Consider the following 57671-nt stretch of genomic DNA (forward strand, 5'->3'; position numbering starts at 1 on the left):
TCAAGGCACACTAAATAAAGCCCCGTTCGTAAAAAATTTTCGATCTGGGCAAAGAAGTGGTATACTGTAAGTGGTTTAGTTAATGGTCCACTGAGACCGCGTACGCATAGTCGTACTCTGTATGTGCCCTAACCATAGCGTGCATACATTTCAGAAGCTTGTTCATACAAGCAACTGTGGCAACCTTATCTTTCTTAGGGATAGGTTGCTTTTTTAATTTGTAGTAATAATCGACAATATGATTAGGAGCTGCGCGTTGCTGGCGAATCATATTTCGAATGGTGAAGAAAATAATTTTCCGTGCTTTGGGATTACCACGCTTATTGATGCGGTCTTGGCCAGTATACTTACCTGAATGATACCGTCGGATGTCGATTCCGACAAAGGCATTCAATTGTTTATGGGTTTTAAATCGTGTGATATCTCCTAATTCACCGAGCAATAAAGCGGCTGTGAGTGCGCCAATCCCAGGGAACGTTTGGTACAACAAAAAGCAAGGAGAGGCTTCGGCTTTTTTGATCATTTGTGTTGCCAGTGCTTTTTTTTGTTCGAGTAAATCTTGGAGAAGTTCGGCGTAATAGATCGTTTTTTGACAGTGAATACTGTCTTTTTCAACAGCTGGATAGGCACACTGTGCATAGTGGATGATTTGATCTGCCTTTTGCTCGGCACGATTCGCGGAGATTTTTTTCCGTGTTTCGTTGATCAGTTTATTTTTTATTTTTGTCCGAGTAGATGCCAATACAAAATCTGGATGGGGAAAAAGACGGATCAATGTCAATGCGTAAGGGGTCATCCTGTTTGAAAAGAACTGTTCAAGCTCTGGAAAAGTCAACTGAAGGCAGTTGTGTAAATCCATGCGCAGACGAGTGATTTTCTTCTCAATTTCTTGATAAAAACGGGCTAAATCGCGCATCTCTAAGTAAAAATTGCTTTGTACTTCTTTTGGCTGACGTTGATTTTTAAGATGAGTCTGTGCGAGCCGATGGGCATCCGATTTATCTGTTTTCCAACTGCGTAAGGTGTTTTCTTCCATCTGTTTTTTCGCTTCTAACGGGTTTAACAAACAGTAAGAAAAGTGATGATCTTGAAAGAACTTTTCGACTGGTCTGGAATAAATCCCCGTTGCTTCAAAAACAATCAATGGACGTTCAGGCAAGTGCTGGATCTCTTCGAGTAATGCATGAAATCCTCTTTGAGTGTGTTCGATCTCGTCTTCAAATAAGCAGGTGTCGTCTTTGTATAGGACACTGTAGCTGTGTCCCATTGAAACATCTAATGCAAGAATGTAAGGCATTTGTTTTCCTCCTTTTTAAGTTTTGAAAGAACTTTACTGCTTCATTTCGATTCCAATTTCCTATACACGGGCTCATGGCCCCAACATACGTAAACCTGATTCTAAAATGACAGTAAAGAAGTTCGGTTTTTGATAGGGACTCGTAGTCCTCAAGGCTTTGTTCGAACTTTCTTTCATTCTTCACTATAATCTAAAAATAGAAAATAGAGGAGAACATCATTCGTCAATGATGTTCCCCTCTAATCTTAGTATGTTTTTGTACAAAAAAGAAATTTTCACCTAACAGAAAAATTTGCCATAAAAATACATATTTTAAATATGAAAGTACAATTACAAATAAATTAAAACGTTAAAATAAAATTGTCAAAACGTCAGAGAGGATGGTGGAGAATGAATCAATATGTAAAAAAGCTGATTGCGTCGATTTTGTTTGTCTTCCCTCTCTTGATGGTGACATCCGTTTTTGCCGATGTAGAGAAAACAAGCGAATCAACGCAATCAGAGAATCAAAGTTTTGACAAGACTACTTTTTCAGAAGAATTAATTACTTCTGAAACTACAGAATCCCAAAGTGAGGCGCCTACTTCTAATACAAGGCAAGAAGAAAATAAGACAAGTGAGACCTCAGAAGTAGCTGAACAAACGTCTGATAGCAGTGAAGAGGTACAGGTTAGAGTTGTTTCAGCGGATGGGTACAGCGAAGCTGCCACAACAGAAGAACTGACGCAGCTTCTCGCAGACGAATCAGTAGCTAAGATTCGTTTAACTCAGCCTTTGACTTTAGACAGGGAATTGGAGATCAAGCGAGATATCGTTATCGATTTTGGCGGACTTGCTCATAATTTCGGCACACATCACATCTATATCAATGAGACACCTCAGTCGATCGAGTTTCAGAATTTTAAAGGAACGGCAGCTCATCCAGGTGGGTTGATACCAAATATCGATGGAAATGCCATTATCATTGCTTATATGTCCGATTTTTGGGGAAACAGATATCATTTTACGGGAGAAATAAAATTTACCGGGAAACTTGACTTATATGATGGTTCTAAATTAGGCCTGATTTACGCCCCTCGTGCAACTGTCACATTAGATGGTGTTTCCGGTGTATTGGATGTCCAACCAGTGAAAGAAGGGATGAATGCCGCTCCGGGTAAAGCTTATTTTTGTAGAAGCTATCAGCTAAATGTAATCAATGGTAGTCAGCTTTATGGACCATATCTAGGAAAATTCTATGGTTTTCTAGATTCAGGTGATGAGACGGGCAGTGGAAAAACAGCACCAGGACTCCATATCTTGAGTGGTTCAAAGGTCTCTCTTGACTATGATCGGGCAGATGGCGTCAGCGATGAAGGAGAGGCTGTCGATACGCTACCCGGGAATGTCACATTTGAAGTCAGTGGCTCAGGAAGTGAATTTTCGGTAAATACAAAGATCAATATTACCAACGACAACAATCGCGGAATTATCCAAATGAGAGGCTCAGGATCAAGAGTCGCTGTGTCGAATGATGGGAAAATCACAATCAATACAGCGACTACTGGCGGATTTCGCCTGCAAGGAGATTCTAGTCAAATCCATGTATCAAGTGGTGGACAAATCTCGGTTAAAATGGCTGGAGATGGCGACCAACCTGGAAACAATGGGATGCGTTTTGTAGGGAAAGGACTTTCTTTGATCGTAGAAGGAGCCGGATCAGTCATCGATATTGATAAGCAAAGTGGTCGTTCTAGCGCAGTTCGTTTTGAGAACGGTACGCAAAAACTAACAGTAACTAATGGAGGCTCACTGAAGGTAAGAAATGCAGGGGATGGCAAATCTTATGTGAACAGACTCAATCAAGGAAACCAAGCGATCCAATTTTATGACGCTTCTGGTTTTCTAGAAAGTCCAGGGTCAGCTGATTTTACGGTTACTGGAGAAAAATCAAATATCGATATACGCGCAGATTCCGGAGCTACCGTAGATACAACTGGAGATATTGATTTGAACTTTATGGCTGGCGAAAAAACTTATTTAGTCATGGTCGGGAAAACTGGGGAAGATAAGACTGGCATCATCAGTGGGGATGTGTTGAATGTACACTTAGAATCTCCTACCTATTTCGATTTCCAAAACAAACGGATCGGAAGCGAGACTAATGGCATAGGTGGCTGGGTATTTCAAGGAAATGGCGATTCTTCATTGAAGATCGCTCATTCAGAAATTGCTTTATGGCGAAAGGCAGGAGCAACGTTCGATAACTTTGAAAAAGATCCGGATTATTTTTCTGATATGACAGACTTATCGATCAATGGAACCGACTTAGGTAATTTTGTATCAAGCCCTAGTGCAGGTTTAACAAATGAATTTGCTCAGACAGGTGCCGGAATGAAAAATTATAATCGAATCAGTGCCAATAACCAGCTTCCGATGATTGAATCCTTAAGAGTACCAACGAATGCAGATGAAAAAATCTATGGGCATGTCGTTGTTCCCGAAGGTGTCGAGGCAAAGCCAAGAGATGCTTGGACAGGCGAAGTAGAAGTGACTTTACGTATTACTTATGCAGATACGACGAAATCACCTGTAGAAATTACTGCTCTCACACAAGGACAAACAGATGAAAATGAAGGGGCAGGATATAATCCGTGGGGAGAAGGCGAACAAGGCGGTTTGTTTGAAGTTCAAGTACCCAACGAAGAAAGACTAACAACGGGGGATCAAGTGCAAGTAGTTGCTGCTAAAAAAGTAAGAGGCGGCCAAGAAGTGACAGAACTGGACTCTTCCAAAACGACAGTCGATGTGATTCCCCCTGAACCTGCTAATTTAAGTACCACATTGATCAATGCAGCTTCTCGCACGATCACAGGTACAGGTGAAGCAGGAGCTTTGGTTTCATTGAAAAAAAATCAAGCTGTTTTGTCCGAAACAACTATTGATGATACAGGGAAATTTGTTCTTTCTATCCCAGAAAATCAACTTTTTGCAGGAGATGTATTAGAAATTGTATTAAACGACCAAGCAGGAGAAGCTGCTGCTAAGGGTGTGCAGAACAAGCCAAGTACCAACGATGAAATTGGGAATCACAATCCAAGTGATACGCCAGTTGTTTATCATGATGCCCCGCCTTTTGCACCTGCTACGAAGATCGTAGTAGAAGGTGGTCTCTCATTTCTTGCCCCTTCCAAACTCGATTTTGGTCAGATCAAAGCAACTGGTTTGATACAAGAAGCATTTGGCCAAATGGATGGGCAGGAAAAATTATGGATTTATGATCAGCGAGAAACAAAAAGTCCATGGATCTTAACGATAAAATTATCTCAGCCTTTCACAAATGATGCAGGATTTTCTATGCAGGATGTCCTATATTTCAAGAAAGCTGAGGAGTATCAATTAGTGAATGAAGAAGAACTGGAAATTGTCAGAGGACAAAATTCAACGAATGTGCAAGCAGATTATTCAGAATATTTAAATAACGGTCGGGCGTTTAAACTTGTCTTAACCAAAGAAAATCAGATAGCTGGTAATTACTCAGCAGAGATAACATGGACATTAGCAGATGCGCCGACAGAATAAAGATCAAGGAGGATGATTGATGAATCGAATATGGAATAAAAGTCATCGAAACAACTGCTCTTTACTTCTGATCCTTCTCCTTGGATTCATCCTTTGGCAGACACCTGTCCATGCCTCCGAATTCAATTTTGCGGTAGATTTTGAATTACCGGCTAATCAGATTGATAAGAACAAAACATATATAAATGTAAGGATGGAGCCTGGGAAAACACAGGAAATCCCCTACACGGTCTTTAACCGAACAGATAAATCAGTAACAGTTGAGACATTGATCCACTCCGCTACGACGAATTCAAACGGTGTGATCGAATATGGAGAATCAAAAAGTAAATTTGATGAAACATTAAGTTATGATATGAAAAACTTAGCAAAAACAGTGGGAGAAATAACTGTTCCTCCTCAAAGTGCGGTCACTGAGACACTTTCACTGAAAGCGCCAGAAAAAGAGCTGGCTGGTGTGGTCGCAGGAGGGATCACGTTTCAAGAAAAAAAAGAGAACGTTTCTAACAAAAGTACAGTTGGTGTCGTCAATCAGTTTTCTCAAGTGAAAGCAATCTTGATTCGAAATAGCGAAAAAGAGTCTTCCCCAGATTTGAAATTAAAAAAAGCTTATGCGGATCAAAGCGATGGAAGAAATGTGATTAAGGCGAATCTTCAAAATCCAAATGCTTCTTATATGTTCGGCTTGACTACATCGGTTGAAATCTACAAAAAAGAAACAAAAGAGCCTTACCTTTCAATAAAAAAAGAAAAAATAGATGTAGCACCCAATACAAATTTTGATTTACTTGTCCCATTAGAAGGAAAAAAATTAGCTCCGGGACATTATCAAGCGGTTGTGAAGGGTGCTTGGAAAGAAAAACGCTGGAATCTCCATACCGATTTTGAAATAACTGATGATGCAGCGGACCAATTGAATGAAAAGGATATTGATTTAAAAAATCAGCCAGAAACATTTGACTGGCGATGGCTGATATTTGTTGGAGTCATTCTTATTGGCTTATTTGCTGGATTATTTATTTTAAAAGAAAGAAGGAAAAAGAAATGAAAAAAACAATTGCATTAAGTACCGTTCTAGCTGGAAGTCTATTATTATGTACACAAAGTGTTTTTGCTGAGAATAAGAGCTCAGCCACTACAGAAGGAACGATTTCTGTAACAAAACCAGATGCCGCAAATCCTGAAGACGTTGTTCCAGTTCCTCCTGTTGATCCAAATGATCCCGATACGCCGTTTACACCTGACGAACCAAATCAGGGAACATCCGGATTACTGACGATTGACCAAGCTCCAGATCTTGATTTTGGAACAATCAAGTTAGGTACAGCAAAAACAGTATATGCTGCATTACAAAACGGAACGGACAGTACAGGGACAGCAACACAAGTACAGAATTTCGTACAAGTAACGGATAAAAGCGGAAATTATGCCGGTTGGAAACTATCAGTCAAACGAACAGAATTTATTGGTACAACATCTGATACGAATAAACTAACTGGTTCAAAGGTGAAATTCAAAAACGCCGTGATTCGAAATAGCGCAACTAATAGCAGTGGAACGCCATCTACTATTTCTGGTACTGGCGCTGAAGGAATTGAGATCCCAGCAGATCAGGCAGTAGATCTAGTAACTGCAGGAGCAAATGAAGGGATTGGCACATGGATTTATTCATTAGGAGAGAATGTGGAACAAGGGAGACAATCAGTGGAATTATTTGTTCCTGTATCCAATTATGCCGTAGACAACTACGTTTCAACATTCACATGGTCGTTAACAGATGCTCCTACAGAAGGGAAAGCGTAAAATCAAATCAATGACTTCAGGGAGTGGAGCCGATTCAAGGCCTACTCCCTGAAGTCTGCTATGCTTACGTCTCAGCTCTTATTCATCAACTCGAAGCAGTTTTTTGGAAGTCATGGAAACGTTCCTTTGTCTTTTCAAAGATCTTTCGACCAACGAGTAAGGAGTCACCATTGAAAAATTCTAACACATAATGAGCAGAATCAATTTTCTGCAATTGCGATAAGTTGATACAGTAAGATTTTAATAGTAAAAAGTAAGCATACTTTTCTAACTCTGTCTTCAATTGTTTTAAAGAAGTATTCACTAATTTATCTTCTGTAGTTGTTTTGACCATAACTTGGTTTTTCAAACCTTTGATACTTTCAATATATAAAATTTCCCGAGGATACAGGACGAGACTTCCACCTTTTTGATCAATAAAGATTTTATCGACATTTACGATCTGCTGTTCTTTCCAATTGATCTGTTCTAGCACTTGACGAATTTGTTCAGATAAATTCCTGTCTTTTCTGATATATCCAATCGGAAGGATTTTCCGATTGATGATCTCTACTGCAAAATTCGTATAAGCGGTGAAAAAAACAATATTACTATGTGCATTTTTTTTACGTATTTGTTCGGCGACATCAATACCTGTGAGTGATTGCTTCAAGTCGATATCGATAAAGAAAACATCGTGATTATCAATAGTGCCCAACTGGATCAACTGATTGATTTGAGAGACAGAAGTGAGCTGCACGATATTCTCGATATGATGATTGACCAATTCTTTGATGATCCATTCGCTGTGAAACTGGTTATCTTCTATGATAAAATACTTTTTCATATGCAGGCTCCTATTAAAAAAATATGTGTACATTTTGAAACAAAACAATGGAGGAATAAGATGGTCGCAACAGTGACACTTTATTTGACCTTTACTTTGATTTTAGATTTAGGTATCTATTTATTCTTTTCGAAACAACTGCTAGTAAAAAACAGCTTTGGTTGTATAGCTTTGATGGTGGTGACACTTTTACTTCCTATCCCTAAAGTGAGCTTTCCTTACCTAGTTGGCTTATTATTGATGTTTCTTTTTTATTTTACTACGAAAAACCTGTTTATCAGCTGTTTGATCAGTAATCTTTTTTTTGCTATCACTGGACTCAGCTTTTTTCTGGTTTTTGATCTGATGGATTATTTAGGAAAGAGACATCTTGGAACAGCAAGTTTTTTTGCACTACTTATCGCATTTATTTTCTATCTATTAGTAAAAAGTATAGACAAACAGACGAGATTTCTCAACTTGCTTTTTACTTATCCAACTGAACACTATTTTGGAGGTATTTGTATTTTATTAAGCTGGGGCGTGATTTACTTGGTATTGGGAAGTGTTCACTTCCGCTCATCTAATTATCTGCTTCTATCTCTTTTGTCGATAGTCATCAGTTTTTTTTCTTTGTTTTTTTCCATTATGTTGATCAGTTTCCAAGTAAAAGAAAGACAACATCAGGAATCGCTTCAACTGTATCAAATAAATGAAGAATATTACCATCATCTAGAGGAATTCAAACATGATTATAAAAGTCTACTGTTTTCATTAAAAATTATTCTTCAGGAAAATAAAAAAGAAACGTTGGAATTTTTAGAAATCTTAGAAGATCATTCTGCAGCTATTTTTGAAAAACCGCAAATACAACAGCTAACAAATATTGTATCCCCAGCTGTCAGGGGTGTCTTTTTAAAATTTCTAGAAAAAGCAGAATCGGAGAAAATCCCGATCCAAGTAGTTATTCCTGTCGAAGTGAAAACAATCCCGATTGATCTGGTTGTTTTTATTCGCTGTTTATCTATTTTTATTTCTAACGCATTCGATCATCGTGTAGCCGATCAGAGTCCGATTACGATCAATCTGCTGGAAGAAAAAGAGGGATTACGTTTTAGTATAGCGAACAAGGCAAATCCAACGAATTTGACGCTATCGGAGATGGTCAAAAGAGGAAAAACCTCTAAAAAAAATGGCGGGTTAGGTCTATACAGTGCGAAAAAAATGCTGGATGTTTACGAAAATGCAGAACTAAAAATCGATTTTTCAAAGCAGAATCACTGTTTCTTTGTAGAAATGTATCTGGCATCTAGAAAGAGCAAATCAGCCTACTGACTTACTGTCAAAGGATAAGCTTGAGGAAAGTCTACACGGAGATAGAGACAACAACACAGCATATTCAAAAGAAACAGAAGCGTGATGACCGTTGTCACCCTTCTGTTTCTTTTGCTATGTAGTTAAACAAAGTAGTTGACACTTTCGCTACTTAGTATTAGTACGAAAGTATACTTCATGATACTAAGTAGATAAGAAGTGAAAAGCGGAACCCACGATCGTCAAAATGCTAACTGCTTTGCTTACACCAGATAAAGGGAAGAGCAATATCGCTTATTTTAGGCGTGGAGAAGCAAGAAAATCCCTACGATCACACAAAAAATGCTGACCCAGCAGTTAAGAGAGTTAGAACAAGATGGCATTGTCCATCGAAAAGTCTATAACCAAGTCCCGCCTAAAGTAGAGTACTCGCTCACCGAAGAAGGAAAATCATTAAGAGAGATTCTAGTAGCGATGTCTGTTTGGGGAGAAGAACGTATCGAAAAACAAAAAGCCTCAGGGGAAGAAGTCACATTACTGCATACACATGGTGGCTACCTAAATTACTGATTTTCTATGACATTTATTTTAAATAAAAGAAAACAGGAGTTTTTTTAAAAGCATCATCTATTTTTTATGTAAAAAAATGGTATGATTAATCAAGTAAGAAATGATTGGAAGAAGGCAAGCAAATGAATAGCATGGAAAAAGTCAACCAGTTTAGAGATGAACGTAATTGGCGACAATTTCATAACGAAAAAGATTTGGCTATCTCTATTTCATTGGAAGCATCTGAATTGTTAGAACTTTTTCAATGGAAAACGCCGGAAGAAGTAAAAGAAACACAATTAGAACGAATCAAAGAAGAACTGGCAGATGTATTGATCTATTCATACATGATGGCAGACAACCTTCAGCTGGATCTAGATGAGATCATTGAAGAAAAATTGATCAAAAATAATTTGAAATATCCTGTAGAAAAAAGCGCAGGTGTACGAAAAAAATACACAGAGTTGTAGAAATGTGTCATTCGGCTGTTGGAAAGAGCAAAAGAAAAACAGTAAAATGAGTCTGGAGGGAGAGAAAATGAAAAAAAAAGGAAAAGCAAAAAGATGGCTAGTCAATATCCTCTTGTTCCTCTTGTTATTAGTAGGACTAGCTTTGATTTTCAATGAACAGATCAAGGATTATCTTGTCAGAGAGACAGGAGATAAATATGCTATAGCGAATGTAACAAAAGAAGATCTGAAAAAGAATAACGATAAAGATGTCAGTTTTGACTTTGATGCGGTAGAACCAATGACGACAGAAGGGGTCATGAGGTCGCAGATGAGAGGAACAGATCTACCAGTGATTGCTAGTATCGCAGTCCCTTCAGTTTCAATCAATTTACCGATTTTCAAAGGCTTGGATAATACGTCACTACTTTACGGAGCAGGAACATTATCTCCAGATCAAGAAATGGGAAAAGGAAATTATGCCTTAGCAAGCCATCGTGCAACGAACCCTGAATTGTTGTTTACACCGCTGGAAAATTTAGAGATGGGTGCCAAGATCTATTTGACAGATTTAGAAAATGTGTATACATACAAAACATTTTTTAAAGAAAAAGTTGCTCCTACAGATACCCAATTACTGAATGAAGTCGAGGGAAAAGAAATTGTCACACTAATTACTTGTGGCGACATGGATGCCGTCACGCGACTAGTTGTACAAGGAGAACTGGAAAGTGTTACACCGATAAAAGATGCGACAGATGATATGAGATCTGCTTTCAATCTAGAGACAAAAACATTTTAGGATACTGGGACATAAGTCGTTACAGATTAAAAACAGCCAAAGGATATGAATCGATAAGGAAAAACCAATTTGCTGAAAAAAAGAGGAACGCAAAGAGGTGCATCTCTGATTTGGTTGTTCTCTAGATAGACTTGTGTTCCAGTTTTTTTATTTTTTATATGAAAAGGCTTGCATAAATAAAAATTCGATGGTATGATGATTTTGAATAAGAAATGGATTGTTACTGTACGGCAGGCAAAACCAGAATTCAGCTAAGAAACAGTAGGCGAATTCTAGGTTTTTTTATTTTTCTTGAGAGGGCGAAGCAAAATGAAAATTGATAAAATTTTGAATAACAACGTCGTCATTTCGAAAAATGGATTCGGGGAAGAAGTCGTTTGTATGGGAAAAGGACTAGCCTTTCAAAAAAAGATTGGGGACGAGATTTCGCCAGAAGCTGTCCAAAAAGAATTTGTTTTAAGAGATTCTTTTGCTAAAAACCAATTCCAGCAGCTGATGGCTGATATTCCGGCAGAGGAGATCGAATGGGTCAAGCAAGTAGTCGAACTGGCTGAAGATAAACTAAAAGTTGAATTTTCGCCTAATATTTATCTGACATTGACCGATCATCTTCATTATGCGATCACACGAGCAAAAGAAAATATTCAACTGCCTAATCCATTATTATTTGAAACAAAAAAATTTTATCCGAAAGAATATCAAGCAGCGAAAGAGGCTCTTTTGTTCGTGAAACAAAAGACGGGTGTGGAACTTTCTGAGGATGAAGCCGGTTTTATTGCCTTTCATTTTGTGAATAGCCAACAAGGAAACGAAGACATGCAAGTGACGATGACCGCTACCACAATGGTAAGAGATATACTGAGTATCATCAGTAAATTCTTCGGCATCGTGTTCGATGAAGAATCTTTGAATTATCAGCGTATCATTACTCATCTGCAGTTTTTTGCCCAGCGTTATCTCAAAGGGGAAGGATCTGACGAACAAGATGAATTTCTCTACGCATTAGTTCAAGGAAAGTATCCAAAAGCGTTTCATTGTGTCGAACGGATCAATGAGTATCTTCGACAAACGCAAAAACAGGAAATGGGGATCGCAGAGCAGATTTATTTAACGATTCATATTCAAAGAGTAGTAAGTGAGAAAAAAAGCATCCAATCATAAGGATTGTTACTGTATGGCAGGCAAAACCTGGATTGAAAAAATAGGTTCACGAATGTTTGTGACTGTTTTTTTCAATCTGGGTTTTTATTTTTTAAATAAAAAAGAAAGAAGGAAAAAACAATGGATAATCAAGCAGTTGGTCGTCGTGTATGGGAAGCGGTAGGAGGACAAAAGAATGTCAAAAGTTTAGTACATTGTGCTACGCGGTTGCGATTCAGATTAAAAGATGAATCTTTAGCAGATACGCAAAAGTTAAAAGAAGACCCGGACGTGATCCAAGTCGTCCAAAGTGGCGGTCAGTATCAAGTAGTGATTGGCAGTAATGTAGCAGATGTTTATCAATCGATCGTGGATGAGGAAGGTCTTGCAGTTTCGGAGGATGGAAAAGAAGAGTCCAAAAATATTTTGAATCGTCTAATTGATATCATTTCTAGTATATTTACACCTTTTCTAGGGGCGATGGCAGCCGCCGGGGTATTGAAAGGATTCTTGTCATTGGCAACGGTGATGGGCTGGCTGACAGCTGATAGCGGTACTTATCAAATATTGTTTGCTGCAGCAGATGGTGTCTTTACCTTCTTACCTGTCATGCTTGCTTTTACAGCAGCTAAAAAGTTCAAAGCCAACCAGTTTTTAGCAGTAGCAATTGCTATGGCACTTGTGTACCCAGCTATCACAGCAGTTGCTGGTGCGGGAGAAGCTATCAGTTTCTTTGGGATCCCAGTGATTCTTTCACCATCTGGTTATACTTCTTCTGTCATACCAATCATTCTAGCGGTATGGGTTCAAAGTAAATTAGAGCCATTCGTAAAAAAAGTGATTCCGCAATTTCTGCAAATGATTTTAGTTCCGCTTGTCGTTTTAGTAGTGATGGTTCCATTAACATTTCTTGCTTTAGGACCAATCGGGACGGTTGCCGGTAATGCTTTAGGCGGTCTCTTCAACTCGATTTATGGATTTAGTCCAATCGTAGCAGGTCTAATCATGGGAAGTTTATGGCAAGTATTCGTGATGTTCGGCATGCATTGGGGATTCGTACCAATCATGTTCTTGAATATCGAACAATATGGGTTTGATGTATTGATGCCAATGCTTCTTCCAGCCATCTTGGCACAAGGTGGGGCTGCTTTAGCTGTAGCATTGCGAACAAAAGATACGAAACTTCGAGCATTAGGGATTTCTTCTACAGTGACTTCGTTATTTGGAATCACTGAACCAACTGTGTATGGTGTGACATTACCTTTGAAGAAACCATTCATTGCCGCTTGTATTTCTGGAGGTATTGGTGGAGCTATTATCGGATTTTCCGGAGTAAAAGCTTTCTCCAGCAGTTTGGTCAGCTTATTGACAATTCCGACTTTCATTAGTACGGTGGATGGTGTAGAGTCAAATGTGACAGTAGCAGTAATAGCTACAGGAATTGCTTTTGTTCTTGCATTCGTAGGTACATTGATTTTAGGATTTGACGAACAAACACAAGACAATCAATTAGAAAACAAACATGCGAATGCAGGAGAAACGATTACTTCAGCACGGCATACCTTAAAAAGTCCTTTAACGGGTAAAGTACTGCCATTGAGTGAAGTACCAGACCAAGTTTTTTCTTCTGGCGTGATGGGAAAAGGTATCGCTATTGATCCAGAATTAGGAGAACTAGTTGCACCTGCAGACGGAGAGATAACGACTATTTTCCCAACTGGACATGCTGTAGGGATCACAACGACTGACGGAGCGGAGATTTTGATTCATATCGGGATGGATACAGTAGAATTAAATGGGAATGGCTTTGAGATCTTAGTCAAACAAGGGGATCTCGTCAAAGCAGGAGATTTATTGATTCGTTTTGACATCGAAGCAATTAGAGCAGCTGGCTATAGCGTAATCACTCCAGTTGTCATTACGAATACTGATGCATTTGCCGATATACTTGAATTAGACCAAAAAGAGATTATTGCAAACGAAGATGTTCTAGCAATTGTAAAATAAGGAGGAAATCAGGATGCAATCACGCTTTTCAGAAAAATTTTTATGGGGTGGCGCAACCGCTGCCAATCAATTAGAAGGAGCTTATGATCGAGACGGAAAAGGGTTATCCGTTGCAGATGCTATGCCTGGAGGTAAGCAGCGCTTTGCGATTATCGGCAGTGAAGAATTTGACTGGACGATTGATCAAGAAAAATATATTTACCCGAATCATCGCGGAATCGATCATTACGATCGTTTCAAAGAAGATCTTGCCTTGTTTGCGGAAATGGGATTCAAATGTTATCGTTTTTCGATTGCCTGGACACGGATTTTTCCAAATGGAGACGAAGGTACTCCTAACGAAGCGGGATTAGAATTTTATGATCAGCTGATTGATGAGTGCTTAAAATATGATATTGAACCTGTGATCACGATTTCTCATTACGAAATGCCTCTTCATTTGGCAAAAGAATACGGTGGCTGGAAAAATCGAAAACTGATCGACTTCTATGAACGATTTGCTCAGACAGTATTAGAGAGATACAGCAGTAAAGTCAAATATTGGATGACTTTCAATGAAATCAATTCGGCCTTTCACTTTCCAGCTTTAAGTCAAGGATTAGTAAAAAGCAATGGAGCAGGAGAGTACCAAAATATTTTCCAAGCATGGCATAATCAATTCGTTGCAAGTAGCAAAGCCGTAAAAATCGGCCACGAATTGCGTTCGGATATCCAAATCGGCTGCATGATTATCTATGCAACAACTTACAGCATCGATGCCAATCCAGTCAATCAGGCAGCAACAATGATCCAAAACCAAGAATTCAATTTTTTCTGCACGGATGTCCAAGTACGTGGAGAATACCCTGCATACACAGCGCGTACCCATAAAAAATATGGAGTCGATCCGGAAAAATTAGAGCAAACGGAAGAAGACTTCCAGTTGCTAAAAGAATATCCAGTGGACTACATCGGATTTAGTTATTATATGTCTACGGCAATCAATGAGACTGATCCTCAAGCAGCAACTTCAGAAGGGAACTTGCTGGGAGGAGTAAAAAATCCGTTTCTTGAGGCAAGTGAATGGGGCTGGCAGATCGATCCAGAAGGGCTGAGAATCGCATTGAATGAATTATACAATCGTTACCAGAAACCATTATTCATTGTTGAAAACGGTCTTGGAGCCATTGATCATATGGAAGAGGATGGCACGATTATTGATGATTATCGGATCGATTATTTACGTCGTCATATCGAAGCGATGGCTAATGCAGTAGCAGACGGTGTAGATTTGATGGGCTATACGCCTTGGGGATGTATCGATCTTGTCAGTGCATCAACAGGAGAAATGAGTAAACGTTACGGCTTTATCTATGTGGATCTAGACGATGAAGGAAATGGGACACTGAATCGATCAAAGAAAAAATCTTTTGATTGGTATAAAGAAGTAATTGCCTCAAATGGCGTAAACTTGTAATTAAAGCAGCTGAATGAAAAAGAACACACTTCTCACATGTGATTTGTGTTCTTTTTTTATTTTTTATGTGCTATTCTTTTAGTAATAGTAAAGCAAAGGGTGACGTTATGAAAAGGACACGTGTACTATACTTGGAAGTCGCAGATAAAATTAAAGAAGATATTTTCTCAGGAAAATATCCAGTCGGTTCGATGTTGCCGACAGAAAGTGAATTAGAAGAACTGTTTCAAGTCAGCAAAATCACTGTCCGAAAGGCAATCGAACTGCTGGCATCAGATGAATATGTCGAAAAGAAAAGTGGTCGTGGGACGACGGTTCTAAGCAATCGTCCTTACAATCGATTATCCAAAGCGGCAAGCTTTACGCAAATCTTGGAGAACTCCCGATATGAAGTCCGGAAAGAAACGCTGGATTTGCAATTGGTCAATATAAAGAAGGAAGATCCTTTGTTTTCCTTTTTCGGTGAGCAAGCTGTTTGTTTTAAGCGCTTATATTATTTGAACAATCAGCCTTATATTTATTTTGTCCATTATCTTCCACAAGAAATGATGCAATTCAGCAGAGAAGAATTTGGCAAAGAATCTTTGTATCGTTTGCTGACGAAAAAAGGATATACTATTGACTCATTTTCTGATGATTTCTCTGCAGTATTTTTAACAGAAGAAGAACAAGGAATTCTGAAAACAAACGCACAGATCGGCATCAAACGGATACGGAAATCGTCTACGCAAATTGGGGAAATGATTGAATATTCGGAGGCGGTCTACCATACGGATCTGCATCCTTACCATATTGATTATGAAACATAAATAAAAAAAGAGGTTGTGAAAAAGCTGCCCTGCATCAAGTACTAAGAACAGCCAAACAAAAATAGCTTCTCATATTTTTCGTTTGGTTAGGCTTATTACCGCAGATGTAAGCTTTTGAACACCGTTTACCAAGAGGTCGTGAGCTTGCCCTTCAGCTCCGAGTCACAAGGAACAATTTCAAAAAACAGCTATTCATGTTTTTGAATTGGTTGGACTTATTACCGCAGATACACGGCTGTTTCTGGATTACCACTTATTCTGGATAAGGGAGTGTGGCACGACTTTTGTCATATCTCCTTTTCTTTCTAAAAAGAAAACAGCAAAAGAAGGAGAGATTGTTAGAAAAGCGTTTACAATTAACAGAGAAGTGTGTTACTATTCACTTGTAAACATTATAATGTTATAAAAGGAGAAAGAAGATGGATAAATTTATAGGAATTATCGAACAAAAAATCATGCCCGTAGCCAATCGTATTGGTACTCAGCGACATATGACTGCCATTAGAAAAGGAATCATTGCCACTATGCCACTGACAATCGTAGGATCATTTTTTACAATTTTACTGAACATCCCAATTGAATCAGTTGCAGCAGTCATTGAGCCATACCGTGAGATATTAGATATTCCTTTTCGCTATACTGTTGGTATCCTTGCTCTTTATGCGACATTTGGGATAGCTTCTTCTTTGGCGAAAAGCTATCGACTCGATTCCCTAACAGCAGGTATCTTGGCATTAATGTCTTTTCTGATCGTAGCAGCTCCTCCTACACGTATTTTAGAAGATATGGGGGAAGTCACAGCCGGACGTTACATTAACATTGCTAATCTAGGATCGGGCTCATTATTTGGAGCTATCGTGACAGCAATTATTTCAGTAGAAATTTACCGGTTTTTTATTGAGAAAAAAATAACCATCAGAATGCCAGATGGTGTACCGCCGGAAGTAACAAATTCTTTTGTGGCATTGATACCAGGAGCAGTTATCTTGATTTTCTTTTGGATCATCCGCCATATGCTTGGGTTCGATTTAAATGGATTCTTGAGTCAACTACTTATGCCTTTAAAAGGTGTATTAGCGGGTAACAGCTTGTTTGGCGGTCTTTTGACTGTCTTCCTGATTTGTTTCTTCTGGGTATTAGGAATCCATGGCCCAGCGATCATGGGTCCGGTTATTCGTCCGTTTTGGGATATTTCGATTGCTGAAAATATTGATGCGTTTAATGCAGGGACAAGTGCTAACGCCATGCCGAATATTTTCACTGAACAATTTCTACAATGGTTCGTTTGGATTGGCGGAGCAGGAACCACTCTTGCGTTAGTCGTCTTATTCATGTTTTCTAAATCCAAGTATTTAAAAAGCTTAGGACGTTTGTCCATTCTGCCGGGATTGTTCAATATTAATGAACCAATGATTTTTGGTGCACCAGTAGTGATGAACCCAGTTTTAGGAATTCCATTTATTCTTGCACCTCTTGTGACGACGACTCTGTCTTATATTCTCACTGTCAGTGGTGTCGTGCCAATGATGGTTGCGCGTCTGCCATTTGCGATGCCTGCGCCGATTGCTGCTTGGATGAGCACGAACTGGAGTATTGCAGCAGGATTATTGGTTATTGGTAATTTCTTGATTACTTTGGCTATTTATTATCCATTCTTCAAAGTGTTTGAAAAACAGCAATTAGCCAGAGAAGCAGAGGAGCAAGCGAAAGAGCAAGCAGATCTCACTCTGACAGATGGCGTCACCGAAGAACGACTATAATTGAAAAGAAAGAAGAGAACAAATCATGAAATGTTCATTAGGCATTTCCCTTTACCCAGACCACAGTGATCCTCAAAAAGATCGTGAGTATATCGAAACAGCCCATCAATACGGATTCAGCAGGATTTTTATGAGTATGCTTGAAATCTCGGAAGATCCGGAAGTTGTTCAGAAAAAATTCCAGCAATTGATCTTTTTTGCAAAAGAGAGAGGATTTGAAACGATATTAGATGTTTCGCCCGCTATTTTTGAACAACTGAATATTTCTTATGACGATTTAGGATTCTTCCATAAATTAGGAGCAGATGGTATTCGTTTAGACTTAGGATTTGATGGAAAAAAAGAAGCACTTTTGACTTTTAATCCTTATCAATTGGCCATCGAGTTGAATATGAGTAACGATGTCGCTTATCTAGAAAATATCTTGACACATCAGGCGAATACATCTTTTCTATATGGCTGTCACAATTTTTATCCGCAAGAAGGAACCGGTTTACCGTATCATTTTTTCCAATCTAGTAGTGAACGATTCAAAAAAAACGGTATTCGAACGGCAGCCTTCATTACCTCACAATCAGGTAGAATCGGACCATGGGATATCAATGATGGACTGCCTACTTTAGAAATGCATCGCCATTTCTCTGTAGAAACAGCAGCTAAGCATTTGTTTGCCACAAATCTAATTGATGATATAATTATTGGAAACGCATACGCAAGTGAAGAAGAATTGAAGTCATTAGGGCATTTGGATCGTTACCAGACTGTTTTTAGGGTCGAGTTTGTTGCAAATATAAATGAGGTGGAACGGCAAATCGTATTGGAAGAGCAGCATGTTCGTCGAGGGGACATCACAGATCAAGTGATACGATCAACGGAAGTTCGAAAAAAATATCAAAAATATGAAAACAAAGCACATGATACCGAGTTTGAATTTGTCGTAGGAGATGTTGTCGTTGGAAATGACCGTTTTGGCAAATATAAAAACGAGCTGCAAATCGTTTTAGAGCCCCACAGTGATCCGCGAAAGAATAAAGTAGGGCATATTATTCAAGAAGAATTGATCTTGCTGCCATTCATTCATCCATGGTCTAAATTCAAATTTATAGAAAAGTAGGAATGATTATGTATGATTTAGTCATTAAAAATGCAAGAAAGTTTAACGGGATGACCTTCGATATCGGGATAACCAAAGGAAAGATCTGCGAAATTGCACCTCTCATCACAAAAAAAGCTCGTCAGAAAATCAGCTTGACCCCTCAGCAATATTTGTCGGCTGGTTGGATCGACGATCATGTTCATTGTTTTGAAGAAATGACCCTGTATTATGATTATCCAGATCAAATCGGCGTGAATAAAGGTGTGACAACAGTCATCGATGCGGGGACGACTGGGGCAGAAAACATTGCTGATTTTTATGAACATGCTAAACAGGCAAAAACAAATGTCTATGCGCTTTTGAATATCTCAAAATGGGGAATCATTGCACAAGATGAACTAGCAGACCTAAACAAGATCCAAGCTGATATGGTAAAGCAAAAAATCGAGGAACTGCCGGATTTCATTATTGGTCTCAAAGCACGGATGAGCAAGAGCGTAGTGGGTCAAAACGGCATCACTCCGCTACAGCTAGCAAAAAGGATACAAAAAGAAAACCATCAGCTTCCTTTGATGGTTCATATCGGTTCTGCTCCGCCAAATTTGTTGGATATTTTAGCTTTACTGGAATCAGGAGATATTATGACTCATTGTTTCAATGGAAAAACAAACGGGATCTTGGAACAGAAAACGAAAAAAATCAAACAAATAGCTGTAGAAGCAAAAAATCGAGGAATCATCTTCGATATTGGACACGGGACGGATAGTTTTAATTTCCAAGTTGCAGAAACCGCCTATCACCAAGGGATAAAAGCAGATACGATCAGCACAGACATCTATATTCGTAATCGTAAAAACGGTCCAGTCTACGATTTGGCCACAACAATGGAAAAATTGCGGCTTGTCGGATATACGTGGGAAGAAATCATCGAAAAGGTGACGGAAGTTCCAGCACAGAATTTTCACTTGAAGACGAAGGGACAAATCAAAGAAGGCTTTGACGCTGATTTTACTGTTTTTGAATTGATCAATCAACCTAAGGAACTAATCGATTCCAATGGAGAGAAAAGACAGTCAAATCAGCAAATTAAACCAGTACAAACGATTATCGGAGGAAAAAGTTATGCATGCGAATCATGAGAAATTTCAGCTGAAAAAAGTAATCAATGCTTCAGGAAGAATGACGATTCTAGGAGTCTCGACCCTCTCAGAGACAGTTCTTGACGCGCAACGTTTTGGTGGCCAGCATTTTTTTGAGATGGAAGAATTAAGCATTCAAACAGGAAAATATTTAGCCGATTTGTTAGAAGTAGAAGATGTCCAGATCGTTTCATCCGCATCTGCAGGAATCGCTCAATCGGTAGCTGCTGTTATAGGTAAAGGAGAACTGTATCCCCGTTATCATCCTTATGCAGAATCCATCAAAAAACGACAAATCATTTTGCCAAAAGGACACAATGTAGATTACGGCACGGCTGTGGAAATCATGGTACAGCAAGGAGGCGGTCAGGTAGTCGAAGCAGGTTACGCTAATATGTGTACGCCGGAACAGATCGAAATGATGATCACAGAAGAAACAGCAGGGATTCTCTATATAAAAAGCCATCACACGGTACAAAAAAGTATGCTTGACGTGTCAGAGGCAGCACAGATTGCCAAAAAGCACCAGCTTCCGTTAATCGTTGATGCTGCGGCAGAAGAAGATCTGAAAAAATATGTGCAGTTGGGCGCTGATCTAGTTATTTATTCAGGGGCAAAAGCGATCGAAGGACCAAGCGCCGGAATGGTGATTGGAAAAAAAACTTATGTTTCATGGGTTCGGATGCAATCAAAAGGAATCGGACGTTCTATGAAAATCGGAAAGGAAAGTATCCTCGGTTTTGTCCAAGCAGTGGAAGACTATTTGAATAAAGGCAGTGAGTCTGGCCTTGCAATGAAAGAAAGACTACAACCGTTCATCGAACAACTCAATCAGATCGATCGTTTGGAAGCTAAAATCGTTCAAGATAGCGCAGGTCGAGAAATCTATCGAGCAAGTGTGAAAGTTTCAGGAGATCAATCAGCTAAACAAGTGATTAAAGCATTGAAAGAAAAAAATCCTGCCATCTATACAAGAGAATACCAGGCAAACAACGGCATCATTGAATTTGATATCCGTTCCGTCAATCAACAGGAGATGGAGAAAATCATCGATCGCTTAAAAGAAATCTTGAAGAACTAGGAGAGAAAAAGGAATGAGATTAAGTCCCAATTATTTAAAAGATAAGATATGTCTAAATGTGTTAGCAAATTCTGTAGAAAACGCAAAAGAATGCTATGAGGCCGCGGAAGGCCATATTGTTTTAGGGGTTCTTTCAAAGAACTTTTCTGACGACGAAACAGCTATTGCAGAAATGAAAAAATACCAGCAAGCAACAAATAATGCCTTATCTATCTGTCTAGGCGCGGGAGACCCAAACCAGAGCCAGATGGTCACTCGTTTAGCCGAAGTATTGCAGCCTCAGCATGTCAATCAAGTCTTTACAGGAGTAGGAGCTTCCCGAGCTGTATTGAAACAGACAGAAACAGTCATCAACGGTTTGGTTTCTCCCACGGGAAAAGAAGGATATGTCAACATCGCAACTGGTCCTTTAAGTTCACAAGGACCTGCAGGAGTCGTGACACTTGAAACAGCTATTCGATTGTTGAAAGATATGGGCGGCAGCTCAATCAAATATTTTCCTATGAAGGGACTTGTTCATATCAAAGAATATAAAGCCTTAGCAGAAGCTTGTGCTGCCAATGATTTTTATTTAGAGCCAACTGGTGGGATCGACCTTGATAATGTGGAAGAAATCGTACGGATCGCAATAGACGCAGGAGTGAAAAAGGTCATCCCTCATGTATATAGTGCAATTATCGACAAGGATACAGGTAATACACGCCCAGAAGAGGTACGCCAACTGTTGCAATTGATGAAAAAAATCGTGGAATAAGGTGAGAAGAATGAAAATTGGTGCATTTGGGGAAGTCATGCTGCGACTCACGCCTCCAGAACATTTGATGCTGGAACAAACCCATACCTTACGCATGGCTTACACAGGGACTGGCGTAAATCTAGTAGGGAACCTTGCCCATTTTGGTGTTGAAAGTTATTTACTGACGGCTCTGCCAGACAATCGTCTAGGAAAAGCAGCACTCACTAATTTGAACGGACTAGGTATCCAAACGAAGTATGTGATCCATCAATATCAACACATCGGGACTTATTTTGCAGAAATGGGGTATGGTGTCCGTCCGACAGAAGTCACTTATCAAAACCGAAAACATAGCTCATTTGGTTTATCTGTAATAGAGGATTATGACTGTGCAGCATTTATTGATGAGATCGATTTGATCCATATCTGCGGGATCAGTTTAAGCTTATCTGATGAGACGGCTGAAACAGCTATCCAGTTAGCAGAACAAGCACATAAAGCAGGGAAAAAAGTTTGTTTTGATTTCAATTATCGTCCTAGTTTGAATCAAGAAGATGGAAAAAAAGAACAGATGAAGAAGCGTTATCATTCAATGTTACCTTATTGCGACATCTTGTTTGGCTCAGTTAGAGATCTGACAGAACTGGTGCAGTGGGAGGAAACAGACAATGTAGAAAACGAACATGATCCTATTTCTTATATCCAGTCCTTTATGAATCACTACGATATCCAGTGGTTTGCTGGGACGAGGCGAGAAAGTGTGGATGGAAGAAAACAGTTAAGTGGTTACTTGATCACACAACAAGAAGCAGAGAAAACAACAGTTTATCCCTTGGATGTACTTGATCGAATCGGGGCAGGAGATGCATTTGCTGCTGGAATCTTACTCGGTTTCTCTGAGAAGTGGTCCTTACAGAAGACCGTTTATTTTGCCTTAGGAAATGCTCGATTAGCTCATTCGATCCAAGGAGATGTTCCGTTAACGACAAGAGTACAAGTCGAGCGTCTGCTGAATGATCCTGAAACAGACTTGATCCGTTAAGTATACCAATCAGACAAGGTGAAAAACTATCTTACATCGAGTATCAAAAAAGCTCATGACGAATTTTGGTCATGGGTTTTTTCTTTTATTTGAGTCTTTGCAAATAAAAAATCATATAACGAAGAGTACAGAAAAAGAGACATGACACATGAGGTCCGTAACCATAAAATTTTACACTAGGTATGCTGGAAGATTCTAAGAAAACACTCGAGAAGGTTTGATACTATCTTACTAAAATAGGAAAAAGTCAAATTTCCCCCTGTTAGATTTTTGATATACACCGATACAGATAACAAACCAACTTATTTGTAAACTTAAACAAAATTCATGGGTAATTAATGTTTGATAGTTACAATGAGGACTATAAAAATTATCGAGGTGGATAAATGGAATGATTTAAAGTATCGTAAGCTTAGAATATACTTATCAACACACATATCTTACGGGGAGATTTAAGTCTGCCATCAAATAAACACAGAGAACTATGATGAAATCATTGAAAGTGTTAAAATTCCCTTTTTGAATAGAAAACCATTTGAAACAATCCATGTAAGATATAAAATTCTTAATTAAAAGAGGAGAAAAAATGAAAAATAAAAAAAAGAAACTCAAAGGAATGAAAGCAAATGATCTTTTAGTAGGTATTTTGGTTGTTATTGTATTCATTATGCTAGTTCTAAGACATACAATATTCAAAAACAGCCAATTTGATTTTCTTCCGCTGATTTCATTTATTGTTGTATTAGGGATTCTTATTGTTAGTTTCATAAACGTAGAACCTACGAAAAAACATGAGGTATTCGTTGAAAAGGGCCTGGGATTTGGGTATACTATCAATCCTAGAAATCTGTTTGGACTGTTTCTCTATATTATTTTGCTAGTAGCAACTATATTGCCTTACTTTATATAAAGTAAGCTTTTAAGTCTCCAAAAATTGTAAATCATTTATTAATAAGAGCATACAAAACTCAACCATGTAGATATATAGCGTATGTAATCTAAAGAAATCAATTTAAAGATAAACGTAAAGTATGACGCTAAGAGGGAACTGTGACAAAAGTCTTGTCGCAGTTCCTTTTTCCGAATAAACGGAGTTCAAAAGCTTGCATCTGCGGTAATAAGCTCAACCAAACGTAAAATATGAGGAACTATTTTTGTTTGGCTGTTCTTATTACTTGATGCAGGGCAGCTTTTTCACAACCTCTGATACACGGTGTTCCAGAAGTAACTTCTTCGAAAAATAAGCCGAAATTTCACAAAAATTTGAAAAGCAATTTTCGTAAATTCCTTCTTATTTCTTGAAGCTACCCACTTCTGTCACAACCTCCATCCATTATGAAAGGAGAACACTGCAAGCAGAACTACGGTCTTCTGTATGATTCAAAGAGATGTCGATTTTCAAAGTTTGAAACATAATCTAAAAAATAAATATCTCTATTATCTAAATGTTCCTGTTCGATTCCTTGTTGGATTCTAAAGTCAATAGCTAATAAACTGCAATTTGTTTCCATGATCCCCAGTGACGCTTCGAATATAATATAAATTGTTCCTTTCTTTAACCTAGGGAGTGTGATTGGATTTTTTGCATATGACTGACAATATATTTTACTTTTTGAGTTGTCTTCTTGGATAGGCTACAATTAACTAGACAGAAAAATTAAGGTGTGTAGACTAGAAGAAAACATACCAGGAGGAATTTTTATGTCTAAGAGAACACGAAGAACTTTTTCACAAGAATTCAAGCAACAAATCGTCAATCTTTACTTAGCTGGAAAGCCACGTGTAGAAATCATTCGAGAATATGAACTAACGGCTTCAGCATTTGACAAATGGGTAAAGCAATCTAAAACGAGTGGTTCATTCAAAGAAAAAGATAATCTTACGCCTGAACAAAAAGAATTGTTAGAACTACGTAAAAGAAACCAGCAATTAGAAATGGAAAATGATATTTTAAAGCAAGCAGCGCTGATATTCGGACGAAGAGACAAGTAATCGATGCGAATAAGCATCTTTACCCTATATCAGCGATGTGCAGAATATTAGGTCTATCACGTCAGTCCTATTATTATCAATCAAAACCAAAGAAAGACGAATCAGAACTTGAAGAAGTAGTCGCTGAAGAATTTATCCGCAGCCGAAAGGCCTACGGCTCAAGAAAAATAAAAAAAGCCTTATCAAAACGAGGCATTCAGATCAGCCGACGAAAAATTAGTAGAATCATGAAAAATAGAGGATTAAAATCGAGCTATACTGTTGCTTATTTTAAAGTACATCATTCTACTTGCAATGAAGCCAAAACGACAAACGTATTGAATCGTAAATTCTTAAGAGACAACCCATTAGAAGCGATCGTAACAGACTTGACTTATGTACGAGTCGGGAAAAAATGGAATTATGTCTGTTTCATTTTGGATCTGTTCAATCGAGAAATTCTCGGCTATTCTTGTGGAGAACATAAAGATGCCGTTCTAGTAAAAAAAGCATTTAGCCGTATCAAACAACCTCTGACAGAGGTTGAGATTTTTCATACTGATCGTGGAAAAGAGTTTGATAACCAAGCTATTGATGAATTATTAACAACTTTTGACATCAATCGATCATTGAGTCATAAAGGCTGTCCTTTTGATAATGCCGTAGCTGAATCAACTTATAAGTCGTTGAAAGTAGAATTTGTCTATCAATACACATTTGAAACCTTACAACAATTGGATTTGGAGTTATTTGACTATGTCAATTGGTGGAACCACCTTCGGTTGCACGGTACACTTGGCTACGAGACACCGGTTGGTTACCGTAACCAGAGATTGGCGCAGCGAATCCTTGATAATGAGCTCGGATGTGCTAACGCTAGCGAGGCAGTCTAACTTTAACTGTTAGCTCCTGCCGAAGATCGTCACATCCGAGGAGGCTCATTGTCAAGGACAATCGGAATAGCATACGGAAAGAAGTTCTGCACCTTATAAAATTTGTCAAAAAAACTGTTGCCATTCCATCTACATAAAATAGGTGAAATTCTATTGTTTTTTCTTTTCGAACATAAATCGAGTTAACAACATTGGTTTTTAACATTTCAAGATGATCTTTATAGATTTTGGAAATAGGGACCTCATTTACATCTACCATTTCTTTTAATGTAGTTAATGGTTTTTTTCTTTTTTTCACGCAGTGTATTTTTTCTTTATATTTTTCAAAAAGAAAATCCGTATCTAACAATATTCCTTTTCAAATAAGTATATGGATCTGGTCAATATAACTTACATAAGGATTGTTAAATAGTAGTTTGGTAATAATCGTTTTTTAGTAACGTAGCAAATATTCCCTAAAAATTAATAGCTGTTTGCTATGGTGGTAATAAACTCAAAGATCTATAACACAGGATCATTCAATTTGTAATGATTATATTTCGAAAAGGCTTCTATCTTATCGAAAATGCTATCTACGTCAGCTGTTGCTAAATCCTGATAAAGGATGGAAAGCCCATTTTTTTTGATCTCATCATTCATATAAGCTTGATCCATTTCATTGTACATAATCAAATCAGCTTGGGGAATATCAGTAGTAATATCGTAGCTAATGATTGAAAGGTCCCATTCGGGTTCAACTTTTATACGTAATTGTTCCTGAAGCTTCTTTGATCTACTCCAGATCATACCGGCTCCGCTACTCTTAAGAATTCCCCCTCTTGTGTTTACCGAATAAATCCATACCAGCTTTTTCATACCTTTCACTCCTTAATACTTTTATTGTGTCTATATAATATAAGTAATGTAGTATATACTTTAATACTCTTGAACTTGATAGTTATCTTCAGTTAGCAGAGAAGATCATTATCTGTTCATTTAACCTAATCATAGACCACTCTTGGAAATAATCAAGTTGTTCGTATACCAGTATACTTTTTCAACATACTGAGTTGAGTACTGACTAGCTATAAATCACTAATTCTATAATTTCATTAACAATAGTAGCTTTAGGGAGCTTAAGACGTATCTCTTGAAGTTTCTTGCGAATAAATTTTTTATAAACTGTGAGGGGAGCTAACAAAATGGCTAAACACACGACACTTTTCCTTGTTTACGGTGTTTGCATAAGATTTGCATAAGAGGAGAAAAATTGTTATGTAGCAAAAAAAGCAGGTCCTTATCAGTAGCGCTTTGACTTAAGGTGTAGCCAAGAATCAGGAAAAGGATTGGCTAAAAAAGTATGATCACCAGAAGTTTTGGATGAATGAAATGCCGTACCTCTCATCTTGAGACTGTTAGAAGAAAGAAAAAAAAAGAAGGGGCACTAGAAACAACTGTATTTCGTGAATGGATCGTAAAAGAATAAGAAATATTGTTTTTACAAAAACCTGACCGAAAAACAGTACACATTTTCGTATTTTTTCGTTTTTTCTTGACTACTGATGGCGCTATCAGTATCATAAATGGCAGATAGACACAGCCAAATAAAAAAAGGCACCTCTGCTTCTAGTGGCAGCTAGAAGCAGAGACCTTGAAAAGTCATCACACGTGACCGTCCAAGTTTGCCATAGTCAATGTAAATACATCAACCTTGTTTATTGTATCGAATCTAAAAGGAGAAATCTACCCTTTAGAGGAGAAATTTCAACAAAATGTATGCGTTTTATTTGCTGAGCAAAAGGTATTGGACGTTTGTGTTCAATACCTTTTTTGTCTGAACATACACCTGAAGATAAAACTGCTCTGTTCGAAGATCTCTTGTGCTTTTAATAGAGCTATAGCCAGCAGAATCGGTCAGTGTAAAAAGATGTTTTTTCGTCAAAGGAACTAGCCTTTGCGTATCTTATTATGGAAGCAGATTTTATTTGGCTGTTTTCTATCGCTGAAAGGAGAGGAGCAACCGATGCAAGTGATCGCTATTTTGAATCACAATGCTATCATTGCGAAATCAGAGGAAGGGGAGTGGGTGTTGATCAAAAAAGGAATAGGCTTTGGACGCAAGATCGGGGATCCAATCAATGAAAGAGATGTGGAAAGTGTCTATCAAAAAATTTAAAAATCGGGGAGTCACTGTTCAACAGGCTTGACCCATTTCGCTTCAGCGGAATGCGTCAAGCCTGTTTTTTTGAAGGGAGGAAATACCGCTGGAATTGACTCAAGTCATTTATGAAGAGTTGCTGATCATTCAGTCAAAAGCACAAACGAAACGCCAAATCTTAAAAGAATTAACAAAACTCATGACAGATAAAGGCGTAATAACTGATACAGAAAGTTTCTTGGATGATGTCTATCAAAGAGAAGCAGAAGGAGCAACAGGAATCGGACAAGGAATTGCTATCCCTCATGGTAAATCACCAAGTGTCCGGCAGACAGTGATCGCAGCTGCTACTTTAGCTGATCCGATTCCATGGGAAACATTAGATGATCGTCCTGTAGAAATCGTGATTTTATTTGCTGTACAAGAAGGTGACAAAAATAAAGGGCATCTTCAGCTTTTGCAAAAGATTGCCGTACTTTTGGCAAGAGAGAGGTTTATCAAAGAACTGAAAAAAGCTGCTTCAATCGAGGAATTATATATATTATTGACACAAAATGACTAGGAGGAATAATGACTTATGTTAGTAACAGGAAAAGAAATACTAGCCGTAGCGAAAGAGAGAAGCTTTGCCGTTCCTGCCTTTAATGCAGGTTCTGGGCAATTATTGAACGCAGTGATAGAAGCTTGTGAAGAAGCAGAATCTCCTGTTATGATTGCAATCCATCCAGAAGAACTGAAATTTTTGGCAGACAGTTTCATCGCTCAAGTGAAATATGCAGCTGAGCAGACAGATATTCCCGTATGTATCCATTTAGACCATGGTGATGAATTCAAACAAATTATTCATGCCATCCGCTTAGGTTTTACTTCTGTTATGATCGATGCATCCCATCAATCGTATGAAACAAATGTCATGTTATCTAAAAAAATAGTAGAAGCAGCTCACGCTGTTGGTATTTCTGTAGAGGCCGAACTGGGGACGATCGGAGACACAGGTAATACTGTAGAAGGCGGTGTCAGCGAGATTATTTATACGGATCCGTTAACAGCACAAGCATTCATTGAGGAGACCGGAATCGACAGTTTAGCGATCGCTATTGGAACAGCCCACGGGATCTATCCTAAAGAACTCAAACCCAAGCTTCGCTTCGATATTTTAGAATCGATTCGATCATTGACTACTATTCCTTTAGTCCTTCATGGAGGATCAAGCAACCCAGATGAGGAGATTCGTCAGGCAGTAGAATTAGGAATAAATAAAATCAATATTTCCAGTGATATCAAAATGGCATTCGCAGAAAAACTCCGAGATATCTTGAACTCAGGAGATTTAGAGATACGTGAACCGAATATACTGTTTCCACCTTGTATGGAAGCTGCAAAACAGGTTGCTTTAGATAAAATTTATTTATTCCAATCAGATGGCAAAGCAAAATACTATATGTGAGGGGGCAACAAAATGAAGATCGTAGGAATCGCAGCTTGTACCGCGGGGATTGCACACACGTATATCGCAAAGGAAAAACTGCTTCAAGCAGCAGAGAGCCTTGGACATGAAATCTGGATTGAGACACAAGGTCTTGCTGGAACACAAGAGCCACTAGAGCAAAAGTGCATTGCTGCTGCAGATGTCGTGCTTATTGCAGCAGATATCAAGGTAAACGGAAAAGAGCGTTTTCGTGGAAAAAAAGTAGTCGAAGTACCAACTAGTTTAGTTGTCAAATCTCCGAGAAAGCTGATCGAAAAATTAGAAGAGATGCTGAATGAAAGAATGGAAGGGGAATAAGATGGAGATACTGAAATCAATAGGCTTCAAAAAACATTTAATGACGGCGATCTCTTTCTTTTTACCTATCGTCGTCGCTTCCGGATTCTTGCTAGCTATTGGGAATATGATGGATGGAGTCACTATTGAATCATTCACAGATGGGTTTTCTTTTGCAGATACGATGACAACGATGGGAGGATATGGTTTAGGTTTATTACCAATGATTGTTTCCTGTGCCATTTCTTATTCAATAGCAGATAAGCCTGGTATTGCCCCTGGTTTGATTACTGGGATGACCGCTAGTGGGATTGGAGCGGGATTTTTAGGTGGAATGGTTGGCGGATATTTATCTGGATTAGTTGTTATTGGACTAACGGCAGGAATCAAAGTACCTAAATGGATGGATGGTCTAATGCCGACTCTGGTTTTACCATTTCTCAGTTCTTTCATTGGAGGATTGGTCATGTATTACGTGATAGGGACACCTATTAATTGGATTACAGAGATGGTTACAGGTTATCTAAGTAATTTAGATACTTCTTCGTTATTTTTATATGGTGCAGTAATTGGAGTATTATCATCAATCGATTACGGTGGAGCAATCAACAAAGTAGTATTTGCTTTTGTGTTTGCTTTGTTTTCAGAAGGAATCTATGAACCAATCACTGTATTGATTTTAGCTTCGATGGTAACCCCTTTCGGCTTGTCGATCGCTTATTTCTTAGGGAAAATCATTCGTAAAAATATATTCAATCGTCAAGAAATCGATACATTGAAGACCGCTTTTCCTATGGGGATCTGTCAGATCACAGAGGGATGTTTCCCTATCGTATTGAACGACTTGGCACGCAATGTCATAGCAACGGGAGTCGGTGGGGCAGTAGGTGGCGGATTAAGCATGCTTTGGGGCGCAGATAGCCGTATTCCGGCATCGGGAATGTTTGCAGTCGCTACGATGACCAGACCATGGGCATTCATTGGTGCATTGTTAGCTGGTTCTTTTGTCACAGGAATAACCATTTTATTATTGAAAAAACCAGTAGATCCGAATGCAGAAATCATCCAAGAAGAAAAAGAGGAAGAAGACATATCTTGGGATGATTTGACAATTAGTTAGGAGAGGCAGAATGGATTACAAGAAAAAAGTACAATAGATGTACCTTGAGGCAGGAATGGTATGAAAGAATCAGAGTTAGAAAGAATCGAATATACAGATTTTGGTTTAGGAGCGATCGAAACTGTCCAGAGCATCGGCACCCTCCTTGAAATGACGATGAAGGAAAAATGAGAACCTTTCGTTGTCGAAAAGGTCTGGTATACCTTATGTCGAAGGAAAGGAAACAAAAAAACTTTCCTGTACTATTCCAAAAAGGAAAGAAAGTTATTATACAGTAAAAAAAGAAATTATTCTTCATGCTAGAGATCAGTACACGATCGAGCCCAATATCAAACACTAGTTCCAGGCAGGCGCAACAGGTGCGGTTATCACTGAATTTTCTTCCAGCAGTGACGATTCAAGTGATATTTTTACAAATCCAGCTATTTATCGTTAACAAAAAGATTTTTAGGAGAAGCTGATGAACAAAAATGATCAAATTTTGATCGTTTAGTTCGTCGGCTTTTTTATTTAGAGAAACATCATTTATCAGTGAAACATAACACGAGAACAAAATGATTTTTTCGTTAATAAAAGAAACAAGTATTTGTTGTTTAAAATAATACACGTTATTGGCATATAGGACGAAATCCCAGTATCTTCTATAAGTAAGTCATTTCATATCGATGAAAACACGTTATTTATTTTTGTTTTATCTATAAAATAGCTGAAAAATGATTTTTTCCTAAATACTATATATAGTGGTGTCTATCCTATATACCACTAAAAAACTACAAAATCTAGTCTTTTATTTTAAAAAAACACGTGTAGAATGAAGATAGACTTTTGAGTTAGGGAGTGTTTTTTTATGAAACTTACTGTTTTTTGCGGTTCCCGTTTTGGTAATAAAGAAAGTTACAAATTTATTGCGCAAACGTTAGGAAAATACATGGCACAAGAAGAAATCGAACTGGTTTACGGTGGTTCATACTCCGGGATTATGGGAGTGATTAGTAAAACAGTACTGGAAAATAACGGAAAAGTCACAGGTATCTATCCGAATGGGCTTTTTGAAACTGAATTGCCTGGAAAAGATGTTACTACATTTATTCCTACAGAAACGATCGATGAAAGAAAGGTATTATTATTTGAAAAGGGAGATGCTGTCCTCGTTTTCCCTGGAGGTCTAGGTACATTGGAGGAATTCTCACAACTTCTTTCTTGGATAGCAATCGGTCTGACGCCTGACAAGCCAATCGGAATATTGAATATTGGCGGTTATTACAGCGGCTTGCAACAATTATTAGAAACTTTTGCAAAAGAGGATTTTATGGATAAAAAATGGTTGGATCAAGTAATCTTTTCCAACAATCCATTGGAACTGGTCAATGAATTACGAGCAGTATCTATTAAAAATCAGTTATTATTGAAGGAGGCAAAATAATGAGTCAAATATATTTAGCAGGACCATTTTTTTCAGAGGAGCAAATCGATCGAGTAAGTCGTATCGAAAAAGCGTTGGAGGAAAACAAAACAGTCACAAGTTTCTACTCTCCACGTCATCACCAAGAAAGCAATTATGAACTATTCAGCGCTGGATGGGCGCAGGAAGTATACGAAAAAGATATGGAAGAACTGACAAATGCAGAATTTGTTGTTGCTATCCTTGACTTTGAGCATCAAACAATCGATCCAGGAACGGCTTACGAATTAGGTGTGGCAACTATGTTGAAAAAACCGATGATCATTGTACAAGAAGAGACGGTACCTACAAACTTGATGATTACACAAAGTCTCCATACGTATTTAAAATCAGACCAAGCTGTACGTGAATATGATTTTGAAACATTGCCTGTTGAAACTTACGTAGGCGAGTACTTATAGAAGAGGAAGGGTTGTATGTCAGTGATTTTGATTTCAGGAACGATTGGTGCAGGTAAGAGCAGTTTGACGGATATGCTTGCAAAAGAGATTGATTCTAAACCATTTTATGAAAATGTCGAAGATAACGAAGTATTGCCGCTCTTTTATTCAAATCCTGAGCAGTACGCATTTTTATTGCAAATCTTCTTTTTGAACAAGCGATTTTTAGCAATGAAAAATGCTTTAGTGAACGATGACAATGTGCTAGACCGATCCATCTATGAAGATAGCCTGTTGTTCCATCTAAACGCTGATTTAGGTCGGGTAACGGATATCGAAGTACAGCAGTACGATAGCTTATTAGATACGATGCTAAACGAGTTAGATGATGTTGCTCCAAAAAAACGGCCTGATTTGATGGTCCATATCAAAGTTTCTTTGGACACGATGCTAGAACGTATCAAAAAACGTGGGCGTGATTATGAACAGCTAGAAAGCGATGAAACGTTATATACCTATTACGAAACGTTGAACACCCGCTATAATCAATGGTATGAAGATTTTGATGTATGTCCTAAAATACAAGTGGATGGGGATACATTCGATTTTGTAGAAAATCCAGAAGATGCAAAAAAGGTGATCCGTCAGATCCAAGAAAAATTAGCTGAATTGGAAGGAAAGCCTGCTGGAAAATATTTTACGGATAACCAGCATGCAAAAGGTCAAGAATTAGGCTAAAAATAAAAAACCAAACGACGGGAAAGAAAAATTACTACGTGATGTAGAATAAGCCTTTCTGTCGTTTGGTTATTTTATATTCAAATATTTGAAATAAATAAATCTTTACTCTTTGATTTGTAAACTGAAATGATCCACTGTTTGTTTTACTGATGAAGCTTGATCAAAGGAAGAAGCTGAGTTTGAAGTTCATAAAAATCAGCCATAGTGAGTTTTGCTTGATTTTGTTTATCTTCTTCTACTTTTTACATAATTTTGAACAGGATAAGATTCAAATGTTTTAAATGAATCTTTGACTAGTTTGTGACAGTTGTCGCATATGCTCAAGCTTCCTTGGTCATTAAATTCTGTATGGATATTTTTGTTGTTATTACATGTACAATAATCAGGACTATCGATCATCCATTTCGTCTCCTTTACAATCATCTTGCTTCTTTACTATAGCAGAAAAGAAGGGGAGAAACAAAAGAAGATCCAACAGACGGCACTATAGACTGTAGATGTTGCCATCCTCATCCTTCAAACGGTAATTACCGATTTTTGTAAATATGACTGTTGTTTCTTTTTTATTTTCTTTTCCTGAAATAATATATTCGTCATCTTTGGTAGTGATCTTGATATCTGTCAGCACTGTTTTTTCTTCAGATGATTCAGAAGAATCAGTTCCTTGTGTCTGATACGTGCGTGTCCATTCCATTTTTTTATCTGTAAATGTCAACTGTCCCGCGGATAAATCCATATCTTTACGTACTTTTAGCGTATATACACTGTTAGTGATATCTGCTTTTTCCGCTTTTAAGACAGAAGAATCGGTTGTTTCATCCGAGGATTGGTCAGAGCCGCCAAACAAATTACAGCCAGTCAATGTCAAAAGTCCCGCAGACAAAATAAATAGTACGATTAATTTCTTCAAAATACTTCCCCCATTTGATAGGATAAAGAAATTATACCATTGGAAAGTAAAACTTCAAACGGATGGAAGAGAAAAACGCACAAAACACCCACAAATAGAGTAAATTTTAGAATAAAATTTTAAAAAGGCAAAAAATCCGCCACTTTCAGAAAGCGTTTTAAAAAAGTGTTGCAATCTTTTAAAAAAATGCTATATTAAAAATGAACCGGTTCAAATACTTGTTTAAGTATAATTAATAGTGAGAGGAAGTTGCTCTACTGAAGACTTTAGTTATATGGATATTGATGACAAGCAACACTATGCAAAGAAAGCGGTCATCATAATCGAACAACAAGAAAGAGAAATCAAATGTAACTGGCAGGAGTGAGAATGTATGGCATCGATCCGTGACGTGGCTAAGATGGCTGGTGTTTCAGTGGGAACAGTTTCCCGTTACTTGAATGGTCAGCAACTGAAGGAAAAGAACATGAAAAAAATAGCAGAAGCGATTTCAGCGTTGGACTATAAAGAAAACATCATTGCTAAAGGGTTGAAGAATAATCGAAGCTTCTCTATTGGACTTTTGATAAACGGGATTTCCAGCCGTTTTGGGTCGGAAGTTGTCTCAGGGATCGAAAGAGTAGCTGAAGAAAATGGGTATAGCTTATTATTAAGCGGGTTTGCCGATCAGCCAGAAAAAATTGAACAAAAAATTGAATACCTGATGAAGCATGTGATCGATGGGCTGATTGTCTTCTTATCCGAAGAAGAGTGGTCTGGATTTGAAATGCTCACAAAAATGAGTATTCCAGTTATCGCATTGAATTGTCCAGAAGGGCCAGCAGGTATTGATACAATATTAGTGAATGATCGAGAAAGTGTAGCAAAAGTGATCGCTCATCATGGTGAACAAGGACATAAAAAAATCGGATTTATTGCTGCCACTCAAACAGACTACGTAGCAAGAGAACGTTTAGCAGGAGCCAAAGAAGCGGTACAAAATGATCCATCGATCCAATTAGAGGTCTTTACAGGAGACTATTCTAGAAAAAGTGGCTATTATGGGGCAAAAGAATTATTAGAAAAAGGAGTAACAGCGATTTTTGTCAGCAATTATAATATGTCGATCGGTGCTATCGAATGTTTCAATCAAGAAGGTATCAGAATCGGGAAGGACATTGCGTTTAGTCATTATGATTATTTGGATAAAAACGAATTGAGCATCCTTCCGAAAATCACGATTACACCACCAACAGATAAAATTGGGGAACAAGCCGCAGAACAGCTGTTGAAACGAATCAAAAAAGAAGAGGAAGAAAATGAAAAAGTGATTGTGATGGAAAATATCATACATGGAATCAACTAAAACGAACTAAAAAAGAAAAAGAGGTGCTTTGATGAAAAAATATCAATTTCCAGCAAATTTTTGGTGGGGTTCTGCAGCAAGTGGCCCACAAACAGAAGGAAGGATTTCAGGTGATGGAAAAGGAGAGAACATTTTTGATTATTGGTACAAAAAAGAACCGCAAAAGTTCTTTGACCAAGTAGGACCTGAAAAAACTTCACAAGTTTATACGAAGTATCAAGAGGATGTACAGTTGATGAAACAGACTGGGCATAATTCATTTCGAACATCTATCCAATGGAGCCGTTTGATACCTGATGAATCTGGAACAATCAACGAAGAAGCCGTTCGTTTCTATCATCGTTATTTTGATGAGTTGATTGAAAACGGTATCGAACCCTTTGTGAATCTGTATCATTTCGATATGCCGGTGTATCTGCAAGAAAAAGGCGGATGGTTGAACCGAGAAACGGTTGAAGCCTATGAAAAATATGCCAAAAGTTGTTTTGAATTGTTTGGTTCGAAAGTAAAAAAATGGTTTACTCATAATGAACCAATCGTTCCAGTCGAAGCAGGTTATTTATATCGATGGCATTATCCAGAAGAGTCAGATATGAAAAAAGCGATCCAAGTTGGCTATCATGAAGCGTTGGCTTCAGCGTTAGCCATCAAATCTTACCATGAAATGGAGCAAGGTGGTGTTATTGGTATCATCTTGAATCTGACACCAAGCTATCCAAGAGACGAATCAAACCCTGAAGATGTTAAAGCAGCGCAAATAGCAGATGCGTTCTTCAATCGTTCATTCCTTGATCCAGCTGTAAAAGGCGAGTTTCCAAGTGAATTGATTGAGATAGTAAAAGAACTTGATCTCATGCCTGTGATCCATGCAGAGGATTTGACGGTTATCAAAGAAAATACAGTAGATCTTTTAGGTATCAATTATTACCAGCCACGCCGGGTAAAAGCAAAAGAAACACCAATCGATACTAAAAACGGTCCAATGCCTGAGGATTATTTCGACAATTATGAAATGCCTGGTCGTAAAATGAATCCTTATCGCGGATGGGAGATCTATGAACAAGGAATCTATGATATTTTGATCAATGTACGAGATCATTATGGAAATATCGACTGCTTTATTTCTGAAAACGGTATGGGTGTAGAAAACGAAGCACGATTTATCAAAGAAGATGGCATGATCCACGATGATTATCGGATCGAATTTGTCCAATCTCATCTGAAATATGTCCATCAAGCCATTCAAGAAGGTGCCAATTGTTTAGGCTATCATATGTGGACATGTATGGATAACTGGTCGTGGACCAATGCATATAAGAATCGATATGGCTTTATTTCAGTAGACTTAGCACAAGATGGAAAAAGAACAATCAAAAAATCGGGTCATTGGTTCAAAGACGTATCAGATAAAAACGGATTTGAGGCTTAAGAAAGAATAGTTGAGAGCAAATGCGTGAAATTCTCCATTCTTACCATTTTGTGAAAAAGAAGTTCAATTATTTACGATCTTTTTCAACTTTTTTGTCTTTCTATTTCATTTTTTGTATATAATAGAATAGTCAAAATTAAATAGGAGTGGAGGAAAGCATGAGGAAAAAAAGACCGTTTCTTCTCTTTTGGTTATTCGGTTTTTTCTTACTGCTTATTTTATCCGCAGCATTTTCAGGAAAAATGACAGCAGATCTTGCTCAGAAAGAAACAGAAAAAATCGTAGCAAGCAAAGAATCAGTAGATAATTTCAAAAAAGAATTCTCAACTTATTGGTGGGCGGAGTATAAAATAACTGCCAATTACGAAAAAGGCGAATTGGACATTTATTTGCCAAAAGGAAAAGAAGAAAATCAATTTATTAATATCGATGACGTACTTAGTGCGATTTCTCTCAGACAATATCAATTCAAAGACAAACATTTGACCGTTTTGCTTTTGACTCATGATGGCGACAAAGTAGCCCGTTTGAAAAATGGAAAAGTGATCACCGCTTATTCTGAAAAAGTAGACAAAAAAGTGGTCGCCGATCGTTTAGCGGAATGGAAAAAGACAAATGAACAAGTCAAGAAAACAACTATCTCTTCTCAAAAAAACGAATCGACAGGAACAAGCCCTTCAGATTCTGGCAGTGGGCAAACGATAACGGGAAATGAAGAAAATCAAGCCTCAATCATTACGAATGAGTCATCAGAAGGACAATATCAAACTTATGGGCAATGAAAAACAGAGGTTGTGAAATCAGCGTTTTGACCTGAGTATTAGAGAAACAAACGGCAAAATAGTTCCTCATATTTTGCCGTTTTTTGAGCTAATACCGAAGGTCAGCTGATTGAACACCGTTTAAGAAAGAGGTTGTGAACCTGCCGTTTCAGTCTGAGTCACAAGGAGCAATTTCAAAAAATAGCTCCTTATATTTTTCGTTTGGTTGGGCTTATTACCGCAGATGCAAGCTTTTGAACACCGTTTACCAAGAGGTCTTGAGCCTGCCGTTTAACTCTGAGCCACAAGGAACAATTTCAAAAAACAGCTTCTCATGTTTTATAAATATTGTGACTTGTGGCCGAGGAGTTGGCAGGAGAACACCGTTTAAAGAAGAAGTTGTGAAAAAGCTGTCCTGCATCAAGAAATAAGGAGCTGCGACAAGAATTTTGTCACAGCCTCTTTCCTACGATTAGTCAAGTAAAAGGTGTAAGAAAAATAGCTCATAAACGAAAGCGACAAAATCAAGGCACACCAAATAAAGCCTCGTTCGTAAAAAATTTTCGATCTGGGCAAAGAAGTGGTATACTGTAAGTGGTTTAGTTAATGGTCCACTGAGACCGCGTACGCATAGTCGTACTCTGTATGTGCCCTAACCATAGCGTGCATACATTTCAGAAGCTTGTTCATACAAGCAACTGTGGCAACCTTATCTTTCTTAGGGATAGGTTGCTTTTTTAATTTGTAGTAATAATCGACAATATGATTAGGAGCTGCGCGTTGCTGGCGAATCATATTTCGAATGGTGAAGAAAATAATTTTCCGTGCTTTGGGATTACCACGCTTATTGATGCGGTCTTGGCCAGTATACTTACCTGATTGATACCGTCGGATGTCAATTCCGACAAAGGCATTCAATTGTTTATGGGTTTTAAATCGTGTGATATCTCCTAATTCACCGAGCAATAAAGCGGCTGTGAGTGCGCCGATCCCAGGGAACGTTTGGTACAACAAAAAGCAAGGAGAGCCTTCGGCTTTTTTGATCATTTGTGTCGCCAGTGCTTCTTTTTGTTCGAGTAAATCTTGGAGAAGTTCGGCGTAATAAATCGTTTTTTGACAGTGGATACTGTCTTTTTCAACAGCTGGGTAGGCACACTGTGCATAGTGGATGATTTGATCTGCCTTTTGCTCGGCACGATTCGCGGAGATTTTTTTCCGTGTTTCGTTGATTAGTTTATTTTTTATTTTTGTCCGAGTAGATGCCAATACAAAATCTGGATGGGGAAAAAGACGGATCAATGTCAATGCGTAAGGGGTCAGCCTGTTTGAAAAGAACTGTTCAAGCTCTGGAAAAGTCAACTGAAGGCAGTTGTGTAAATCCATGCGCAGACGAGTGATTTTCTTCTCAATCTCTTGATAAAAACGGGCTAAATCGCGCATCTCTAAGTAAAAATTGCTTTGTACTTCTTTTGGCTGACGTTGATTTTTAAGATGAGTCTGTGCGAGCCGGTGGGCATCCGATTTATCTGTTTTCCAACTGCGTAAGGTGCTTTCTTCCATCTGTTTTTTCGCTTCTAACGGGTTTAACAAACAGTAAGAAAAGTGATGATCTTGAAAGAACTTTTCGACTGGTCTGGAATAAATCCCCGTTGCTTCAAAAACAATCAATGGACGTTCAGGCAAGTGCTGGATCTCTTCGAGTAATGCATGAAATCCTCTTTGAGTGTGTTCGATCTCGTCTTCAAATAAGCAGGTGTCGTCTTTGTATAGGACACTGTAGCTGTGTCCCATTGAAACATCTAATGCAAGAATGTAAGGCATTTGTATTCCTCCTTTTTAAGTTTTGAAAGAACTTTACTGCTTCATTTCGATTCCAATTTCCTATACACGGGCTCATGGCCCCAACATACGTAAACCTGATTCTAAAATGACAGTAAAGAAGTTCGGTTTTTGATAGGGACTCGTAGTCCTCAAGGCTTTGTTCGAACTTTCTTTCACTCTTCACTATAATCTAAAAATAGAAAATAGAGGAGAACATCATTCGTCAATGATGTTCCCCTCTAATCTTAGTATGTTTTTTTGTACGAATACCGAGAAACTGGCTTTTGAATACCGTGGAGTGAAGCGGTCACCACAAGACTTTTATCTCTTCATTAGTTTAATCGCTTACATCGCAGCGGTTTTATGCTGTGAAAAGTTGACGGAATAATCTTTAGAAAGAATAAAAAAATCTTAAGATAACAACTTTTTTAGGAAATTTTCATTTTTCAGGAGCAAAATAAGAAAAAATGTGAATAGAGAGAAGTGATATACGTGACACAACTTAAAAAATTGTGCCAAAATCGTTTAGCAATCGTTTTGACAGCTGTTTTCTTTTTCTGGCTGAAGACGATCATTGCCTACTATGCAGATTTTTCATTAGGTGTGGAAGGTACGATCCAGTACTTTATCTTGTGGATCAACCCAATTGCGACTACCTTATTGTTTTTTGGCCTTTCTTTGTATATTAAAAAGCCAAAGCCAGCGTTAGCTATTCTTTTGATCATTGATATTTTAAATACGCTTTTGTTGTACTTGAATATTATTTTTTATCGGGAATTCACAGATTTCATTACAGTCAAATCTGTATTAGGCTTTTCGAAAGTGTCGCAAGGATTGTCAGGAAGCTCCTTTTCTTTGATGAAGCCCCATGATGTCATCTACTGGCTGGATATCGCTGTGTTCATTGGGCTACTGGTTTGGTTGAAGGTCAAGAAAATACCTATCAAAAGTCAACCTGTCGGCAAACCGATGGCTATCGCTGTTACCTGTCTTTCAGGGCTTATTTTTTCAGGAAATCTAGCGCTGAGCGAAGCCAACCGTCCACAATTGCTGCAGCGAACATTTGACCGTTCATATATTGTCAAATATCTAGGAATCGATGCGTATACTATTTATGACGGAATCAAAACAGGAATGACTAGCAGTGTTCGCGCGCATGCAAGCAGTAATGGGATTGATGAAGTTTTAGATTATACAAAGAAACATTATGCAGAGCCAAATCCCAAAACATTTGGGATCGCTAAAGGGAAAAATGTGATCGTTCTCCATTTAGAAAGTTTCCAGCAGTTTTTGATTAATATGAAGGTAGACGGACAAGAAGTCACACCGTTTTTAAATAGTATTTTCCAGAATCAAGCAACGATCAGCTTTGACAATTTCTTTCATGAAGTAGGACAGGGAAAGACAAGTGATGCTGAAAATATGTTGGAAACTGGCACATTTGGTTTACCTCAAGGCTCATTATTCACAGAGCTTGGGTCAGACAATGTCTTTCAAGCCGCACCAGCGATCCTTGGACAAAAGCAAGGCTATACAAGCGCTGTTTTCCATGGGAATGTAGCTAGTTTTTGGAATAGAGATCATGTATATAAAAACTTAGGTTATGACAATTTCTTTGATCGATCTTATTTTGATGAATCCGACGAAACGTTAGGTTATGGGATATTAGATAAAGATTTATTCAGAGAATCTGCCCAATATCTTGAGCATCTACAACAGCCGTTTTACACGAAATTTCTTTCCGTAACCAACCACACGCCTTATTATACGGATGACAAGAATTTCGACTTTCCATCTTTGAATACTGGAAATAGCACAGTAGATAACTATGTTCGAACGGCACATTATCTGGATCAATCATTGGAACAATTTTTTACGTATTTGAAAAAATCTGGTATTTACCAAAATTCAATCTTTGTGATTTACGGGGATCATTTTGGGATCTCGAATACAGATAATAAAGATTTAGCAAGCGCTCTTGGTAAAGATCCAGATACATGGGATGAATTTGACAACGCACAGATGCAACGAGTGCCATTGATGATCCATATGCCTGGTTATACTAAAGGGTCAGTCAATCACGAATACGGTGGAGAAATCGATGTTTTGCCGACATTACTTCATCTCTTGGGAATCGATGATAAAGACTATCTCCATTTTGGTACGGATTTATTATCTCCTCAGCATGATCAAGTAGTGGCTTTTCGAAATGGGAACTTCGTGACACCCAAATACACCATCTTAGGAGGAAAAGCTTACAATAACCAAACAGGAGAAATCATCGATACGAAAGCAGCAAGAATCGATGAGGAAATCTCCAAAGATCAGGAAAAAGTCAAGACTGCGTTAAGTCTTTCAGATAAGCTGAATCAGGAAAATCTCTTGCGGTTTTATGTGCCAAACGGATTTGAGACGATTGATCCGAAAAAATATGACTATAAAAATGAAGCGGAACGTAATGAAGCAATCGAAAAGCAAAAAGGCGAACATTCGACAAGTGTCTTTTCAAAAAATGGTAATAAAACAACAACCAACTTATATCCAGTAACAAGAACAGACGTTGAACAGCAAAAAAATAATCAATAAACAATCAAACCAACCTTCAGTAGTTAGACAACATTCTAATGCTTGAAGGTTGGTATTTTTTATGAAAAAACATTTTTTTATTTTTTTCGTGTATTTTTCCTTTTTAACGTATCTATTTATTGAATGTGGAAAAATTTAAATTAAAAAGGAGAACTATTATGTATGATGGTGAATTGATCAAGAAACTTCGAGTCAACAAGAAGTTGACACAGTCCCAATTAGCGGAAGGAATCTGTTCTAAGACTTCTCTAGTCGGGATTGAGACAAATTCAGTGAAAAAAATGTCATTTGTAACATTGAGATCATTTTTAGAGCGAATGAACATGACACTTGCAGAATATGAATGGATGCGAAACCAGCTGGATGAACCAATAAAGTTAAAGAAAAAAAGACGAATGCTAGATCGGGTACAAGAAGACAGCTTTGATCCTTATAAAGAGATCAGCAATAACCGTAGGCATTTTAAGAAAACAGAAGATCTGTATTATTTGGTTTTGAATCTTCACATGGTCGAAAAAACAGAAGTATCTGAGACAGAATTTGAATTTTTACGTTATGAATGCCGAATCATTGAAGAATACTTGATGCAGATACCAGACTATGGTCAATTTGAACTATCTATTCTAGCTGATTTTCCTTGGATATTCAGTGATCGGTTCATTGAGAACAATTATTTGAAAATCAAAAAAAGAATGCGACGATTAGCACAGTTGAACAATCATGAGCAGTATCTCTTTACTTTTTTAATGAACCTGACTTCGTTTTATATAGAAAATGGTCGGTTGAAAAAGGCACGTAGTGTGAATGAAGATATGAAACGGAGCTTAGCACATAAAGAAAGAAGTACAGTGATCTATGAAACATTGATGGCAGATTATTATCAAAGATTGATTTCTGCTGCTTTAGGGGAAGAAAAGACGAAAGACTACCAAGAATTCTTCACAGTGCTCGAATATATGTTAGGAAAGAATCAACGGAGGTCCTTAGAGAAAAAACTGCTGGCCATTGCTGAACCCAGCAACTAGACCAGCAGTTTATAATTTGTATCACTTCGCCGCTTTTTCAGACGGTTTGTTTATATCGAATGGCGGGAAAAAGCGGGCGATCTCTTTTACCGCAGCATCACGGGAATCAGAAGCGTGAATGATGTTTTCAGTCCCCGGCAGCGCGTAGTCTCCTCGGATCGTACCTGGAACAGCATCGGCAGCTTTTGTTGCCCCAACCATCTTACGGACGATATCGATCACTTCCTCGCCGACCAGCACAAGATAAACGACAGGACCGGAAGTCATGTAATCGATCAGTTCATCAAAAAAACTGCGCTCAGTCAAGTGCTGATAATGTTCTTTTGCTAATTCAGGAGTCATAGTTTCAAACTTCATTTCAGCAATGGCCAGTCCCTTTGCTTCAAAACGTTGAATGATGCTTCCGACTAAATGGCGTCTCACGCCGTCTGGCTTGATAATAACAAGTGTTCTTTCCATAACAGCACCTCGTTTCCTACTATATTTCTATTATAGCGGGAGGTGGAAAATGAGACAAATAAAACCGCGTGAGACAGGAATATAACGTGTGTATTTTAAAAAAAGTATGAAAAACATGGAAAATTGATTTGACATCCTCTTTTTTAGTTGTTATATTAACGAAGGAAAACCGAATAAGATTTGTTAGGTGAGGCTCCTATACAAACATAGGCTACTGCCCAAAAACGTCGAGAGACGCCAATGGGTAGAACAGGAATTGTCGAGATAAGGCTTTTCATAAGGTAGCTAAAAGCAGGTATCTGCTTTTTACGTTGTACAGTGTCAAAACTCAACGATGAGATCTGAGAAGCTTTTTTTAATATGCTTTTTCAAACCTTTCGCTGAGTATTTGGCGAGAGGTTTTTTTGTTGCCGCAAATCCCCATCGGTGAAAAATAAAAAGGAGGTGGTCTAATTGGGAAAATAACTATTCGAAAAATGATTGGAAGTCATGAATTAAAATTACTTAGTAAAGGAGATGAGAACAAATGGATGACAGTCATTCGAAAAACAAGGATCTAGAGGAAAGGCCAGGGCTATTATCTATCTGTTCTCAGCCCCTTTCAGTTTTTTCTCTATCGATCCGATGAATAGCTAAAGACCAAAAGCAGCGAGAACAGCTGTCTTTTGGACACAAAGGAGAGATTGAGATGGAAAAAAAGAAAGATACACAAAAAATTTATGCAGCTTTTGCTGGAAAAACGAAACAAGAATTATTTGAACTATTCCATGCATCAGCAAATGGATTGACAGAAGAACAAATCGAACGTTCAAGAGAAAATTACGGTGAAAATGCGATTTCATATGGCAAAAAAACACCATTCATCGTAGAAATATTGAAAGCATACATCACGCCATTTACATTAGTGTTGATCGCATTAGGAATTATTTCATTCATCACGGAATATGTATTAGCAGCTCCTGGAGATAAAGATCTTTTCGGTGTAGCCATTATCTTCACTATGGTTATCGTCAGCGGGACAATGACGTTGATTCAGTCCGTACGTTCCAATCAAGCGGCTGAAAAACTGAAATCACTTGTGAAAGTAACGGCAGCTGTAAAACGTAATGGAAAGTACACAGAGATTCCTATGGAAGAAATCGTCTGTGGAGATCTTGTTCGGCTTTCAGCAGGGGATATGATACCAGCGGATATGCGTTTATTGTCCGCAAAGGATTTATTCATTTCCCAAGCAGCATTGACAGGGGAAAGCTATCCAGTAGAAAAGAATGCGAAAGTATGTGAAGACGATCAGCAAAGCGAAACAAGTTACGAAAATCTTGTCTTTATGGGAAGTAATGTCATCAGTGGAAGTGCGGAAGGAATCATTGTTTCTGTTGGAAATGAAACACTATTTGGTCATGTAGCAGAAACGCTATCTGAAAAACCAATTCAATCAAGCTTTGAATTAGGCATCCATAAAACATCCATGCTACTGATCAAATTTATGTCATTGATGGCTCCAGCAGTTATCGTCATCAATGGGCTTACAAAAGGGGATTGGCTAGAAGCTTTTCTTTTTGGACTATCTGTAGCAGTTGGTCTAACACCTGAAATGCTTCCAATGATCGTTACGACGAATTTGGTCAAAGGAGCAAGTGTGATGGCCAAAAAAGGAACAGTGATCAAAAATTTGAATGCCATCCAAAACTTTGGTGCAATCGATGTGTTATGCACGGATAAAACGGGGACATTGACACAAGATAAAATCATTCTTGAATATCATATGGATTGTGAAGGAAATGAAGATGATCGTGTTTTGCGCCATGCGTATCTAAATAGCTACTATCAAACAGGGCTGAAAAATTTGTTAGATGTGGCTATCATTGATGAAGCAACAGAAACTTTAGATACAGATAAGATCAATTATCAAAAAGTGGATGAAATTCCTTTTGATTTTGAACGTCGTCGTATGAGTGTTGTGGTTGCTGATCCAGCTGGTAAAACACAAATGATCACAAAAGGCGCGATTGAAGAAATGCTGAACATTTCTAAATTTATTGATCTTGGCGGTACTGTCACACCATTAACAAAAGAACGAAAAGAAGCCGTACTTGCAAAAGTACAGTCACTTAATGAAGATGGCTTACGAGTGATTGGTGTCGCACAAAAGACCAATCCAAGCGTCGTTGGAGAATTTTCAGTCAAAGATGAGTCAGACATGGTTTTGATTGGTTATCTTGCTTTCCTTGATCCACCAAAAGAAACAACGAAACAAGCGTTGAAAGCTCTGAAAGAACATGGTGTAGCTGTAAAAGTTCTGACTGGGGACAACGAATTAGTTACACGTTCAGTGTGCCGTCAAGTAGGTCTAGAGATCAATGAATTGGTTACCGGTGAGAAAATCTCGGAAATGAGTGATCATGAATTAGCACAAGTAGCTGAAGACCATGAAGTATTCGTAAAATTGAATCCTCAGCAAAAAGCACGTTTGACGACAGCTTTACGTAAAAATGGTCATACTGTCGGATTTTTAGGAGATGGTATCAATGACGCTCCTGCAATGAAAGTGGCTGATATCGGTATTTCTGTAGATACAGCTGTGGATATTGCGAAAGAATCTGCAGACGTGATCCTTTTAGAAAAAGATTTGACGATTTTGGAAAGAGGCCTTCTTTCTGGACGAGAAACTTTTGGGAATATCATGAAATATATCAAGGCTACAGCAAGTTCTAATTTTGGCAATATGTTTTCCGTGCTGATTGCAAGTACGTTCCTGCCATTTTTACCAATGCTGCCTTTACAACTTTTGTTTTTGAATCTGATCTATGATGTTTCCTGCATTTCCTTGCCATGGGATCGGATGGATAAAGAATATTTGGACGAGCCAAAAAAATGGAATGCATCTAGTATTGGGAAATTCATGGTTTACTTTGGCCCAACAAGTTCGATATTTGATATTACTACTTACTTGTTGATGTATTTTGTTATTTGTCCTGCTGTAGTGGGCGGAAGTTTCCATACATTGGATAGTTCACAGCAAGTGATTTTCATCGCATTATTCCATGCAGGATGGTTTGTCGAATCACTATGGACACAAACCTTAGTGCTCCATGCACTGCGTACACCGAAAGTACCATTTATCCAAAGCAACGCAACATTTGCCATGTTTGTTATCACTACATTAGGAATTATTGTCGGTTCTGTCCTTCCTTTTACAAGTTTTGGTGCTGAATTAGGCTTGATGCCACTTCCTGGCAATTACTGGTTATGGTTATTTGCTACAGTCATCGCTTATCTGGCGCTTGTGACAGCTGTGAAGAAAATCTATATCCGTCGATTCCAAGAACTCTTATAAACGAGAAGGCTGGTTCTTTGCTTCTGTTCTTTTTGGACCAGTCGTGCTAAACTATGTGTATTGTTTTGGAAAGGATTAATGTATAGATGAAAGGTGCAATATTTGATTTAGATGGTTTGTTAGTTGACACAGAAAAAACGTATCGTGATGGCTGGCTTTGGGGATTTCAGCAATTTGATATCCATATCCCAAAAGAAATCGTTGACGCTTGGGGCGGAAAAAACTGGAAACAAAATTTTGATATTTTAGTGAAAGCAGCAGGTAGCCCTGAAAAAGTACAGGAAGTCCGTGCGAAGCGTGAAGAATATTTTTATCAACAGCTGACAAGCGGAGCCATCCACTTAAAACCATATGCAAAAGAAATATTGGCAGACTTAAAAGAACGTCATATGAAACTAGGCATTGCTACGACCACTGTTACGAAAAGAGCAACAGATATCTTGGATCACTTTAAATTAGCTGATTACTTTGACACGTTTACATTCGGAGACGAAGTGTCGGAGAACAAGCCTTCACCGATTCCTTATCTGACAGCTTTGGAACGAACAGGATTAGAAGCTAGTTCAGCCTTTGCAGTGGAAGATTCTTTAGTAGGAGCAACAGCTGCTTCACGAGCAGGATTAGGCGTTGTTTTGATACCTGATTCCAGTTTTGTTCGAAATTATACCGTCGAAGAAAAGGAAAAATTGAAACTTCTTGCGGAAGGAAAAGATCTTCGAACTGTTATTGAAATGTTAGATAAAAAAACAGAAAAATAAATATAGAAAAAATAATTTGAATTTCGTGCTTGACTTTTTAGTTTTCCTCATGTAGATTAATCCCAACAACAAAATATCGATTTCGTTGAAAAGGAAAGTAAGTTTGGAAACTTTGCAGAGAGGCTCTGGCTGGTGAGAAGAGTCAAGTAAGAAAAGCTGAAAATGGCCTTGGAGAATAATTTGTCGATAAGTAGGCAAATTCGGAACTGTTCGACCGTTAAAACGAACGCCAATCTCTCTTTTTGAGATGTTGGGCTTGAGGGAAGGAAACTTCCGAAAAAAGGTGGTACCGCGATACGTCGTCCTTTTACTGACATAGTTTATGTTAGTAAAAGGATTTTTTTTTTGAATATTATTTGCATTGAAATGGTAAGTACGATAGAAGAACCTTTGACAGAGAGCTTCGGTAGCTGAGAAGAAGCAAGGAACGACTATTGGAAAATGGCCATCGAGCAATTCATCCCGAGCATAGATGTAAGGCGATGACGGCTGCGACCGATATCTTGCTAGAGTATGATCGTACTTGAAGAGGAGTTGTGTGTGAACACAGCTTGAACATGAGGTGGTAACACGCAAAAAAGCGTCCTCAAGAAAATGACATTTTCATTTTCTTGAGGACGCTTTTTTTAGATAAGGAGGAATTTTAATGATTGAATTGCGAGATGTTTCTGTATGTTTCAAACAAAAAGAAAAAGAGATACAGGCAGTAGATTCTGTAGATTTAACGATTGAAAAAGGCGATGTTTATGGAATCGTCGGTTACTCAGGTGCAGGGAAAAGTACGTTAGTTCGTGTGATGAATTTGCTGCAGAAACCAACAGCAGGAGAAGTCATTGTCAATCAGACGAATTTGAGTCAGCTCTCTCCCAAAGAATTGCGAAAAGAAAGAAAGGCCATCGGTATGATCTTTCAGCATTTCAATCTAATGGAAAGCCGAACTATTTTTGACAACGTTGATTTTTCTTTAAAGTATTCTGGAAAATCGAAACAGGAACGTCGTCAAAAAGTGAATGAACTACTGGAACTTGTCGGTTTGGAAGAAAAAGCATCTGCTTATCCTAAACAACTGTCGGGGGGACAAAAACAACGAGTAGCAATCGCACGAGCTTTGGCGAATGAACCTAAGGTATTATTATGTGATGAAGCAACCAGTGCACTTGATCCGAAAACGACCCTTCAGATCCTTGCATTGTTAAAAAAATTGAATCGCCAGTTAGGTTTAACAATCGTCCTGATCACTCATGAGATGCAAGTTGTCAAAGAAATCTGCAACAAGGTAGCGGTTATGGAAGATGGAAGAATCATTGAAAAAGGTAGCAGCATCCAGATCTTCAGCAATCCTGAAGAAGAATTGACCAAAGATTTTATTCGAACAGCTACTCATCTTGACCAAGCATTAGAAACGATCATTGCCCATTCTGCTTTTGCCGATCAGATCGCCAATAAATGGCTGGTGGAATTAAGTTATATTGGAAATCAGACGAACGAACCTCTAATCGCTCATCTGTACAGCAAATATCAAGTAACAGCGAATATTTTATATGGCAATGTAGAGTTATTACAAGAAACGCCGTTAGGGAGTTTGATCGTTACTTTAGCTGGAGAAACCAAACAGCGGCAAAAAGCATTGGATTATTTGATCAAATCTGGTGTAAAAATAAATATTTTACAAAAAAACGAATTAGATAGTCGTATCAAAGTGATCGAAGGAGGAAGATAAAATGACTGATTTCTTTAAAACATATTTGCCCAATGTTTATTTGATTCCGGATGAATTTGTCGAAGCGACGAAGCAAACACTATATATGTCTTTTTGGACAGCATTCATTGGCGGGATGATCGGAATCATCTTAGGTGTGACGTTAGTAGTGACACGCCCTAATGGATTACTAGCTAACCGTCTGCTATTTGAAATACTTGATAAGCTGATCAATATCATTCGTTCCATCCCTTTCATTATCTTGCTTTCTCTTTTAGCATTGACTACTCGTTTCTTAGTTGGAACGACGATTGGTGCGAAAGCAGCTTTAGTGCCATTGATTTTTGGAGTTGTTCCGTTTTTTGCTCGTCAAATCGAGAACGCACTGCTAGAAGTTGATCCTGGGGTGATCGAAGCGACAGAAGCGATGGGAACCAGTCCAATCGGTATTATTTTACGTGTGTATTTGGTAGAAGGTTTGCCTGGTATCATTCGGGTCTCGGCGTTGACTATCATCAACGTGATCGGACTGACTACCATGGCTGGAGCAGTAGGTGCAGGCGGATTAGGGAATCTTGCTATATCGAGAGGGTATAATCGATTCCAAACAGATGTAACGATTGTGTCTACATTATTGATTCTAATCTTAGTTTTTTTAAGTCAATTTATCAGTAATCAACTGATTAAAAAAATTACACATTGAAAGTGGAGGAGAAAAAATGAAAAAAATTATTCGTTTTGTAGTCATTGCATTTGTAGCAATTATTTGGTTGGCAGGGTGTAGCCAAGGAAAAGCAGATACAACTGACAAAAAAGAAACTACCGTAAAACTAGGGATTATTGGAGAAGATACAGATGTATGGGACAACGTGAAAGACCGTTTGAAAAAGGAGAACATTAATTTGGAATACGTGAAATTTACAGATTACAATCAACCAAATGCGGCTTTAGCAGATGGATCGATTGATTTGAATTCTTTCCAACATCAATTCTTTTTAGACAATTACAATAAAGAACACGGAACTGATTTAGTATCGATCGGAAATACTGTCAATGCACCGCTGGGAATTTATTCTAACACTTTGAAGGATGTAGCTGATATCAAAGACGGAGCAAAAGTAGCAATCCCTAATGATGTTACAAATGGCGGCAGAGCTCTTCTGTTATTGCAAACTGCTGGATTGATCAAAGTGGATAAGGCAAAAGGACAAGCGCCCACTGTTTCTGATATTACCGAGAATAGAAAAAATCTAGACATTTCTGAATTAGATGCTTCCCAAACAGCACGTGCTTTGTCAGATGTAGACATTTCAGTGATCAATAGCGGTGTAGCTGTAGATGCTGGATTTAATCCTGCTTCTGATGCCATCTTCTTAGAACCAGTGGATGACCATGCACGTCCTTATGTGAATATCATCGTTGCAAGAAAAGAAGATGAAAACAATAAAACGTATCAAAAAATAGTAGACGCTTATCAAACAGAAGACACAGTCAAAGTAATCGAGAAAACATCAAAAGGATCAAGCGTGCCTGCATGGGAAACATTCGGGAGAAAATAAGAAAAATGACTAGCATAGGAGGAATTTTTTATGACAACAACAATCTCAACAAACCAATTGAAGGATCTAATCCAATATCGTTTACCAGAATATCAAGCACTTGCTCTAGATATCCACGAACATCCTGAAGTAAGTAACTATGAGTTTTATTCCTCAGCAGCGTTGATTAAACAATTAGAAAAAGAAGGGTTTTGGGTAGAAAAAGAAGTAGCTGGACACCGAACAGCCTTTGATGCACGTTATATTTCCAATAAACCCGGTCCCACAATTGCCTTTTTGGCAGAATTCGATGCTTTACCAGGTATTGGTCATGCATGCGGGCATAATTTGTTTGGTACTTACTCCGTATTAGCCGCCAGCATAGTGAAGCAATTTATTGATGAAACTGGTGGAGAAATCCGTGTATATGGCACCCCAGGGGAAGAAGGGGGCGAGAACGGATCAGCTAAAGGCAGCTTTGTTCGAGAAGGTTTTTTTGAGGATGTCGATGTAGCATTATGCGTCCATCCAGCTTTTCGTTATGGGAAAACGACAGAATCTTTAGCGAATGATCCAGTCGACATCAAATTTTACGGTGTCGCTTCCCATGCAGCAGCAGCACCTGAAAAAGGAGTAAATGCTTTGGAAGCATTGATCCAAGTGTTTAATGGAATCAACTCTCTACGCTTGCAATTGCCAAAAGATGTCAATATCCATGGGATCATTACAGACGGAGGAGTAGCTGCCAACGTCATTCCAGATTACGCTGCTGGACGTTTCTATTTACGTGCAGGAAATCGGCAAACATTAGATAAAGTATATGAAAAAGTGGAAAATATCGTACGAGGTGCTGCGATAAGTACGGGCACGACTTTTGAGTTTGGATTGTTTCAAAATGCAGTTGATGATGTCATCGTTACTCCTTCTTTTGATGACTTATTCTTCCAGCATGCAAAAGAAGCAGGTGTTCCAGATGAAGAAATAGAAACGGAACAAAGAACAAGTCTCGGTTCTTCTGATGTAGGAAATGTCAGCCAAGTCATACCAACAATCCAGCCTACGGTAGCAATCTCTGAGACATATATTGCCGGACACACAGAAGAATTCAAAGCTGCTGCTAAAAGTGACAAAGGCCTTGCTTCTATTGCGATTGCAGCAGAACTACTCGCCAATACAACTCTTGATCTGTTGAAAGAGCCAAAGCTATTAGAAAGAATCAAGCAAGAACATCAAGAAATAGTAGCAAGAAAAAAACAAGAGGGTGCTACTTTCTAGTAAAAAATAAACTTGTGTGTGAAAGTTATAAAAATAATTTTCAGAAAAATGAAAAAATATTTTCTTTTTCATTGACAAATGATCTTATGGAAGGTAAACTTCATACAAGTCAACTTTTCACGCAGTAGCGGTTAGGTGTTTTGTTCAGAAAGTCGGTGGTCGCTGTGAACCGATCAAGCCTAATTGACGAATTACATGGAAAGTCCATACATTTGAATAAAAGTTTGAAAGTGAAAAACAGATCTGTTTTTAATTAAGGTGGTACCGCGGAGTCATTCGTCCTTAGTTTAAAACAGGTCTTTTTATTTTTATAAAGGAGGAATCGCGGATGAATTGCGGCGGAGTAATCCGATATCTTAACTTTTTTAGAACATAAGAACAACTAAAAAAGGAGAGATTATCATGGGAAAAAAAGGAACACCAAGTTTTTTAGAAGCAACACTTGTATTAATGGTTATTGTTTTAGGCATTGCGATTGGCGTTGTCGGATTAAAGGTCTCACCTAATATCACTATCTTAGCAGCGATCGGAATGGTCATGTTGTATGCAGTGATAAAAAGATACCCGACAGATTGGCTGCACGAAGGAATCATCAATGGCATCAAACCAGGAATCATCCCAATCTTTATTTTTATTTTAGTCGGTTCATTGATTGCTGTATGGATACAAGCAGGGATCATTCCAACTCTAATGGTCATTGGGTTCAAATTGATCAGTGTCCAGTGGTTTGTCCCTTCTGTATTTGTTGTGTGTGCAATCGTAGGTAGCGCTGTAGGGAGTGCCTTTACTGTTATGTCAACGATTGGGATTGCATTTTTCGGTATTGGGACAACACTAGGCCTAAATCCAGCGCTGGTTGTTGGAGCTATTGTTTCAGGTGCCGTTTTTGGAGATAAGATGTCTCCATTATCCGAATCAACAAATCTAGCAGCAGCTATTGTTGATGCCGATTTGTTCAAACACATCAAGCATATGATGTGGTCAACTGTTCCGGCATTTGTTGTTTCTTTCTTTTTATTCATGATTTTAGGACACACAAGTAAAGCCGCAAGTCTTTCATCTATTCGTGAAGTGACTGATGTTCTAGAAGCAAACTTTACTATTTCAATCTGGTCACTGATTCCTTTATTTTTAATGTTACTGTGTGCATGGAAAAAGGTACCGGCAATTTTGACGATTTTGTTGAATATCGCTGTAGCAGTAGGAATGATTTTTATTCAAAACCCACAAACTTCCTTAACGAAGTTGGCTGGTGTCATCGAATCAGGGTTTGTTTCAAATACTGGAAACCAACAAATCGATTCACTGCTTAGCCGCGGAGGAATCGAAAGTATGATGCCTACTGTGTCATTGATTATTCTAACTTTGTCATTAGGTGGATTGTTGATCGAATTTGGCTTGATCTCAACCGTGATGGAACGAGTATCAAGAAAGATGACGAACACACCAAAATTGATTTTTACAACATTGATGACAAGTATCGGAGTAAATATTTTTATTGGTGAACAATTCCTATCTGTTATTCTGCCTGGTAATGCATTTAAAGAAACTTATGAAAAAGCAGGATTTGATCCAACTGTATTAGGTAGAACGCTAGAAGATGGTGGAACAGTAATCAACTACTTAGTGCCTTGGGGAATTGCCGGAAGTTTCGTAGCAAGTACATTTGGTATTCCTACACTCACTTACTTGCCATTCGTATTTTTCAGTTTGCTTTCTCCTGTGTTTTCGATGGTCAGTGCCTTCACAGGTTGGGGAATCTCAAAAAAATTTGTGAAACCGCAAGAAGCAGTAAGCAAGACAGCGCAATTAGAACAATAAAAACATAAAAAGGGATTGTGACAAGACTTTTGTCACAATCCCTTTTTACGAATAAACGGTATTCAAAAGCCAGTTTCTCGGTATTAAGCCAAATTTATGCAAAAATGTGGAAAGTCATTTTCACAAAATTTTTCTTAATACGCGAAACTAAGCGACTTTTTCACAACCTCTCGATAAACGGTGTTCAAAAGCTTGCATCTGCGGTAATAAGCCTAACCAAACGAAAAATAGGAGAAGCTATTTTTCGTTTGGCTGTTCTTATTACTTGATGCAGGGCAGCTTTTTCACAACCCCTTATTCACGGTGTTCCAGAAGTAGCTTCTTCTTATTTCTTGAAGCTGATCACTTCTGGAACATCCTCTTTTTTTATTTGGACGGATAATGGTCATTCCATTTCTTTGATCATTTTTTTCATTTTGTCGATCTCTTCTTCTTGTGCCTGAATGATTTCTTCCGCTAATTTTTTTACTTCAGGATCTTTTAAATCAGCTCGTTTACTTGTCAGGATAGCGATAGAATGATGAGGAATCATGGCCTTCATCCAAGCTGTGTCGTTGACAGTAGTTTGGCTTCGTACCATAAACAAGGAACCGGCAAAAACAAGAAGACTAGCGGCTAAGATCATAACATTTATCTTTTTGTTTTCATACATTTTCCACATGAACAACAGCATGATGACTGCCATGACTGCACCCATCATCAACGCCATGAATACTCGTGTACGACTGAAGAAGATATGATCGAGCGCATAGACATTCAAGTACATCATACCAAACATAACTACCGTTGAAACACCGATCATCAACAAAAACTTCCAATACTTTTTCATTTAAAACAAACTCCTTTTTTTCATTCCTTTCTTCTATCATGTCATGAGCGTGGAGAACAATCAATTAATCTGCACAGATGGTTTTTGAACACCGTTTATCAAGAGGTCGTGAGCCTGCCGTTTAACGCTGAGTCACAAGGAACAATTTCAAAAAACAGCTTCTCATGTTTGTTGAATATTGTGACTTGTGACCGAGGAGTTGGCAGGAGAACACCGTTTACTTGGAAAAAGGAACTGCAACAATTTTTGTCGCAGCTCCTTTTTTTCAATAGCTCCAGCTATTCAATATAAATAAAATAAAATTTTCTATCGATTTCATTCATTCGTCAATACGAACACATCATTCTTTTTTTGATAACTGAAATAAATGAACAGGTAAAGCAGGCCAGTCAATACAGTTACCCCAATGGAGTTCGTGAACAGGATACCAAGGAAAATCAATCCTAAGACAGCTAATGCAAAAAAGCTGATTCCTTTATCCCATAATGTTCCTTTTCTTAGTGCCAGTACAAAGGATGCCGCGCTGATAATGATCCAGATCAATAATACTGTATACGAAAGGGAACCTGCCAGATAGCCAAATAATTTGTCACCGACAAAATAAGAAAGAGCTACGCCAAGATAAAGAACACTGGTACAAAATAAAACAGCACGTTGCGGTACTTGATGCTTGTTTAAAACAGCTAGTTTTCTAGAGGAACCTTTTCGATCCTTCAAACGAAAGAACAAAATTCTCGAAGATGCATACACACCCGAATTGATAGATGAGAACAAAGCAAGGACAATCACAAAATTGACGATATCCGCTGCAAATGGGATATTCATTTTTTCAAATACCATCACAAAAGGACTGACATTCGTACCTGCTAAAGTATTCCAAGGAAAAAGAATCAAAAGCAAAAACAAAGGAATGATGTAAAAGGAAATGATTCTTCCCATGACACCTTTGATGGCTTTAGGAATCGCACGCTTAGGATCATCTGCTTCGCTTACCGTGATAGCAATCAGTTCAGAACCGCCGTAAGAATAGATAACTACAAGCAAAGAACTGATGATTCCCTTCATACCATGAGGAGTAAACCCACCATGGTCAGTCAATTGCTGAAGGGTAGGGAAAACGCCTGTGCCCAACATTTGCTGACCGACAAGATAAGTAGCAAAAATGATCAGTAAGATAATGACACTGATTTTAGCAAAAGCCAGCCAATATTCTGTTTCTGCGAATAACCGTACCGAATAAAGATTGATGATCGTAGTCAAAACAGCCAACATAAAAACAAATACCCAGGCTGGAATGTGCGGGAACCACAACTGCAAAAAGGAAGCAGCTGCAACAGCTTCAGCGATGATATTGATAATCCACATAGACCAGTAGACCCAATCAGTAAAATCAGCAGAATGAGCACCTAGATAAGGGCGTATCAAACCAGATAATCCGTGATGCGTGTCGCCACCGCTTAAAACGATTTTTCCCAGACCTTTCATCACGATATATAAAATCAGTCCACCAATCAAAAAAGCAATCAATACAGAAGGGCCGGCGATCCCAATCGCTTCGCCACTTCCTTTAAATAGACCTGCACCGATTGCTCCACCTAAAGCTAACATGGTGATATGTCTGGAGCTAAGTTGTTTTTTCAATTTTTTATCTTCCATAAATGACCTCTTTCTTTTAAATTCACAATCAAAATTTATATTAAGAATAAATAGCAATATTTAACAATGACTAATGATAACAAATTTTCAGACAATTACAACTATTCAGAAAACTTTTAGGCGAATTTTAATAGAAGAATGATTTATTTCATCATATTTTCATACAAATGTTAAATTTTCATATAAATATAGGAAGCGTTTTACTGGCTTTTTACTATTTAAACAGGCTATCATAGGAAAAAGTGACAGAGAAAGTGAGGCGGAAAAGATGAACAAAAATGACGTACTGCTAGTTGCAAAAAATAAATCACTTTATTTTTTGCCTTCCATCCGCTCTTTAGATGTTTGGTCCGGAAAAGATTTATTACAGTCGGAATTCATTAAATCAGCTAGACAACAGTTGGCAAATTATCAGCTGATCGTTTTTTTAGATTATGGATTTGATATGGAGATGGCTCGACGCGTGCGCCCATTTACCAATGCAAAAATTGTGTTATTTTTTTGGAATCACTTCAAAGCAGAACACGAAGCGATGCTGAAGCAGGCACAAGATGAACCGGCAATCGATGAGATTTATCATTTTGATTTTTTGGAAGCAAAAGAACTTGGGCTGAAACATAATAGTTCATTTTATTCGAAACATATGAATTTTTCTTCTAGCGAACCAAAGACGGATCTATTTTTTGGTGCAACGAATAATGGGAGAAAAGAACGAGCAGAAAGCTATAAGCAGGAATTTATAAAAAGAGATGTTACGACCAACTATTTCATTCTTCCACATCGAGGGAATGAACAACCTGGATATCTTACTTATGAAGAGTACCTGAAAAAAACAGGGGAATCGCGCGGGATTCTGGAACTGTTGCGGGAGGGTCAGCAAGGAGTGACTTTGCGGACATTTGAATCTATGTATTTTCAAAAGAAACTAGTGACGGATAATCAAGCGATTGCTCATTATCATTTTTATCGTCCTGAAAATATTTTTTTGCTTCGAGAACGTGATTTAGATGAATTACCGGAATTTCTGCATACACCTTTTAAGCCAATCCCATCAGAGCTATTGGAATTTTATGATGCAGAAAATTGGGCAAAACGATTTATCACTAA

At 38.1% G+C, this 57671-nt stretch carries 48 protein-coding genes, 2 pseudogenes, 1 riboswitch and 2 other annotated features (1 of these 53 cut by a window edge); of the genes and pseudogenes, 40 read left to right on the forward strand and 10 right to left on the reverse strand.

Going from position 1 to position 57671, the window contains the following annotated elements; genetic code table 11:
* Positions 1 to 79 precede the first annotated feature (79 nt).
* Complete coding sequence (locus QK255_RS02770) at positions 80 to 1297, reverse strand: IS110 family RNA-guided transposase (RefSeq protein WP_283341538.1); 1218 nt, start codon at positions 1295 to 1297, stop codon at positions 80 to 82.
* A gap of 390 nt (positions 1298 to 1687) precedes the next feature.
* Between QK255_RS02770 and QK255_RS02775 the strand changes: the two genes are divergently transcribed.
* From QK255_RS02775 to QK255_RS02785, 3 genes are read left to right on the forward strand one after another with little or no spacing between them, the layout of a single operon-like run.
* On the forward strand, positions 1688 to 4858 hold the full coding sequence (locus QK255_RS02775) for an Ig-like domain-containing protein (RefSeq protein ID WP_002336022.1): 3171 nt from the start codon (positions 1688 to 1690) through the stop codon (positions 4856 to 4858).
* A 19-nt stretch (positions 4859 to 4877) separates the two neighbouring features.
* Entirely contained in the window at positions 4878 to 5906 is a 1029-nt protein-coding gene (locus QK255_RS02780) for a WxLIP family cell surface protein (RefSeq protein WP_002291157.1), read from the forward strand.
* A complete protein-coding gene (locus QK255_RS02785; RefSeq protein ID WP_002291155.1) occupies positions 5903 to 6661 on the forward strand; it encodes a WxL domain-containing protein in 759 nt (252 codons plus the stop codon). The genes QK255_RS02780 and QK255_RS02785 overlap by 4 nt, the downstream gene beginning before the upstream one ends.
* An 85-nt stretch (positions 6662 to 6746) precedes the next feature.
* Here QK255_RS02785 and QK255_RS02790 read toward each other — a convergent pair whose 3' ends face one another.
* Complete coding sequence (locus QK255_RS02790) at positions 6747 to 7487, reverse strand: LytR/AlgR family response regulator transcription factor (RefSeq protein ID WP_002291154.1); 741 nt, start codon at positions 7485 to 7487, stop codon at positions 6747 to 6749.
* Positions 7488 to 7547: 60 nt separating this feature from the next.
* Between QK255_RS02790 and QK255_RS02795 the strand changes: the two genes are divergently transcribed.
* From QK255_RS02795 to QK255_RS02870, 16 genes and pseudogenes are all read left to right on the forward strand, one after another.
* Entirely contained in the window at positions 7548 to 8801 is a 1254-nt protein-coding gene (locus tag QK255_RS02795) for a GHKL domain-containing protein (RefSeq protein WP_002291152.1), read from the forward strand.
* 294 nt (positions 8802 to 9095) lie between these two features.
* A pseudogene (locus QK255_RS02800) lies at positions 9096 to 9350 on the forward strand (winged helix-turn-helix transcriptional regulator); the annotation flags it as partial.
* Between the two features lie 122 nt (positions 9351 to 9472).
* Positions 9473 to 9799: a nucleotide pyrophosphohydrolase gene (locus QK255_RS02805; RefSeq protein WP_002291148.1), complete on the forward strand. Its 327-nt coding sequence runs from the start codon at positions 9473 to 9475 to the stop codon at positions 9797 to 9799.
* 67 nt (positions 9800 to 9866) lie between these two features.
* Complete coding sequence (locus QK255_RS02810; protein ID WP_002318718.1) at positions 9867 to 10580, forward strand: class A sortase; 714 nt, start codon at positions 9867 to 9869, stop codon at positions 10578 to 10580.
* Between the two features lie 309 nt (positions 10581 to 10889).
* On the forward strand, positions 10890 to 11741 hold the full coding sequence (gene licT / locus QK255_RS02815; RefSeq protein WP_002291144.1) for a BglG family transcription antiterminator LicT: 852 nt from the start codon (positions 10890 to 10892) through the stop codon (positions 11739 to 11741).
* A gap of 120 nt (positions 11742 to 11861) precedes the next feature.
* Positions 11862 to 13727, forward strand: a complete 1866-nt coding sequence (locus QK255_RS02820) for a beta-glucoside-specific PTS transporter subunit IIABC (protein WP_002291140.1) — start codon at positions 11862 to 11864, stop codon at positions 13725 to 13727.
* A 13-nt stretch (positions 13728 to 13740) separates the two neighbouring features.
* On the forward strand, positions 13741 to 15183 hold the full coding sequence (locus QK255_RS02825; RefSeq protein WP_002291139.1) for a glycoside hydrolase family 1 protein: 1443 nt from the start codon (positions 13741 to 13743) through the stop codon (positions 15181 to 15183).
* A 107-nt stretch (positions 15184 to 15290) separates the two neighbouring features.
* The gene (locus tag QK255_RS02830) at positions 15291 to 15992 is read left to right on the forward strand and encodes a GntR family transcriptional regulator (protein WP_002291138.1); all 702 of its coding nucleotides are present in this window, start codon (positions 15291 to 15293) and stop codon (positions 15990 to 15992) included.
* Between the two features lie 419 nt (positions 15993 to 16411).
* Positions 16412 to 17752, forward strand: coding sequence for a PTS sugar transporter subunit IIC (locus QK255_RS02835; protein ID WP_002323610.1), 1341 nt, complete (start codon positions 16412 to 16414; stop codon positions 17750 to 17752).
* A gap of 25 nt (positions 17753 to 17777) precedes the next feature.
* Entirely contained in the window at positions 17778 to 18866 is a 1089-nt protein-coding gene (locus QK255_RS02840; protein WP_283341579.1) for a DUF871 domain-containing protein, read from the forward strand.
* Positions 18867 to 18874: 8 nt separating this feature from the next.
* A complete protein-coding gene (locus QK255_RS02845) occupies positions 18875 to 19987 on the forward strand; it encodes an amidohydrolase/deacetylase family metallohydrolase (RefSeq protein ID WP_002291135.1) in 1113 nt (370 codons plus the stop codon).
* Entirely contained in the window at positions 19971 to 21068 is a 1098-nt protein-coding gene (locus tag QK255_RS02850; RefSeq protein ID WP_002291134.1) for a DgaE family pyridoxal phosphate-dependent ammonia lyase, read from the forward strand. The genes QK255_RS02845 and QK255_RS02850 overlap by 17 nt, the downstream gene beginning before the upstream one ends.
* 13 nt (positions 21069 to 21081) lie before the next feature.
* Entirely contained in the window at positions 21082 to 21822 is a 741-nt protein-coding gene (gene dagF, locus QK255_RS02855) for a 2-dehydro-3-deoxy-phosphogluconate aldolase (RefSeq protein WP_002291133.1), read from the forward strand.
* Positions 21823 to 21832: 10 nt separating this feature from the next.
* Positions 21833 to 22846, forward strand: a complete 1014-nt coding sequence (locus QK255_RS02860; protein WP_002291132.1) for a sugar kinase — start codon at positions 21833 to 21835, stop codon at positions 22844 to 22846.
* Between the two features lie 586 nt (positions 22847 to 23432).
* The gene (locus QK255_RS02865; RefSeq protein ID WP_002291130.1) at positions 23433 to 23756 is read left to right on the forward strand and encodes a hypothetical protein; all 324 of its coding nucleotides are present in this window, start codon (positions 23433 to 23435) and stop codon (positions 23754 to 23756) included.
* A 791-nt stretch (positions 23757 to 24547) separates the two neighbouring features.
* Positions 24548 to 25710 (forward strand): IS3 family transposase gene (locus QK255_RS02870; RefSeq protein WP_086956687.1). Its coding sequence is split into 2 segments (ribosomal slippage): positions 24548 to 24824 and positions 24824 to 25710, totalling 1164 coding nucleotides; the frame shifts between segments, so codons are not numbered across the junction.
* A 127-nt stretch (positions 25711 to 25837) separates the two neighbouring features.
* Here the strand turns inward: QK255_RS02870 and QK255_RS13310 are convergent.
* Positions 25838 to 26059, reverse strand: a pseudogene (locus QK255_RS13310) (hypothetical protein); the annotation flags it as partial.
* Positions 26060 to 26211: 152 nt separating this feature from the next.
* The gene (locus tag QK255_RS02875) at positions 26212 to 26565 is read right to left on the reverse strand and encodes a hypothetical protein (RefSeq protein WP_002323376.1); all 354 of its coding nucleotides are present in this window, start codon (positions 26563 to 26565) and stop codon (positions 26212 to 26214) included.
* A gap of 1078 nt (positions 26566 to 27643) precedes the next feature.
* Here QK255_RS02875 and QK255_RS02880 point away from each other — a divergent pair.
* From QK255_RS02880 to QK255_RS02900, 5 genes are all read left to right on the forward strand, one after another.
* Complete coding sequence (locus QK255_RS02880) at positions 27644 to 27865, forward strand: CAT RNA binding domain-containing protein (RefSeq protein ID WP_016628078.1); 222 nt, start codon at positions 27644 to 27646, stop codon at positions 27863 to 27865.
* A 94-nt stretch (positions 27866 to 27959) separates the two neighbouring features.
* Complete coding sequence (locus tag QK255_RS02885; RefSeq protein ID WP_002293614.1) at positions 27960 to 28409, forward strand: PTS sugar transporter subunit IIA; 450 nt, start codon at positions 27960 to 27962, stop codon at positions 28407 to 28409.
* 15 nt (positions 28410 to 28424) lie between these two features.
* Positions 28425 to 29294: a ketose-bisphosphate aldolase gene (locus tag QK255_RS02890; protein WP_002293613.1), complete on the forward strand. Its 870-nt coding sequence runs from the start codon at positions 28425 to 28427 to the stop codon at positions 29292 to 29294.
* 12 nt (positions 29295 to 29306) lie between these two features.
* On the forward strand, positions 29307 to 29633 hold the full coding sequence (locus tag QK255_RS02895) for a PTS fructose transporter subunit IIB (RefSeq protein WP_002293612.1): 327 nt from the start codon (positions 29307 to 29309) through the stop codon (positions 29631 to 29633).
* 1 nt (position 29634) lies between these two features.
* A complete protein-coding gene (locus QK255_RS02900) occupies positions 29635 to 30732 on the forward strand; it encodes a PTS fructose transporter subunit IIC (RefSeq protein WP_002323374.1) in 1098 nt (365 codons plus the stop codon).
* 397 nt (positions 30733 to 31129) lie between these two features.
* On the opposite strand, the gene QK255_RS13315 is transcribed toward QK255_RS02900, so the two are convergent.
* The gene (locus QK255_RS13315) at positions 31130 to 31339 is read right to left on the reverse strand and encodes a phenylalanyl-tRNA synthetase subunit beta (protein ID WP_002296192.1); all 210 of its coding nucleotides are present in this window, start codon (positions 31337 to 31339) and stop codon (positions 31130 to 31132) included.
* Between the two features lie 240 nt (positions 31340 to 31579).
* On the opposite strand from QK255_RS13315, the gene QK255_RS02905 reads away from it, so the two are divergent.
* The 3 genes from QK255_RS02905 to QK255_RS02915 are packed head-to-tail and all read left to right on the forward strand — an operon-like array spanning position 31580 to position 33312.
* A complete protein-coding gene (locus QK255_RS02905) occupies positions 31580 to 32155 on the forward strand; it encodes an LOG family protein (protein WP_002293608.1) in 576 nt (191 codons plus the stop codon).
* Entirely contained in the window at positions 32155 to 32595 is a 441-nt protein-coding gene (locus QK255_RS02910) for a nucleoside 2-deoxyribosyltransferase (RefSeq protein WP_002293607.1), read from the forward strand. Before QK255_RS02905 ends, QK255_RS02910 begins: the two co-directional genes overlap by 1 nt.
* Before the next feature lie 15 nt (positions 32596 to 32610).
* The gene (locus tag QK255_RS02915; RefSeq protein ID WP_002293604.1) at positions 32611 to 33312 is read left to right on the forward strand and encodes a deoxynucleoside kinase; all 702 of its coding nucleotides are present in this window, start codon (positions 32611 to 32613) and stop codon (positions 33310 to 33312) included.
* Positions 33313 to 33799: 487 nt separating this feature from the next.
* Here QK255_RS02915 and QK255_RS02920 read toward each other — a convergent pair whose 3' ends face one another.
* The gene (locus tag QK255_RS02920) at positions 33800 to 34225 is read right to left on the reverse strand and encodes a hypothetical protein (RefSeq protein ID WP_002293601.1); all 426 of its coding nucleotides are present in this window, start codon (positions 34223 to 34225) and stop codon (positions 33800 to 33802) included.
* A 373-nt stretch (positions 34226 to 34598) separates the two neighbouring features.
* Between QK255_RS02920 and QK255_RS02925 the strand changes: the two genes are divergently transcribed.
* The 3 genes from QK255_RS02925 to QK255_RS02935 all read left to right on the forward strand — a co-directional run bounded on the left by QK255_RS02925 (position 34599) and on the right by QK255_RS02935 (position 37781).
* On the forward strand, positions 34599 to 35570 hold the full coding sequence (locus tag QK255_RS02925; protein ID WP_002293600.1) for a LacI family DNA-binding transcriptional regulator: 972 nt from the start codon (positions 34599 to 34601) through the stop codon (positions 35568 to 35570).
* 31 nt (positions 35571 to 35601) lie between these two features.
* Complete coding sequence (gene gmuD / locus QK255_RS02930; protein ID WP_002293599.1) at positions 35602 to 36999, forward strand: 6-phospho-beta-glucosidase GmuD; 1398 nt, start codon at positions 35602 to 35604, stop codon at positions 36997 to 36999.
* 158 nt (positions 37000 to 37157) lie between these two features.
* On the forward strand, positions 37158 to 37781 hold the full coding sequence (locus tag QK255_RS02935; protein ID WP_002293598.1) for a hypothetical protein: 624 nt from the start codon (positions 37158 to 37160) through the stop codon (positions 37779 to 37781).
* A gap of 582 nt (positions 37782 to 38363) precedes the next feature.
* Here QK255_RS02935 and QK255_RS02940 read toward each other — a convergent pair.
* On the reverse strand, positions 38364 to 39581 hold the full coding sequence (locus QK255_RS02940) for an IS110 family RNA-guided transposase (RefSeq protein WP_002329089.1): 1218 nt from the start codon (positions 39579 to 39581) through the stop codon (positions 38364 to 38366).
* A 492-nt stretch (positions 39582 to 40073) separates the two neighbouring features.
* On the opposite strand from QK255_RS02940, the gene QK255_RS02945 reads away from it, so the two are divergent.
* Both QK255_RS02945 and QK255_RS02950 read left to right on the forward strand, forming a co-directional pair.
* Positions 40074 to 42167, forward strand: a complete 2094-nt coding sequence (locus QK255_RS02945; RefSeq protein WP_283341580.1) for an LTA synthase family protein — start codon at positions 40074 to 40076, stop codon at positions 42165 to 42167.
* Positions 42168 to 42325: 158 nt separating this feature from the next.
* A complete protein-coding gene (locus tag QK255_RS02950) occupies positions 42326 to 43192 on the forward strand; it encodes an Rgg/GadR/MutR family transcriptional regulator (protein WP_002293329.1) in 867 nt (288 codons plus the stop codon).
* A gap of 21 nt (positions 43193 to 43213) precedes the next feature.
* Here QK255_RS02950 and ndk read toward each other — a convergent pair whose 3' ends face one another.
* Positions 43214 to 43651 (reverse strand): nucleoside-diphosphate kinase, encoded by a 438-nt coding sequence (gene ndk, locus QK255_RS02955; RefSeq protein ID WP_002293327.1) that lies wholly within the window; start codon positions 43649 to 43651, stop codon positions 43214 to 43216.
* 172 nt (positions 43652 to 43823) lie between these two features.
* Positions 43824 to 43998: riboswitch (M-box (ykoK) riboswitch) on the forward strand.
* 341 nt (positions 43999 to 44339) lie between these two features.
* On the opposite strand from ndk, the gene mgtA reads away from it, so the two are divergent.
* The 7 genes from mgtA to nhaC all read left to right on the forward strand — a co-directional run bounded on the left by mgtA (position 44340) and on the right by nhaC (position 54079).
* Complete coding sequence (gene mgtA, locus QK255_RS02960; protein WP_002293325.1) at positions 44340 to 46988, forward strand: magnesium-translocating P-type ATPase; 2649 nt, start codon at positions 44340 to 44342, stop codon at positions 46986 to 46988.
* Positions 46989 to 47074: 86 nt separating this feature from the next.
* A complete protein-coding gene (locus tag QK255_RS02965) occupies positions 47075 to 47746 on the forward strand; it encodes an HAD family hydrolase (protein ID WP_235043159.1) in 672 nt (223 codons plus the stop codon).
* Positions 47747 to 47822: 76 nt separating this feature from the next.
* Positions 47823 to 48056, forward strand: a binding site (T-box leader).
* Between the two features lie 42 nt (positions 48057 to 48098).
* Positions 48099 to 48337 (forward strand) — a binding site (T-box leader).
* A gap of 55 nt (positions 48338 to 48392) precedes the next feature.
* Positions 48393 to 49466, forward strand: coding sequence for a methionine ABC transporter ATP-binding protein (locus QK255_RS02970; RefSeq protein WP_002293318.1), 1074 nt, complete (start codon positions 48393 to 48395; stop codon positions 49464 to 49466).
* 1 nt (position 49467) lies between these two features.
* Positions 49468 to 50148, forward strand: coding sequence for a methionine ABC transporter permease (locus QK255_RS02975; protein ID WP_283341581.1), 681 nt, complete (start codon positions 49468 to 49470; stop codon positions 50146 to 50148).
* Between the two features lie 16 nt (positions 50149 to 50164).
* Positions 50165 to 51004, forward strand: a complete 840-nt coding sequence (locus QK255_RS02980; RefSeq protein WP_002293314.1) for a MetQ/NlpA family ABC transporter substrate-binding protein — start codon at positions 50165 to 50167, stop codon at positions 51002 to 51004.
* A gap of 30 nt (positions 51005 to 51034) precedes the next feature.
* Positions 51035 to 52258: a M20 family metallopeptidase gene (locus QK255_RS02985; RefSeq protein ID WP_002329526.1), complete on the forward strand. Its 1224-nt coding sequence runs from the start codon at positions 51035 to 51037 to the stop codon at positions 52256 to 52258.
* Positions 52259 to 52660: 402 nt separating this feature from the next.
* Complete coding sequence (nhaC, locus tag QK255_RS02990) at positions 52661 to 54079, forward strand: Na+/H+ antiporter NhaC (RefSeq protein ID WP_002293307.1); 1419 nt, start codon at positions 52661 to 52663, stop codon at positions 54077 to 54079.
* Between the two features lie 385 nt (positions 54080 to 54464).
* Here nhaC and QK255_RS02995 read toward each other — a convergent pair whose 3' ends face one another.
* Both QK255_RS02995 and QK255_RS03000 read right to left on the reverse strand, forming a co-directional pair.
* Positions 54465 to 54908, reverse strand: coding sequence for a DUF305 domain-containing protein (locus tag QK255_RS02995; RefSeq protein ID WP_002299975.1), 444 nt, complete (start codon positions 54906 to 54908; stop codon positions 54465 to 54467).
* Positions 54909 to 55223: 315 nt separating this feature from the next.
* Positions 55224 to 56564 carry an amino acid permease gene (locus QK255_RS03000; RefSeq protein WP_002329525.1) on the reverse strand — a complete coding sequence of 447 codons (1341 nt, stop codon included), beginning with the start codon at positions 56562 to 56564 and terminating at the stop codon, positions 55224 to 55226.
* Positions 56565 to 56832: 268 nt separating this feature from the next.
* Between QK255_RS03000 and QK255_RS03005 the strand changes: the two genes are divergently transcribed.
* Positions 56833 to 57671, forward strand: partial view of a WaaS/CpsH family glycosyltransferase gene (locus QK255_RS03005; RefSeq protein WP_002329524.1) — the 5' portion only. 58 nt of this gene lie beyond the right edge of the window; 839 of the gene's 897 nt are visible here — the first part of the coding sequence; it begins with the start codon at positions 56833 to 56835; the stop codon falls past the right edge of the window.

It is taken from the genome of Enterococcus sp. ZQ21, assembly GCF_030053755.1.
In the GTDB taxonomy this organism is placed as follows: domain Bacteria; phylum Bacillota; class Bacilli; order Lactobacillales; family Enterococcaceae; genus Enterococcus_B; species Enterococcus_B lactis.

Coding starts and splice junctions, on each gene's coding strand:
- QK255_RS02770 (WP_283341538.1), bottom strand. CDS start 1,297: ATGCCTTACATTCTTGCATTAGATGTTTCAATGGGACACAGCTACAGT.
- QK255_RS02775 (WP_002336022.1), top strand. CDS start 1,688: ATGAATCAATATGTAAAAAAGCTGATTGCGTCGATTTTGTTTGTCTTC.
- QK255_RS02780 (WP_002291157.1), top strand. CDS start 4,878: ATGAATCGAATATGGAATAAAAGTCATCGAAACAACTGCTCTTTACTT.
- QK255_RS02785 (WP_002291155.1), top strand. CDS start 5,903: ATGAAAAAAACAATTGCATTAAGTACCGTTCTAGCTGGAAGTCTATTA.
- QK255_RS02790 (WP_002291154.1), bottom strand. CDS start 7,487: ATGAAAAAGTATTTTATCATAGAAGATAACCAGTTTCACAGCGAATGG.
- QK255_RS02795 (WP_002291152.1), top strand. CDS start 7,548: ATGGTCGCAACAGTGACACTTTATTTGACCTTTACTTTGATTTTAGAT.
- QK255_RS02805 (WP_002291148.1), top strand. CDS start 9,473: ATGAATAGCATGGAAAAAGTCAACCAGTTTAGAGATGAACGTAATTGG.
- QK255_RS02810 (WP_002318718.1), top strand. CDS start 9,867: ATGAAAAAAAAAGGAAAAGCAAAAAGATGGCTAGTCAATATCCTCTTG.
- licT (WP_002291144.1), top strand. CDS start 10,890: ATGAAAATTGATAAAATTTTGAATAACAACGTCGTCATTTCGAAAAAT.
- QK255_RS02820 (WP_002291140.1), top strand. CDS start 11,862: ATGGATAATCAAGCAGTTGGTCGTCGTGTATGGGAAGCGGTAGGAGGA.
- QK255_RS02825 (WP_002291139.1), top strand. CDS start 13,741: ATGCAATCACGCTTTTCAGAAAAATTTTTATGGGGTGGCGCAACCGCT.
- QK255_RS02830 (WP_002291138.1), top strand. CDS start 15,291: ATGAAAAGGACACGTGTACTATACTTGGAAGTCGCAGATAAAATTAAA.
- QK255_RS02835 (WP_002323610.1), top strand. CDS start 16,412: ATGGATAAATTTATAGGAATTATCGAACAAAAAATCATGCCCGTAGCC.
- QK255_RS02840 (WP_283341579.1), top strand. CDS start 17,778: ATGAAATGTTCATTAGGCATTTCCCTTTACCCAGACCACAGTGATCCT.
- QK255_RS02845 (WP_002291135.1), top strand. CDS start 18,875: ATGTATGATTTAGTCATTAAAAATGCAAGAAAGTTTAACGGGATGACC.
- QK255_RS02850 (WP_002291134.1), top strand. CDS start 19,971: ATGCATGCGAATCATGAGAAATTTCAGCTGAAAAAAGTAATCAATGCT.
- dagF (WP_002291133.1), top strand. CDS start 21,082: ATGAGATTAAGTCCCAATTATTTAAAAGATAAGATATGTCTAAATGTG.
- QK255_RS02860 (WP_002291132.1), top strand. CDS start 21,833: ATGAAAATTGGTGCATTTGGGGAAGTCATGCTGCGACTCACGCCTCCA.
- QK255_RS02865 (WP_002291130.1), top strand. CDS start 23,433: ATGAAAAATAAAAAAAAGAAACTCAAAGGAATGAAAGCAAATGATCTT.
- QK255_RS02875 (WP_002323376.1), bottom strand. CDS start 26,565: ATGAAAAAGCTGGTATGGATTTATTCGGTAAACACAAGAGGGGGAATT.
- QK255_RS02890 (WP_002293613.1), top strand. CDS start 28,425: ATGTTAGTAACAGGAAAAGAAATACTAGCCGTAGCGAAAGAGAGAAGC.
- QK255_RS02895 (WP_002293612.1), top strand. CDS start 29,307: ATGAAGATCGTAGGAATCGCAGCTTGTACCGCGGGGATTGCACACACG.
- QK255_RS02900 (WP_002323374.1), top strand. CDS start 29,635: ATGGAGATACTGAAATCAATAGGCTTCAAAAAACATTTAATGACGGCG.
- QK255_RS02905 (WP_002293608.1), top strand. CDS start 31,580: ATGAAACTTACTGTTTTTTGCGGTTCCCGTTTTGGTAATAAAGAAAGT.
- QK255_RS02910 (WP_002293607.1), top strand. CDS start 32,155: ATGAGTCAAATATATTTAGCAGGACCATTTTTTTCAGAGGAGCAAATC.
- QK255_RS02915 (WP_002293604.1), top strand. CDS start 32,611: ATGTCAGTGATTTTGATTTCAGGAACGATTGGTGCAGGTAAGAGCAGT.
- QK255_RS02925 (WP_002293600.1), top strand. CDS start 34,599: ATGGCATCGATCCGTGACGTGGCTAAGATGGCTGGTGTTTCAGTGGGA.
- gmuD (WP_002293599.1), top strand. CDS start 35,602: ATGAAAAAATATCAATTTCCAGCAAATTTTTGGTGGGGTTCTGCAGCA.
- QK255_RS02935 (WP_002293598.1), top strand. CDS start 37,158: ATGAGGAAAAAAAGACCGTTTCTTCTCTTTTGGTTATTCGGTTTTTTC.
- QK255_RS02940 (WP_002329089.1), bottom strand. CDS start 39,581: ATGCCTTACATTCTTGCATTAGATGTTTCAATGGGACACAGCTACAGT.
- QK255_RS02950 (WP_002293329.1), top strand. CDS start 42,326: ATGTATGATGGTGAATTGATCAAGAAACTTCGAGTCAACAAGAAGTTG.
- ndk (WP_002293327.1), bottom strand. CDS start 43,651: ATGGAAAGAACACTTGTTATTATCAAGCCAGACGGCGTGAGACGCCAT.
- mgtA (WP_002293325.1), top strand. CDS start 44,340: ATGGAAAAAAAGAAAGATACACAAAAAATTTATGCAGCTTTTGCTGGA.
- QK255_RS02965 (WP_235043159.1), top strand. CDS start 47,075: ATGAAAGGTGCAATATTTGATTTAGATGGTTTGTTAGTTGACACAGAA.
- QK255_RS02970 (WP_002293318.1), top strand. CDS start 48,393: ATGATTGAATTGCGAGATGTTTCTGTATGTTTCAAACAAAAAGAAAAA.
- QK255_RS02975 (WP_283341581.1), top strand. CDS start 49,468: ATGACTGATTTCTTTAAAACATATTTGCCCAATGTTTATTTGATTCCG.
- QK255_RS02980 (WP_002293314.1), top strand. CDS start 50,165: ATGAAAAAAATTATTCGTTTTGTAGTCATTGCATTTGTAGCAATTATT.
- QK255_RS02985 (WP_002329526.1), top strand. CDS start 51,035: ATGACAACAACAATCTCAACAAACCAATTGAAGGATCTAATCCAATAT.
- nhaC (WP_002293307.1), top strand. CDS start 52,661: ATGGGAAAAAAAGGAACACCAAGTTTTTTAGAAGCAACACTTGTATTA.
- QK255_RS02995 (WP_002299975.1), bottom strand. CDS start 54,908: ATGAAAAAGTATTGGAAGTTTTTGTTGATGATCGGTGTTTCAACGGTA.
- QK255_RS03000 (WP_002329525.1), bottom strand. CDS start 56,564: ATGGAAGATAAAAAATTGAAAAAACAACTTAGCTCCAGACATATCACC.